Genomic DNA, 55,549 nt, shown 5'->3' with positions numbered 1-55,549 from the left:
CAGGACGAGGGCCACGACCAGGGTGAAGACGAAACCGATCTTGCGCTGCGCGTCGCCGCGCAGGTTGCCGCCCAGCAGCCGCAGCTTGAGCTGCGCGAAGAGCCCGACGGTGCCGAGCACGCCGTTGCCGAGGCCGGGCGCGATCCCGGCGTCAGGCACGGGGCCGGGCGTGATCCCGGTGTCAGGCGCGCGGTCGGGGCCGGGCGCGGGGTGGGGCGTGGGGCCGGGTGCGGTCACCGGCCGGCCTCGGGGCGGGCGCCGAGCCAGCTCAGATCGGCCTGGCCGTCCTGGGGCGAGCGGCCGACCAGGTCGAGGAACGCCTGGTTGAGGCTGCGCCCGCCGCGTACGTCGGCCAGCGGGCCCTGCGCCACGATGCGGCCCGCGCTCATCACCGACACCCAGTCGCACAGCCGCTCGACCAGGTCCATCACGTGGCTGGAGAAGATCACGGTGGCGCCGGACGCGGTGAGGCGCCGCAGCACCTCGGTGAGCGTGTCGGCGCTGACGGGGTCGACGCCCTCGAACGGCTCGTCGAGGAAGAGCACCGACGGGTTGTGCAGCAGCGCGGCGGCCAGCCCGATCTTCTTGCGCATGCCGGTGGAGTAGTCGACGACCAGCTTGTCGGCGGCGTCGGTGAGGTCCATCACGGACAACAGCTCGCCCGCGCGCCGTTCGACGTCGGCCTTGGGCATGCCGCGCAGCCTGCCGTTGTAGAGCAGCAGCTCGCGGCCCGACAGCCGCTCGAACAGCCGCAGCCCTTCCGGTAACACGCCGATGCGCGCCTTGACCTGGACCGGGTCGCGCCAGACGTCGAACCCGTCGATCTCGGCCGAGCCGCCGTCGGGGCGGAGCAGGCCGGTGATCATGCTGAGCGTCGTGGTCTTGCCCGCTCCGTTGGGCCCGACCAGGCCGGCGAAGCTTCCGGCGGGGACGGCGAGATCGACCCCAGCGACCGCGACCTGCTGCCCGAAACGCTTGAGAAGGCCGTGGGTGCGAACCGCATCCGTCATGGCTCCACTCTAGGAGGAGGGATAGCCTGGCGCGCATGAGCAGTGCCCAGCCCATACCGGAAGAGCCGGACATCCACACCACCGCGGGGAAGATCGCCGATCTGGAGCGGCGCCTCGGTGAGGCCGCGCACGCGGGCTCCGCGGCGGCGGTGGAAAAACAGCACGCCAGAGGCAAGATGACCGCCAGGGAGCGGGTGCTGGCACTGCTGGACGAGGGCTCGTTCGTGGAGTTCGACGAGTTCGCCCGGCACCGCTCCACGATGTTCGGGCTCGACAAGCGCCGCCCGTACGGCGACGGCGTCATCACGGGGCACGGCACGATCGACGGCCGCCAGGTGTGCGTGTTCTCCCAGGACGTGACCGTGTTCGGCGGCTCGCTGGGCGAGGTGTACGGGGAGAAGATCGTCAAGGTGCTCGACCTGGCGATCAAGACCGGCTGCCCGATCATCGGCATCAACGAGGGCGGCGGCGCGCGCATCCAGGAGGGCGTGGTCGCGCTCGGCCTGTACGCCGAGATCTTCAAGCGCAACGTGCACGCCTCGGGCGTGATCCCGCAGATCTCGCTCATCATGGGGGCGGCGGCCGGCGGGCACGTCTACTCCCCCGCGCTGACCGACTTCATCGTCATGGTGGACCAGACGTCGCAGATGTTCATCACCGGGCCCGACGTGATCAAGACGGTGACCGGGGAGGAGGTCACGTTCGAGGAGCTGGGCGGCGCCCACACGCACAACACCAAGTCCGGCGTGGCCCACTACCAGGCCGCCGACGAGCAGGACGCGCTCGAGTACGTCAAGACGCTGCTGTCCTACCTCCCGTCCAACAACCTGGACGAGGCGCCGGTCTACGAACCGGCGAACGACCTCGATCCCGATCCGGAGCTGGACGAGCTCATCCCCGATTCGGCCGGCCAGCCGTACGACATGCGCCGGGTGATCGAGCGGGTGCTGGACGACGGGGAGTTCCTGGAGGTCCACGCGCTCTTCGCGCCGAACATCGTGGTCGGGTACGGCCGCCTGGACGGCCGGCCGGTGGGCGTCGTGGCCAACCAGCCCATGCATTTCGCCGGATGCCTCGATATCAACGCATCCGAGAAGGCAGCCCGATTCATCCGAACATGTGACGCCTTCAATATTCCGATCCTGACTTTTGTCGACGTACCGGGATTCCTTCCCGGAACGGATCAAGAATGGAACGGAATCATCCGCCGCGGCGCCAAGCTCCTGTACGCCTACGCCGAGGCCACCGTCCCGTTGATCACCGTGATCACCCGCAAGGCTTACGGCGGCGCGTACGACGTCATGGGCTCCAAACACCTGGGCGCGGACATCAACCTGGCCTGGCCCACGGCGCAGATCGCGGTGATGGGCGCGCAGGGCGCGGTCAACATCCTCTACCGGCGCGAGCTGGCCGCCGCCGACGAGCCCGACGCCCGGCGCGCCGAGCTCGTCACCGAGTACGAGGACACCCTGGCCAACCCGTACATCGCGGCCGAACGCGGCTACGTGGACGCGGTGATCCGGCCGTCCGAGACCAGGCAGCAGGTCGTCAGGGCGCTGCGCGCGCTGCGGAACAAGCGCGCGACGCTCCCGCCGAAGAAGCATGGAAACATCCCGCTATGACGCCACATCTGCGTATTGTCCGCGGCGATGCCACACCGGAGGAGATCGCCGCGCTCGTCGCCGTGCTCGCGACACGACACGCCCAACCGGAGCCGCGTCCCGTTCCCACAAGTCAAACATGGCGAAACCCAGCTAGAGCGATGCGTAAGCCCGTCGCCCCAGGGAAGTCGGCATGGCGGATGAGCGCACTACCCTAGATGGATCGGGGGAATCGGGTGTCAAGTTCCCCGGGAGTTGGGACTATCTAGAGAAAGTAGGCGTATATAGTCAGCCGATCAACTAACTAACACCGCGGCCTGGAGGACGACATGGCCATCCCAGACCTCATGCCGCATCCTGTGGCAGCCAAGTATGCCGTCCTAGTGGATGTCGGTTATCTGTACGCGGCGGCAGGTGAAGTGCTGCTCGGTGCGAAGGAGCGCAAGGAATATCGGGTGGCCGCCGATGAGCTCATCCAGAGTCTGCAGAAACATGCAGAGGAACGTATTTCTGGCGAACTCTTGCGGATCTATTGGTATGACGCAGCCCGTGACCGCGTGCCGACCGTCGACCAGCGCGTCATCGCCCAGCTTCCGTGGGTGAAGGTGCGCCTCGGCAACCTGAACGCCCGTGGCCAGCAGAAAGGCGTTGACGCCCAGATCCGGAGTGACCTGGAGGCGCTGGCCCGGCATCACGCGGTCACCGACACGATCCTGCTTGCGGGCGACGAGGACATGGTTCCGGCGGTCGAGGCGGCCCAGGCGTACGGCGTGCGCATCCATCTGTGGGGCGTCGAACCGCCGTACGGCACCAACCAGGCCGAACGCCTGGTGTGGGAGTCCGACACCGTTGAAGTGATAACTGCTGATTTCCTGAGGCCCTTTTTCAGCCGCGCTCCGCAGCCCGTGGCGGTCACCCCGCCGGCCGCGCCCTCGCCCGCGCAGGTCTTCGCCGGCCGCACGCCCGTCAAACCGCAGGCCAAGCCCGGCCAGGTCGCCAAGCTCGGCCCGAGCCGGCCGCGCGTCGAAGACGTCGGCGAGCACGTGGCACAGAAGTGGATACTGACCCGCGGCCGCGACAACATCCGCGACCTGCTGCCCGGCCCGATCCTGCCCACCGTGATCGACACCGAGCTGCTGATCGAGGCGGAGAAGGAGCTCGGCCACTCGCTGCGGCCCTACCCGGAGGCGCGGGTGTGGCTGCGTGACGGGTTCTGGGCACGCGTCTACCGGGAGTTCGACCTCGGCGTCGGGGTCTCGTCGAAGTAGCCGCCGCTCAGGAGCGCTTCGGCCGTCGCCGTAGCGCTCAGGAGCGCTTCGGCCGTCGCCGTACGGGCGTACACCACGTATCGCCCCGTACGGCTCGGCCGCAGTTCGTATCAAACGAGATCGTATCGAATGAAAAGATAGCCGTTAACCTGTTCTCATGACTGCCGACGGTCCTGACAGAACAACCGCCTCGCGTGCGACCGGCCGGCCCGGGGATGCCACGCCTTTCGCTCTCGGCCTGCTGCTGCGCCAGGCGCACTGGCGCGCGGCCACGGTGATGACGGAGGCGCTTCGGCCGCTGGGCATCGAGTTGCGGCATTTCGCGGTGATGATCGTGCTGGTCGACCGCGGGCCGACGGTGCAGCGGGACCTGGCGCCGGCGACCGGCTCGGACCGGGCGGGGATCATGCGGGTCGTCGACGATCTGGAGCGCATGGGGCTGGCCGTGCGCAAGAGCGTCCCGGGTGACCGGCGGGTGCGGGCCGTGGAGATCACCCCCAAGGGCCTCGAGCTTTTCGACGCGGCCCATGTGGCGGCGGAGCCGCAGGCCGAGCGCCTGGTCGCCCAGCTACAGCCCGGCGAGGTCGAGCAACTGAAGGGCCTGTTGACCCGGTTGGCCTACCCCACGAGCGGCGAGGGGTGAGCCCCGCCGCGCTTCGTCCCATGCGGCTCGCGTGACAGAACCTGCCGCGCCGCGGGTGAGCCGGTCTGGAGATCGTTCCTGGGCGGAGCAGTAGGTAACGGCGACGTTCGCGGCCGGTTCCTGGATGAGTCCTGACCCTCACGATGAGCCATGCCTACCAAATTGTATTGATTGATACAATCGTGAATGATACAATCGCAGGTGAAACAGAGTTCCACACGTGAGCGGTTAGGGAGATGACGATCGTGGACGTCTACGAGGCGGTCACGAGCCGGCGGGCGGTGCGGGGATTCACCGACCGACCTGTCCCGAAGGAGGCGCTGGAGCGGGTGCTGTCCGCGGCGGCCTGGTCGCCGTCCGGATCGAACCTCCAGCCCTGGCGCGTCTACGTGCTGACCGGCGCGCCGCTGGCCGAGCTCAAGAAACGCGCGCTCGAGCGCGTGGCCGCGGGCGATCCCTGGGACGAGCGCGAGTACGAGATGTACCCGCCCGACCTGAAGTCCCCGTACCGCGAGCGCCGGTCCGCTTTCGGCCGGGAGCGCTACGGCGCACTCGGCATCGCGCGCGAGGACTGGGAGGCGCGCCAGAGGGCCGCCGCCGCGAACTGGGACTTCTTCGGCGCGCCCGCCGCCCTGTTCTGCTACATCGACCGCGACATGGGCCTGCCCCAATGGGCCGACCTCGGCATGTACCTGCAGACGGTCATGCTGCTGCTCCGCGCGGAAGGGCTGCACAGCTGCCCGCAGATGGCATGGTCGGTGTACCGCAAGACCGTCGCGGAGGTCATCCACCCCCCGGACGGACTCGTTCTCTTCTGCGGCATGTCGATCGGGTTCGAGGACGTCACGGTGGGCCACGTCCGTACGGGCCGGGCGCCGCTCGAGGAGACGGTCACGTTCGTCGAGGACTTAGTCCGGCACGCCCATGCGGCGTGACTGAGGGTCCGCGGCACGGGGGCCGGTTGCCGAGGTCGGGCAGCCGGCGACGTGATCATCGCTCCGGCTCCTGACGGCGTGCCCCGGGCGGGCCCGGCTTCGGCGAGCCGGCCGAAGTGGCGGCCCCCGATTCTCACCGGCACCACTTCACCTCATGAGGAGAGACATGACCAACGAGTTCCGCCTCGGCGGCGACCTGACGATCGACCGGCTCGGCTTCGGCGCCATGCGCCTGCCCCAGGGCGGCCCGGGCGCACCCGCCCGCGACCCCGAGTCCGGCCGCGCCGTTCTGCGGCGCGCCGTCGAGCTCGGCGTCGACCACATCGACACCGCGGAGTTCTATCGCAGTGAGAACGGCTCGGTGCGCGCCAACGCCCTGATCCGCGAGGCCCTGTCCCCGTACCCGGACACCCTGGTCATCGCGACCAAGGTCGGGCCGGTCTTCGGCCCCGGCGGTCCCCGCCAGGGCACCGCCGCCGATCTCCGGCCCCAGGTCGAAGCCAACCTCGAAAGCCTTGGGCTGGATCGCCTCGACCTGGTCTACCTGCGCATCGGCGCGACGGAACCCCCGCGTGGAGAGTCGCTCGCCGAACGTTTCCAGGCGCTCGCCGCGCTGCGCGAGGAGGGCCTGATCCGTCATCTGGGCATCAGCAACGTCGATGCCGGCCATCTCGCCGAAGCCCGCACGATCGCTCCGGTCGCGGCCGTCCAGAACAACTTCCACATCGCCAACCGTGACGAGACGGCCGTCCTGGACGCGTGCACGCAGGCCGGCATCGCCTTCGTGCCCTTCTTCCCCCTCGGTGGCGGCAGGGCCGGCACCGACGACCCCCGCCTGGTCAAGGTCGCCGCCCGGCACGGCGCCACCGCCCATCAGATCGCCCTGGCCTGGCTGCTGGCCCTGTCGCCGGTCGTCCTGGCCATCCCGGGCACCGGTTCCGCGGCTCACCTGGAGGAGAACCTGAGCGCCCGGTCGATCATCCTCACCGAGGAGGACCTCGCCGACCTCGCGTGAACGAACGAGCCGGCCGACGGAGTCACTGATGCGGTGGCCCACCGGTCGTGATGAAGAACGAACCCGATCAGGCGCCGTGGGGAGAGAGGACGGACCATGAGGGTTACCTATCGCCGGAGACTGGCCTCCTCGGCTCCACCCGGCGTCGGCGAGGGCGGCGCGCCGGCCGGTCACGGTGATGAGCGGCGTCAAGCCATGACGGGCGAGTCGTCGAGCCGCCCGGACACGGGCCGGCAGCCGGTGGGCTTGCACGCCCTTCCCCGTCCCGTGGCGGTGGCGGTGGGGGGCGGAGGAGTGCTCGGGGCCGCGCAGGTCGGTGTCGGGTACGCGCTGGAACAGCGGGGATTCGTCCCGGACCTGATCGTCGGCACCTCGGTGGGCGCCCTCAACGGAGCGATCGCGGCCGCCCACCCCGGCAAGGCCGCACCATGGCTGGATCATGTGTGGACCCACGCGCGTCGCCGCGAGGTGTTTCCGCTGGGCTACCTGTCCTCGCGGGCCAGCATCTTCGCCGATCGCGGCCTGCGCAGGCTGATCGCCCGGGCCGAGCTGCCGTCGCGGATCGAACACCTGGACATCCCCTTCACCGCGGTGGCCATGGATCTGGCCACCGGCGCTCAGGCGCTGCTCGACCACGGAGATCTCGAGTCCGCGCTGCTGGCCAGCGCGGCCATCCCGGGGATCCTGCCGCCGGTGACCCGGGAAGGCCGGACGCTCATCGACGGCGGAGTGATCGCCTTCGTCCCGGTACGGGCAGCCCTGCAGGCGGGGGCGGCCAGCGTGGTGGTGCTGTCGACCGGGCAGAAGAGCCGGCCGCCGCGCCCGCTCGACCTGCCCCGGCGGGCCGGCGCGGTCGCCGCCAGGGCCGGAGTGCTGCTGCTGCACCAGCAGATCGAGCGCGACCTGCACGAGGTGTCAGAACGGATTCCGACCGTGGTGGTGCCGACCGGCATCGACAGCTGGCCCGCCCCGTGGGACTTCGGCCATTCCCAGCGGCTGATCGATACCGCCTGCCTCGCGGCGGGCCGCTTCCTCGACGGACTGCGCGTCAGCGGGCCCGGCCTGTATCGGGCCGAGGGTCCTGCGGGCCTGGGCGAGGCGCGGGCCGCCTCCGTATCGGAGGTCGGCCGGTGAGCACCATCGCGTTTCTCAACATCGCCATGCACGGGCACATCAATCCGACGCTGCCGGTCGTGGCGGAGCTCGTCCGTCGTGGCCACTCCGTCACGTATCACACCTCGCCCGCGTTCTCGCAGGAGATCGAGGCCGCCGGTGCGACCGTGTGCCTCTACCCCGGCGGTGACCGACCGCTCCCCGATCCGCCGATGCCGGTGACGATGCTGGACGGGCTCGCGCGCACCGCCGTCGGCCTGCTGCCGCCTGTGCTCTCCGATCTGCGTGCCGTCCGGCCAGACCTGATCGTCCACGGCTCGGCCTGCCCCTGGGGCGCGGTCGCCGCCCGGGAACTCGACGTGCCGGCGGCATCGTGCTTCACCACGTTCGCGTTCAACGGGTCCGTGCCCAGCCCTACCCGCGCCTCGTGGGAGCTGCTGGCCGCGGCGGCGACCCGGCCGCGCCATGTCCACGGCTACCTGAGGTCGCGGCGGGAGTTGGCCCGCCGCTACGACACCGGTGGGCTGCCCCTGCTCGACCTGGCGAACGTACGTCAGCCGCTCAACCTGGTCTTCACCTCGCGGGCGTTCCAGCCCGACGTCGACGCCTTCGACCCGTCCTACCGGTTCGTCGGCCCAAGCCTCGGCGCCCGTCCACCCGACCCGTCGTTCGCCGCCGACCGTCTGCGAGGACCGGTGCTGTACGCCTCGATGGGCACGGTGGTCGATGCCGGCCCGCAGTTGCTGCGCGCCTTCGCCACCGCGCTCTCCCCGCTGGGCGGCACCGTCGTCATCTCCACCGGACGGACCGATCCTGCCGCGCTGGACCCGCTGCCGGGCAACGTGCTCGCTCGCCGCTTCGTGCCGCAACCGGAGGTGCTGGCCCGTGCCGCGCTGTTCGTCACTCACGGTGGGATGAACAGCGTCAACGAGGCCCTGCACGCCGGGGTGCCGATGCTGGTGGTCCCCCAGGGCGCGGATCAGCCGCTCGTCGCCCGGCGGGTCGTCGAGCTCGGCGCCGGTCTGTCGATCCGTACCCGGGACGCCGCCGCGGGAGCCGTGCACGCCCTCGCCCGGCGCCTGCTCGGCGAACCGCGCTTCCGGGCCGCGGCGGCCACGTTGCGGGTCGCCCAGCGCGAGGCCGGCGGCCATCTGCGCGCCGCCGACGAGCTTGAGCGCTACCAGCGGCGGATCGGCCGGCCGATCCCGGCGGATTCACCACGGGAGCGCTGAGCGATGTCGCCCGCCGTCGTCGTCCTGCTGCTGTTCGCCGGGCTGTCCGAGTCCGCCGGACGGATCCTGCCCCTGGTAGCTCGCCGTCCGAGCGTGTCGCGGTCCAACGCGATCCTGCTCCTGCTGACCGGCGCCGTGGTCGAAGGCGCTGTGTTCGCGCTCTGGCCACTGACCGCACGGACTCTCGCCGAGCTGACGCTGTCCGCGCCCGTGACGGACGGCGCCGCGTCGGCCTGGACAGCCGGTCTGGCCGCCCCGCTGCTCCTCGCCGCCGTTCTCGCGTTCCCGCTGCTCGGGCCGCTGCTGCACCTGCTGCTTTTCGTGGGCGTGGGGGCAAGTCTCGTCGCGCCGCTCGCCGCCACGACGGAGCTGGACTGGTGGGCCGCCGCAGGCTGCGTGGCCGTCGCCGGGGTCGGGCTCGGGGTCGCCGTCGAGGCGGTTCGCCGTCTGGTCGTGAGGATCAGCGCGACCGGGGCGCAGGAGCCGCGCACATGACCGAGTTCCCGCTTCTCGCCCTGGTGCTCGGCCCCGTCCTGCTCGCCGAAGCTCTGCTCGCCCGCTACGAGGTGATGGCCTACACCACCGGCTGGCGGACTCCTCTCACCGAACTCCCTCAGGGCATGCCCTACGCGCGGGGTGCGGACCCCGATCGCCCTCCGGACGCGTATCTGGTCTATCTGGACGGCATCGGGAAACGGCGCTTCCGCGACACGCGCGACGGGGGCCAACTGGTCAGGGCCCTCATCGCCGGAGCGCCGGAGCTGCGGGTGCTGGGCCAGGTGCAGCCCTACTCCCCGCTGGCCCACCCGCTCGTCAACCGGCCCGTGTGGGCGTGGCTTCGCCGCCGCGTCGGGATCCTGTTGTTCCTGCACAACGTGATGCAGATCTTCGTCGCCGCCGACCGCAGGTACCGTCCCCTGTACAACCGCGCCGTCGGCAGCCAGATCGCCGGTCAGCTGCGCCTGGCCGGTTACCGGCCCGGCAGCGACATACCGGTGGTGCTGCTCAGCTACAGCGGCGGGGCCCAGGTCGCCACCGGCGCGGTCGAAGAACTGCACACCCGGCTGCGTGCCCCGCTCCTTCTGATCACGATCGGCGGGTTCCACAACGGCGCCAACGATCTCACCCACGCCCGTCACCTGCACCGGCTGACCAGTGCCGGCGACTGGATCGAGCGGGTCAGCATCTGGATCTTCCCTCAGCGCTGGCGGGCTCTGCGCCGCAGTGGATGGAACCGGGCCGGCCGCGCCGGGAAGATCACCGTGCACCGGCTCGACCCGGCCACCCACATGGGGCGGCGCAGCTACATCAGCCCAGAGGCGCGGCTCCCCGACGGCCGCAGCCACCTCGACCGCACCACCGACACCGTGATCGCACTCATCCGCGCCGCCGCCCCTTCCCGCCGCCTTCCGGCCACGCCACGACCTGGTGGAAGCGCCTGAACCCGGTGGCACGAGTCCTGCCGACACTCGCGCGCCTACCGGAAGGTCGACCTCGGCGCCGGGGTCGCGTCGAACGAGCCGCCGCCCAGGAGCGCTTCGGCCGTCGCCGTACGGGCGTACAACACGTATCGCCCCGTACGGTGGGCCGTGCACAACCCCGCCCGGCGCAGCGCGGTGAGATGCTGGTTCGCGCCCGGCTCCGACAGGCCCGTGCGCTGGGCCAGGTCGCGTGTGGAGGCGGGCTGGTCGAGCTCGGCCAGCAGGCGGGCGCGCGTGCGGCCGAGCACGGCCGCGAGCGCCTGCGGCGGCTCCACCTCGCGGCGCTCCCACAGCGTCGCGATGCCGCGCGGCGGATAGCGCACGGTCGGCTGGTACGGCGGCGTGGTGACCGAGAAGACGCGCGGCGAGGCGAACACGCACGGCACCAGCAACAGCCCCTGGCCGCGCAGCGAGCGTTCGCCTGAGGCGTACCGGTGGCGGATGCTCAGCGTGCCGTCCTCCCAGGTGACGGCGTCGTCGAGGTCGGCCAGCATGCGCTGGAGACCGCTCTCGGCCAGCAGCCTCGCGCGGTACAGGATCTCGCCCTCCAGCAGCGACCTGACCCTCGGCCAGTACGGCGCCATCGCCGCCCGCCAGTATCCCCTCACCTCCTCGGCCAGGCGTTCCAGGCCCTCGCCCGGGTCGTCGTAGAGAGCTTGGACGCGTTTCGTCCGCGGCCCCGGGATCTCGTCCAGGTCCGCGCGGACCCGGCCGGCGGCGCCGCGCATCGTCGCCAGCTCCAGCTCGAGGTCCGGCAGGGACGTGGACGGCGGCGTGCAGGTGAAGCCGGCTATCGAGATCGTCGGGACGGGCACCAGGTCGGACAGCAGCCGCCAGTCGACGTCCCGCAGGCGGCGGCGCACCTGGTCGGCCCAGGGGCGAAGCAGGGGGTGGGCGGAGGGGTTCTGCACGACGCGGACGCTCGCCACGACCTCGCCGAGCGGGGAGACGGCGAAGCGGGTGTTGGCGATGTCGTGGGCGGTGAACGTCAGGTCGAGGGTCATGTGGATTCCGGGGTGGCTTAATCAATACCGATGGATGACGAAATTTCAGCATCGTGGCTGACATGTCAGCAACTGCGGTGGAAAGACCGCTTCTTCGGCTACGTGCGTTCCGCAACCTGTTCGTCGCGGCGGCGGTGAGCCAGTTCGGGTCCCAGATCACGTACGTCGCGCTGCCCCTGCTCGCCGTGAGCGTCCTGGGAGCGGGGGCCGGTGAGGTGGGGCTGCTGGCGTCCCTCGGGACGCTCACGGTGCTGATCGTCGGCCTGCCCGCCGGCGTCTGGGTGGACCGGATGCGCCGGCTGCCGCTGATGATCGTCACGGACCTGGCGCGGGCGGCGGCGCTGCTTTCGATCCCGCTGGCGTGGTGGGGCGGATGGCTGTCCATGGGGCAGCTGTACGTGGTGGCGGTGCTGGTCGGGGCGGGGTCGCTGCTGTTCGACGTGGCCTGCCTGAGCCTGGTCCCCGGCCTGGTCGGCCGCACCCGCCTGACGTCGGCCAACTCACTCCTCGTAGGCACCGGCGCCGGAATGGACGTAGCCGGCCGCAGCGCCGCCGGCCTCCTGGTCCACACAGCGGGCGCACCTCTGGCCATCCTTCTGGACGCCCTCAGCTACGTGTGGTCAGCGGCCTGGCTCCGCCGCGTCCCCGAGCACCCCGACGCGACCGTCCCTGGAGTGGCTGACGCCCTTCGGGATGGGGAGGAAGCCGGTGGCGGTGCGCGGGCGGTCGGTGGCGTGCGGGCGGAAGGGATGGGGAGGCAGGTATCCGAAGGGGTGCGATTTCTGGTCGGGAATCCGGTGCTCATGGCGGCGCTGATCCAAGGGGCGATGGCGAATCTGGCGTTTCCGTTGTGCTCGGTGCTGCTGCCGGTGCTCATCGTCGGCGGGCTCGGCCATCCGGAGTGGGTGCTGGGGGCCTACCTCGCCGTGGGCGGGCTGGGCGTGCTGGCGGGCTCGTCGGCCGCGCACACCCTCGCCCGCCGCTTCGGCACCGGACGGGCCGCCTGGCTGGCGAGCCTGGCGACCGCGCCCGCCGCGCTCGCGATCCCGTTCCTCGGCCACGGACCGTGGTTGTGGCTGGCCGCCGCGGCGTGGTTCGTGCTGACGTTCCGTACGGGCGTCAACAACGTGCTGCTCGTCAGCCTGCGGCAGCGCGTCACGCCCGACGAGATGCTGGGCCGCATGACCGCCACGGTGCGGCTGCTGCTGATGGGCGCGACCGGCGCCGGCGGACTGCTCGCGGCGCTGCTCGGCGAGCTGTGGGGGGTGCGCGCGGCACTGTGGGCAGGCGCCCTGATCATGGCGCTGAGCTGGATCCCGTTCCTGCGCTCCCCCCTGCGCACGCACCCGTGACGGCCACGTCCGATTTCCGCCGGTCACCATCCCCGACGAGGGCATACCGTCGAAGACATGGCACCCCTCGAACTCGACTTCGACTCCTGTTACCGGGCCGTCTCCGCCAGGGACTCCCGGTTCGACGGCCGCTTCTACACGGCCGTCAAGACGACGGGGATCTACTGCCGTCCGATCTGCCCGGCGCGTACGCCGTCGTCGCGCAACGTGCGCTTCTACCGGCACGCGGCGGCGGCCGAGGCGGCCGGGTTCCGGCCGTGCAAGCGCTGCCGGCCCGAGCTGTCGCCGGGGGACCCCGGATGGGACCTGCGCGGTGACCTGGTCGGACGGGCGCTGCGGCTCATCGACGACGGCGCCGCCGACGAGCGGGGCGTCGCCGGGCTCGCCAGGCGGCTGCACATCACCGAGCGCCACCTGCACCGGCTGTTCGTCGCCGAGCTGGGCGTCGGGCCGCTGGCGGTGGCCCGGACGAAGCGGCTGCTGTTGGCCAAACAGCTCCTGACCGAGACCGGGCTGCCGATCACCGACGTGGCGTTCGCGGCCGGGTTCGGCAGCGTGCGGCAGTTCAACGCGACGATGCGCGAGACGTACGGCTTCACGCCGAGCGAGCTGCGCGCCACGGCCGGACGGTGGGCCCGCGAGCCGGGCCCGGCAGGCCAGGTGACGCTGCGGCTGCGGCTGCACCCCCGGGAGCCGTACGACGTGGAGGGGGTGTTCGCGTTCCTCGCCGCGCGCGCGATCCCCGGGCTGGAGACGGCCGATCAGGCGTCGTACAGCCGGGCCGTGCCGGGCGGGACGATCACGCTCACGCCGTGCTCCGACCACCTCGCGCTCGACGTCGCGGTGGACGACACGCGGCAGCTCAACCGCATCGTGGCCCGCTGCCGCCGCCTGCTCGACCTCGACGCCGACCCCGACGCCATCGCCCAGGCCCTCGGCCGGAGCTCGCTCGGCCCGCTGGTCGCGGCGCGTCCCGGGCTGCGCGTGCCAGGCGCGTTCGACGGGTTCGAGCTGGCCGTACGCGCCGTCGTCGGCCAGCAGGTCTCGGTCGCCGGGGCGCGTACGCTGCTCGGCCGCGTCGTCGACAGGGCCACCGCGCCCGGCGGGCTCTTCCCGTCCGCGGAGTGCCTGCTCGACGCCGACCTGACCGGGCTCGGTCTGACGAACCGGCGCGTCGGGACACTGAAGGAGCTCGCCGCCCTCGTCGCCGAGGGCCACATCGACCTCGACGGCGGCCAGGACCCGGCGGAGGCGGTCGCGGAGCTGCTGCGGGTGCGCGGCATCGGCCCGTGGACGGCCAGCTACATCGCGCTGCGCGCGCTGCGCGACCCCGACGCCTGGCCCACCGGCGACCTCGTGCTCGCCAAACGCATGGCCGACCTCGGCATCACCCACGACCACATCGAGCGGTGGCGCCCGTGGCGGGCGTACGCCGCCCTGCACCTCTGGAGTTCGTCATGATCGCTGCTCAGCTCGTCCCGACGCCGGTGGGGCCGCTGGCCCTGCTGTCCCGCGAAGGAGTGCTGGTCGCGGCCGGCTTCACGGCCGATCCCAAGGAGATGTTCGCCCGGCTCACGCCCGAGCTGCGGGCCGAGGGGCTGGAGGTGGTGGACGACCTCGGGCCCGCGACGCAAGCCGTGCGCGCCTACCTGGACGGCGACCTCGACGCTTTGGAGGCCGTACCGGTCTCGCAGCCCGGCACGCCCACCCGCAGGCGGCTGCACGCGGCGCTGCGGGAGGTCAGGGCGGGCACGACCGTGTCGTACGCGGAGCTCGCCGTACGGGCCGGCCTGCCGCGCACGGCGGCGCGCGCGGCCGGGTCGGCCTGCGCCCAGAACCTCATCGCCCCGTTCGTCCCGTGCCACCGCGTCCTGCCCAGCACCGGCGGCTACGGCGGCTACTACTACGGCAGCCCCGTCAAGGAATGGCTCCTCACCCACGAGTCCCGCCACGTCACGACCGCCGGCTGACACCGGAGGAACGCCTCCCGCTTCCCTGGGGAGGCGTTCCCGCGGAGTGGCGGCTACGGGCGGACGTTGCTCTGGATCTCGCCCACCTCGACGTCTCTGGTGATCTCCACCTCGACCGGGGCGAGCTGGAACGGGGCCACGTCGCCGGTCGCCCGGGTCGACCAGACGCTCGTGACGCCGAGGGTGTACGTGCCGCCCGGCTGGTCGATCGACGAGCGCAGGTAGCGCACGCCGCAGGAGAACGTGCCGCCCCTGACGTACGGCTTGCCGGTCGGGCCGCAGTCCGCCAGCTCCGTCACCGCCCGGTTCTCCGAGGTGCCGGGGTCGATGGTGATGCTGTCGAGCGTGGCGGTCACCGTGACGCTCATGAAACCGGGGATGGTCGCGGTCACCGTGCGGGTCGTCTCGCCGATGCCCTCGGCCCAGACCCAGGTGTCCAGGTTCACGAAGCTCTTGGCGTCGGGGTTCAGCCTGACCGTGTGCTCGGGGACGGTCAGCGAGCCGCGAGCGATATGGGCGAGTTGCTCCGGCGTGATGCCCGACGGGGGCGTGGTGCCCGTCGGCACGAACACGAACAGCTCCAGGTCGCCCCAGCAGGCGGCGCCATCGGGATGGTTCTGGTCGTAGTTGGGCACCCACCAGAAACCGTCCGCGTCGCGCTTCTCCTCGAACGGCTTGAGGAACTCCAGGCGGCTCTCCTCGTCGATCGCCGCCCGCCGGGCGTTCGTACGGGGGTCGGTCAGGAACCTGTACATGTCCTCGCCGCTGCGGGCGGGCTCGTACCAGCACGGGCGCGGGATGCGGTAGCCGTCGCCCCTGCCCCTCCCGACCCCGTTGCCGGTGACGGTGATCTTCTCCCGCACGGCCAGGTCCACGTAGGTGGTGTCCTCGTCCTGAGTGATCGTCGACTCGCCGCCCGGATTCTTCGGGTCCGGGAGGAGACCGTTGCCGAACATCAAGAGTCCGGCCGTCATCGCCGCGATGAGGGGCTTCATCGGGTGCACCGTTCGTTGGATTCCGCGTACGACCTGATCCGCCACACCCCGTCGTCACCGCGGTGCGCGATCACGCTCTCGCCGTAAGGGGCGCGCAGCCAGGCGGGCGGGCGCGGTACGGCCTTGCCGGTGCTCTCCGAGACCAGCCGGATACCGGTCTCGTCGACGCAGGCGTTGATCTGGGCGCCTTTGCCCACGACCGAGGCGACCTTCAGGTTGTAGACCCGCCCGAGGCCGCGCATCGTCTGGCCCTTGTCCACGAACTCGCGGATCCATTCGGTGGCCTGGATCTCCGCGTCCATCTCCATGTTGTGGCCGTAGCCCCTCTCCCGCTCGGCGATGGCCCTGCGGGTGCCGACGTACTGGTCGACCATGAGCTTCAGCAGCGGGTCGGGGTCGGCGGGCCAGTCGATCCTGGCCCGCAGGCCGTCCGCGACCCGCACCGTCCGCGGGCCGGACGGAAGCTCCTCCTCGGAAGTGCTCTCGGGGGTGCCCTCCGCGGACGGGGTCTCCTCGGGCGGGCTCTCCTCGGGCGGGCTCACAGGGGCGCTCTGCGCGGCCGCGGCCTCCGCGGGCCGGTCCGGGGGCTGCTCCGCCCCGCAGGCCGCCGCTGCCATCAGGGCCGGCAGCAGGCCCAGCACTATCGCCGCACGTCTCATGCGGAAGACTCCCTCACTACGTGGATGCGCCATGTGGGCAGCAGTTCCTCGATCAACGCCTCCGTCTCGGGCGCCATCCCGCCCCCGTACGGGTGCGAGGACGCCCTGCGGGTGAGGCCCTCCACGACGGCACGCAGGCGTACGGCGTCCTCCGTGGCGTGGGTGGCGCGCAGCAGGTCGCGCCAGAGGGCCTCGTCGTCCGGCGCCAGCAGCAGCGCCGCGCGCACGGCGGCCACCGCGGCGTCCGGCTGGCCCTGCGCGAGCCGGATCTCGCAGAGCCGGTGCGCCGCGTCGGCCACGGTGGCCGTCACGTCGTACTCCAGGTCGTCGGCCGCCAGCCAGGCGTACCCGCCGGAGCGGCGGCCGACCAGCAGCGGGCCCCTGACCAGGCCGAGGGCCTTCTCCAGCAGGACGGCCCTGCCGGACGGGTCGCCCTGGGCCCGGCGGACCAGCTCACGGAAGAGCGCCCAGTCCGTACGCACCTCGGGGCCCAGCCGCAGCCGGCCGGCTTCGTCGGTGAGCAGGTGACCGGGCCCCAGCCACTCGGCGACCCTGGCGATCGCGGCGTCCCTCACCATGTCCTGGACGCCGCGCGGCCACAGCACCCCGCCGAGCACCACCGGGTGCACGCCGCCCTGGTGCGTGGCCAGGTAGACGAGCATCTCGGTGGCCAGCTCCATCCGGCCCTCCTCCAGCGGAGGCAGGCCGGCGATCCCGACCGGGCCGAGGATCCTGACCTCGACGGCGGGCGAGTGCAGCCCCGCCAGCGGCACGGGCTCGGAGATGGCCTCGCCGTCGAGCCGGCCGGCCGTCCGGAACAGGTCGACCAGGGCGCGGTAGTGGCGGCGGGGCAGCAGCTGGGCGCGTACCTCGAAGCCCAGCTCGGCGATCCTGGCCGTGCCGTCCTCGTTGATCTGCAGCGTCCAGGTGGCGTGCGGCACGTCGCCGGCCAGGACGTACCCGGCGGTGTCGCGGCGGGCCAGCAGCGCCAGGCGGCGGGCCTCCTCATGAGTGGGCGCGACCGACGACAGCAGGTAGTGGGCGCGGCGCGGACGGCCGGTGATGCGCCCGGTGAGCACCTGCGCGCGCGGCGCGGCGTCCGCCTCCAGCTCGGGCAGCACCTCGGCGAGGCTGCCGACGGCCCTGATCCGGTCGGGCGCGATGGCGGTCAGCTCCTCGCCGAAGCCGACGAGGGTGACGCGCATGCGGTCGGACCACAGGTTGGTGGCCAGCTCGACGGCGAGGGCGGCCAGCGCCGCGGTGGTCTGCGGGCCGCGTACGTTGATCAGGCCCTGCGCGGCCTCCAGGTCGATGAGCACCCGCCCGCCGGCGTCCGTGCCGATGGAGACCAGCCCCGGGTACGGCGCCCCGGAGGTGCGGCGGTCGGGCAGGAGACGCCCTTCGTGGGCCGGTAACCGCCACACCTGGCCGCCGTCGATGGCCGTCCAAGGGGTGGGCGGGTCGTCGTCCGAAGGGTGGATCCACAGGTCGAGCGTGCGGGCCGACAGATGGGCGCCGTACACGGTGGGCGGGGTGCGGCGCTGGGCGGCCAGCTCGGCGCCGAGATGCCGCAGCCCGACGTCGAGGACGCGGGCGCCCGGCGCGTCGCCGCCGAGCCGGAGAGCGACCTCGGCCTGAGCGGCGTCGTCGCGGGGGCGGACGATCCTGCGGCCGGACACGCGACCCCACAGCTGCTCGCGGCGCCGCCTGGCCAGCACGAGCAGCAGCCCGGCCGCGGCCAGTGAGGCGCCCGCCAGGTAGTCGGTCAGGTCGGCGCCCTGGGCCTCGCGGATGACCGGGGGCTGCTCGGCGCGCTGGTCCTGGTCGTCCGCCCGCTGCTCCGGCAGACGGTGTTTGGCCTCCCGTTTCGGGGTCTTCTGCTCCTGCTGGTCGCGCTGCTCGGCGGCGGTGCTGCCCGGGGCCACGTCGACGCGGCCGGGGTGCTCGCGCAGCGTCTGCTCCCGCGGCTGGCCGGAGGGCACGACGTGGACGTTCTTCGCGTCGTCCGGCATGTCGAGCACCCAGCCGGGCCTGATCAGGTCGGCCATCCGCAGGCGGCTGCCGTCGGGCTGCTCCTTGGCCTGGTTGAGCCGGTAGATCTCGTGGTAGCGGCGGCCGTCGCCGAGGCACTTCTCGGCGATCTCCCACAGACTCTCGTGGTGGCGGCCGTGCGGAGGCTGCACGACGTACACCTTCTTGGTCCTGGGGGCCTCCAGGGTCTGCTCGACCAGCGGCGCCGAGTAGGCGACCGCCGTCACCGGCGGGGCGGCCGGCATGGGCGTCAGCTTCGCGAGCGGCACCACCATCGCGCCCGCCGTGAACAGCAGCAGCACGGACGAGACGAGCTTGTTGGCGACGAACTGCATGCCGCCGGAGAGCGGGACGCGGGCGGGCATGCCGACCCGGCGGACGCCGGCGTACACCTCGACCAGGATGCACAGGAAGAGCTGGAACCAGGCCAGCCAGACCAGCAGCACCAGCACGGCGATGATCGTGCTCGGGCCGACGTTGCCGGTCAGCACGTCGAGGTCGAGCAGCTCCGGCCGCAGCGGCGGCCCGACGAACACGAGCAGCGCGTACGGCACCCCGCCCACGAGCGCGACCAGCCCGACCAGCGCCGCGAGCCCGGCGAGCACGTCGACGGCGCGGCGCCGGGCCGGGACGCGCACGGGAACGTGCCGTCGGTGGGGACGCGCGGGCTCTCGCGTCGGCATCGCCTCTCCTTTCTCCGCTCCAGCGTCATGCCTCAGAAGGTCCCGCATCCATCGACCGGCGGGATTCGGTCTGGCTCAGGGGTTATCGCGCCTCGGGGCCGGCCACGGCCTCGCCGGTCATCTCGGAGCCGGGGAAGCCGAGCGCGCTCAGGAAGAACGCCTCCCATCGCACGCTCACGGTGACCGTCACCTGCGCCTGGCCCTCGCCGAGCGAGCATGCGCCGGGGCTCACGTCGTCCCCGCCCTGGGCCGCGACGATCTCGCCGGCCCTGGCGCACACCTGCTCCTCGCCGAGCAGCCGCGTCTCCCCCGTCTCACGCAGGTGGTCCTCGTCGATCACGTCCGCGCCGGCGCGGGCGGCCTGTTCGGCGACGTCCGCGGCGCGCAGCCTGGCGTTGATCGCCGAGCCGCCGTCCACGAGCAGCCCGGCCAGCAGGAACACGACCACGGAGAACAGGACGACGAACACCGACATGGATCCGCGCTCGCCGTCCCTCATTCCACTCTCCTGAACCGTTCCAGCGGCACCACGGCCGTGCCGGTCAGCTGCTTGGTGGCGTCGAAGCCGAGGAACGACAGGTCGAGCTCGCAGGTCACCTCGGCCTGCACGTGGCCGGCCCCCTCCCATTTCGAGCCGTCGAGGGAGACCTCGGACGACCGGCAGCGCTCCTGGAGCACGTTCGTGGTGATGGCCTCGGCCGCCGCCTCGGCCTTGTCGAACGTCCGCTGCACCGACGCGGACCTGGCGGCGTCCCTGGCCGCCCCGCTGACCCGGCCCTGCGACTCCACCAGCACGCCGGCGCCGGTCAGGAACATGAGGAACAGCAGCATCAGCGGGGCCAGCATGACCGTCTCCACCGCCATGGAGCCGCGCTCGGGGTCGCTCATCGGCAGTCACCGCCGCCGTTGTCGGGGCGGAAGCACTCCACGGGCCCGCCCGCGGTCGCGGTGATGGTGAACGCCAGCTCGGGCAGCAGCGGGATGACCTGCACGGCGTTGCCGGTCACCGTGACGAAGCGCTCGTCGGGCTCCCGCTCGGACGTGGTGGCGGTGGCCTCGCGCAGCAGTCTGGGGCCGATCGTCCGCACGATGTCGGTGGCCTTGCCGGTGGCGGCGTCCTGCCAGGCGCCGGAGTCGAACGGGGACGCCCTGGCCACCCGCGCGCCCTCCCTGGCCGCCGCCTCGGCGACCTGGCGGCCGTGGAACCACAGCGCGACCTGCACGATGAGCAGCACGGCGGCGAGGATCACCGGCATGAGCAGCGCCAGCTCGATCGCCGTCACGCCGCGCTCGTCGTGCCGCCGCCGCTGCGCGGCTTTCACGGATTCTCACCACCGCCGCCGCCGTCGCCGCCGCCCCCGGTGCCGCCACCGCCGAAGGACTGCTCGATCTCGGCCTGCTGCTCGACGACCAGGGTCCTGATCAAGGTGGCCAGGCCGAGCGCGACGCCCGCGATGATCGCGGTGATGATCACCCATTCGACGGCGGAGGCGCCGCGGGTGGGCGCCTCACGGGCCCTGCGTACGCGCTCTGCGAGGTACGCGGTGAGATAGACGATCCAGGGATGGTTCTGCATCAGACCCCCAACATCTTCATAGCGGCGGGAAAACTGAGAAAAATCACGAAACCGGCGCAGAGCAGGAGCTGTGCCACCAGCATCGACTGCGAACGCTCCCCCGCCCGGCCCTCGATCTCGGCCAGCTCGCGGCGGCGCAGCGTGGCGGCCCGCGCGGTCAGCGACGCGCGGACCTTGGCGCCGTCGTCGGCCACCAGGCCGAGCGCCGCCGACAGGTCGCGCAGCTCGTCGACGTTGATCTCCTCGCCGAGCTGCCCGAGCGCCTGCCACGGGGTGATGCCGACGATCCTCGCGCCGCTCAGGGCGTCGCGGATGCGGCCCATCGCCCAGTTGGGCTGCTCACCGCTGACCGAGACGGCCATCATCAGCGACTCGGGCACGCCGCGGCCGCCGGCCAGGTTCATGGAGACCAGGTCGAGAAAGGCCCCGACGACGTGCCGGAAGTCGCGCCGCTTGGCCGCGGCGTCCTTCTTGACCTGCAGGTCCGGCAGGAAGAAGAAGACGGCCGCCACGAGCAGCGCCGCCCAGAACGGGATGACCGGGGACGTGCCCCACTCCATGAGCACCAGCCAGCCCAGCAGCAGCGGGAACGCCAGCAGCCCGCTGGCCGCGAGCAGGACCTTGGTGGCCAGGAACGCCTCGAACGAGCGCCCCAGCAGCGCCAGGTCCGCCCTGGCCGAGCGCACCTCCCAGCCGCGGGCGCCGTACAGACGGGCCAGGCGGACGCCGAGGTTGCGGCGGAACGGGCTGACCTCCTCCTCCGGCAGCAGCAACTGGACGCGGGGAGCGTCGGCGTCCTCGCGGACGGCGTCGAGCGCGAGCAGTCGCGCCACCAGGCCGGGACGGGCGGGGAAGAGCGCCCGCAGCAGGACGAACACCCCCAGACCGACGGCAGCGCCGGTAAGCGCGCCCTCAACCATGGCTCTCGCCTCCTCCCATGAGCAGCCGCGCGGGCTTGTCGAACCTGGCCAGCCGCCGCATCCAGGCGAACCCGGCGCCGAACAACCCGGCGACGACGACGAGCACGGCCTGGCCGAGAGGGCCCTTGTACTCCTCGACGTAGTCGGAGTTGAAGACCACGAGCAGCCCCGCGAAGGCCAGTGCGGTGATCACCACGATCTGCACGCTGCGCCTGGTCGCGCGGCGTTCGGCCTCCACGCGGCGGCGCATGTCGAGCTCCTCGCGGGCCGAGACGGCGAGCGCGCCGAGCACGTCGCGCAGGCCGGGGCCGCGCAGCCGGGAGTTGAGGATGAGCGCGGCGACCACGAGGTCGGCCGAGGGGTCGTCGAGCTCGTCGGCGAAGAGCGCCAGCGCGTCCGGCAGCGCCATCCTGGTGTGCAGGCGGTCGACGAGGGCGCGCAGGTGCGGCCGCAGCGTCGGCGCGGCGGCCCTGATGGACGACGGGATGGCCTGTTCGAGGCCGGCGGCGCCGGCGATGGTGTCGCGCAGCGACTCCGTCCAGGCGGCCAGCCCTTCGAGGCGGTGCATGGCGGCGCGCTCCTCGGCGGCGCCGCCCGTGAGGCCGCGCCAGGCGAAGACGAGCAGCACCGTGCCCACCGCCATGACGGGCCAGCCGGTGACGACCAGCACCAGGGTGGCGGCCACCGCGGCCACGGAGGCGCGCGTGGTCAGCATCTTGACCAGGTGGCGCCTGGGCCGGGACGGACGGGGGCGCAGGCCGTACAGGGAGAGCCCGAGCAGGAACAGGCCGCCGCCCGCCACCGCGCCGGCCAGCAACGCCAGCGGGTCGATCGTGAACGGCATCCGCTACCACCCTCCCGGCAGGTAGCCGTGCGCGGCCAGCTCTTCCAGGCAGGACAGCGGGGCATGCGGCACGGCGATGCCGTCGGGGCCGGGCGCGAACACCTCGCTCGACAACACACGGCCGTCGCAGCCGTTGACCTCGCGGATGCTGCTGACGTAGCGGCGCAGCTTGCCGCCGAGGTGGTAGTCGTTGCGCTTCTCGACGAAGACCACGAAGTCGATGGCGCCCGCGATGAGCATGTGCGTGGCGTCGATCGGCAGGCGTTCGCTCGCCTGGAGGGCGTAGGTCGAGATGCGGTTGAAGACCTCCATGCTGGAGTTGGCGTGGATGGTCGACAGCGACCCGTCGTTGCCCTGGGTCATCGCGTTGAGCATGGTGACGATCTCGTCGCCGAGCACCTCGCCGACGATGACGCGGCTGGGGTTCATCCGCAGCGAGCGTCTGACCAGCTCGGCCATGGAGATCTCGCCCTGGCCCTCGGAGTTGGGCAGGCGCTGCTCGAACGCCACCACGTTGGGGTGGAGCTCGGGATACTGGTCGAGGCCGAGTTCGAGGGCGCGCTCGACGGTGACGAGCCGCTCGCCGGGCGGGATCTCGTTCGCGAGGGCGCGCAGCAGGGTGGTCTTTCCGGCGTTCGTGGAGCCGGCGATCATGAGGTTCTTGCGGGCGTTGACGGCCGCCGTCAGGAACCTCGCCACGTCGGGGCTGATCGTGCCGTTGCCGACCAGGTCCGACAGGAAGACCTTGCCCAGGCGGGCGCGGCGGATCGACACGGCCGGCCGTACGGTGACGTCCATGACGGCGCTCAGCCGCGAGCCGTCGGGCAGCCGCAGGTCGAGCTGCGGGTTCGCGGTGTCGAACGGCCGGCTCGACAGCCCCGAGTACGCCGCCAGGATCTGGATGAGCTCGATCAGCTCCTCGTCGGACTCGGCGACCGGGTCGTGCATCAGCTCCTGGCCGTCGGCGTAGCTGACGAAGACCCGGTCGCAGCCGTTGATGTCGATGTTCTCGACCTGGGGGTCGTCGAGCAGCGGCTGCAGGCGGCCGACGCCGAACAGGGCGGCGTGGATACCGGCCGCGAGCGCCTCCTCCTCCTCGACGGTGGGCGGCGTGCGGCCGAGGCCGATCTCGCTGCGGGCGTGCTCCTCCAGCACCTGCGAGATGAGCGCGCGGGCGAACTGCCGCTCGTCCTCGCCGGTCATCGGCGGGACTCCGTTGGCCTGGTCGAGCCGGCGCTGATGGGCCAGGCGGTCGCCAACCTCCTGGCGGAAACGCTTGACGAGCGCGTGGTCGATCATCGGTGACTCACCAGCCTTGCCGCCAGGTCCCTGGCCGTACGGATGAGGAGGGAGCGGTCGAGGCGGCCGCCCCACTGGCCGCGCAGCAGCTCGGCGCCCTTCGGGTCGTACGCCAGGCCGTGCACGGACTGGACGAGCGGGCCGACGATCCTGCGGACGTCCTCGACGGAGGCGCGGTAGGTGCGCGGGTCGGCGATCACGACGACGCCGTGGGCCTTGCTGATCTGGAGGCGTTCGCGCAGGTGGGCGACGTGGTCGAGGGTGGCCCTGGTGAGCAGCACGACCTGGTCGGCCTCCGCCGTCAGGTCGCCGATCTGCGGGTGGGCGCCCAGGCGGCCGCAGTCGGCGATCACGTCGGCGTTCGGGATGGCGGCCAGGGCGCGGCCGAGCGGGCCCCACAGCCAGGTGAGGCCGGCGGCCTGCTCACCGTGCGTGAGCCCGACGAGCACGTCGAGCCCGCCGACGATCTTCTGGGTGTGCTGGTGGATGTGGGCGGCCTCCAGACCGCGCCGCGCGGTGGCCCCCAGCGTGAGCAGGCCCCTGCCCGGGTTGAGCACCCCGCCGTCGGCGGCGGGCAGCCGGTAGGCGAGGTCGCCGCCCGCGGGGTCGCATTCGGCCAGCAGCACGGGCCGGGGCCAGACGGCCGCGAGGGCGGTCGCGGCCGTGGTCACGCCCGGCGCGCCCTTGTCGGCGGCCAGTACGATCAGCGCCACGTCAGCCCGCCCCCGTGACCTCGGCCACGGCGATCTCCCCGGTGGAGGCGAACGCCACGATCTCCGGCGCCGCGGCCGCGTCGACCACGATGGTCAGCCGGCCGGATTCCTCCCCCGTGGTGTGGACGAGCGCGTCCGAAGCGAGGACGCGGCTTTCTCCCTGACCTGACCGGGTCGGTACGAATATCACCTGAACGCGATCGCCCTCGCTCACGCTCGCCGGCATTTGTCCGGCCTTGAGCGACAGGCCGACCATCGCCTTTCCTGGGCCGAGCTCACTGCTGGCCGGATTGACCATGTCTCTCGTCAGCAGAGTGCCGGGCAGGATCGTGACGGCCGCGAAACCTTCGGTCACACTGTCGCGGGCGGACCATGGGACGAGGTTGATGCCGTCACTGGCGATCTGCACCTCTTCGAGGTCGCGGTCCGAGAACTTCTGACCCGCGCCGACCTGCTGGGTGACGCGGACGACGGAGACACGGTCGCCGCTGCGCAGGACGAGCATGGTCGTGGCCAGCGCGCCGCCGAGGATGAGCAGGACGGCCAGCGCGGCCAGAGCCGGCTTGCGCTCTCTGGGCGGCACGGGGAGCTTGCGCGAGGCCGGGCCGGACAACCCCGCCGCCGTGTTGACGGCAGGCTTTTCACTGGTCCTCATGGGTGGGGGGCTCCCGAAGTGAATTGCGGAATTCACGCCATTATGTGGGGCTTGCGATGAACGCGGTGGCGGAATGCGGCGACCCATGCTCGTTTCGCAGGTGACATCGTGTCAACCAGAATTCATTGATGCCTATTGTTTCTATCAAGTTGACGGTTCCCAACTTTTCCGGGCAACGCCTCTTGAATAACATCTGCCCCTTTTCTCACAGCACCCATGCCGTTGCCGTCAACCGGCGCACCCGGCGCCGTTCTCGGCGCTACTTTGGGCGGCCCGAGTCGACCGAGGGGACGGCACCATGCGGATCATGCTCACCGTGCTCGGCGGGCAGGGCGATCGTGACGTCGTGATCGACGGTGACGACGGCGTGACGGTGGAGCGGGTGAGCGAGGCGCTCGGCGACGCCTCCGGCGCCGCCGGGCCGCTGGCCACCGTGGTCCGGCTGCCCAGGGCCAGGGCGCCGTACGGGCTGTCAGGGGGCCATGACCGGGACGGCGATCGGGCCGCAGGCGCCCGGGTGCCGCGTCCGCGCAGGCCCGACGGGCCGGCGGCGCTCTGGCGCGACGGCCGCCCGCTCGACCCGCGCGCCCCCGCCGCCGCCGTGCTGCGCGACGGCGACAAGGTCACGCTGGACGCCCGCCTGGCCCGCGCCACCGTCGCCGAGGAGCCCGGCGGGGTCGCCGAGGTGCGGGTGGTGGGCGGCCCGGCCGCCGGGGCGGTGCACCGGCTCGGGCTGGGCGTGCACGTCATCGGCTCCGACCCGATGTGCGCGATGGCGGTCGACGACCCCGCCCTGGCTCCCGAGGCGGTCATCGTACGCGTGACGCCGGAGTCGATCACGGTGGAGCGGGCCTGGCGGCGGCCCGGGGAGGCCCCCAAGCTCAGGCTCAAGGGGCGCTGGGCCGAGGAGGTCGCCGAGCTGACCGCCAGGACCGCCGAGCGCGAGGCCGCCGAGCTGGCCACCGGCCAGGACGACGTGCCGGAGCTCGACGGCAAGCCGCTCGACGAGCCCGCCGAATGGCCCGACCAGGCCGTGCTGACCTGCGGGTCGTCGGTGTTCGTGCTGACCTCGATCGAGCCGAAGGACGCCCACCTGGCGCCGCACGGCGAGGGCGGCGTGGCCTACAACCGGCCGCCCCGGCTGCGCCGGCCCGAGCCCCAGCGCAGGTTCGTCCGGCCGAAGGAGCCGACCAGGAACGAAGGGATGCGGCTGCAGCTGCTGGCCGCGTGCCTGCCGGCCGTGCTCGGACTGACACTGGCGATCGCCCTGCAGCAGTGGTACTACCTGCTCGTCGCCTTCATGACGCCGGTCATCATGATCGGCCAGTGGTGGAGCGATCGTCGCCACGGCAAGAAGAAGCACCGGCAGGCGCTCAAGGAGCACGCCGTGAAGCTGGCGGAGTACGACGAGGCCGTGGAGCGCGCCCGGGTCGCCGACGAGGCGGCCCGCCGCTCCGACGCACCCGACCCGGCGCAGGTGCTGCTCACGGCCACCGGGCCGCGCCGGCGGCTGTGGGAGCGCCGGGTCCACGACTCCGACGCGCTGCGGCTGCGGGTCGGGCTCGCCGACCTGCCCGCCAATCTGGAGCTGTCGGAGGAGCAGGGCGGGCCGATCCAGCCGCCGATCTGCCGTTCCGTGCCGGTGGCGCTGCCCATGCGCCAGCTCGGCGTGGCCGGCGTCACGGGGCCGCGCGAGGCCGCGGCCGGCCTGGCGAGCTGGCTGATCGCCCAGGCCGCCACCCTGCACAGCCCGCGCGACCTGGCCATCGTCGTGGTGTCCGCGCACCCCGACGGGGAGCGGCGGTGGGGCTGGGTGCGCTGGCTGCCGCACTGCGCGCCACGCGGCGGCGAGGACTGCGTGGCGCTGGTGGGCGCCGACCCCGACTCGGCCGCCCGCCGCGTCTCCGAGCTGGCCGCCCTCATCGACGAGCGCCGCAACACCTCGCTGCCCGACACGGCCAAGATCCCCACCGGGTGGGACGACCTCGGCGGGCCCGAGAAGCCCGCGTTCTCCGCGTACGACGTGCGCCCCTACGACGTGCTGGTGATCCTCGACGGCGCGCAGGTGCTGCGCGGCCTGCCCAACATGCCGCAGGTGCTGCGCCAGGGGCCGCGTTGCGGCGTCTACACCCTGGCCCTCGACGAGGACCAGCGGCTGCTGCCCGAGGAGTGCCAGACGGTGGCCGACTGCGGCTCCGACGGCATGGTGCGCCTGCGCGGCGGCGGGCTCGACGTCATCGGCCCCGTCCTCGGCGACCTGGTCTCGGCCGGCTGGTGCGACCGCCTGGCCAGGGCGCTGGCCCCGATCCGTGACGTGAGCAGGGACGACCCCGGCGGGAACCTCCCCGACGCGGCACGCCTGCTCGACCTGCTGGGCATGCCCGTCCCCTCCGCCCGCGACCTCGCCGCCCAGTGGCGTGACCGGGGCACCACCGAGGCGCTGATCGGCATCGGCCCGGACGGCCCGTTCTCGGTGGACCTCCGGCTGGACGGCCCCCACGGCCTGGTCGCCGGCACCACCGGCGCGGGCAAGTCGGAGCTGCTGCAGACGCTGATCTGCGCGCTGGCCGTGGCGAACCGGCCCGACCAGCTCACGTTCGTGCTGATCGACTACAAGGGCGGCGCGGCCTTCAAGGAGTGCGTACGCCTGCCGCACACCGTCGGCATGGTCACCGACCTCGACGGACACCTGACGCAGCGGGCCCTCGACTCCCTGGCGGCCGAGCTGCGCCGCCGCGAACGGCTGCTGCTGTCGGCCGGGGCCAAGGACATCGAGGACTACACCGGGCCGGGCATGCCGCGGCTGGTGCTGGTCATCGACGAGTTCGCCGCGCTGGTGTCCGAGCTGCCGGACTTCGTCGCGGGCCTGGTGGACATCGCCCGCCGGGGGCGTTCCCTGGGCATCCACCTGATCCTGGCGACCCAGCGGCCCGCGGGCGTGGTGACGGCCGACATCCAGGCCAACACCTCGCTGCGGATCGCGCTGCGGGTGACCGAGCCGGCCGAGTCGGCCGACGTCATCGACCAGCCCGACGCGGCGCACATCTCCAAGTCCACGCCGGGCCGCTGCTACGTGCGGTCCGGGGCGGGGGCGGCGACGGCCGTGCAGACGGCCAGGGTCGGGGGGCGCAGCCCGGTCGCGTCCTCCGGGGCCTCCCTGCGCCTGCGGGTGCTGGACCTGGACTGGCGGTCCCTGGGCAGGCCGTTGCCGCCTGCCCCGGTGGTGGAGGAGGAGGACGCCACGACCACGGACCTGACGCTGGTCACCGACGCGCTCATCGAGGCGGCCCGCCTGGCCGGGGTCCCTGCCCAACCCAGCCCCTGGCTGGAGCCGCTGCCGTCCCGCTTCGTCCTGGACCTTCCGGACACCCCGGGCTCGGCGGCTGATCCCGGACCTGAGGTGCCGGCCGGGGCCGGCTCGGGTGCCCGATCCGGTACGGATGCGGAGGCGTTCGCCGAGGTCGAACCGATTCCGTTCGGGGTCACGGACCGGCCGTGGGCGCAGGATCGGCGGGCGCTGGCGCTCGACGTGGCGTACGGCGGGCACCTGCTCATCGCGGGGGCCGCGCGTACGGGCCGGTCGACGGCGCTGCGCACGATCGCCGGCTCCATCGCCGCGCACGCCTCGCCGGAGGACGTCCACCTGCACACGATCGACTGCGGGTCGGGCGCGCTGCTGCCGCTGGTCGCGATGCCGCACTGCGGCGCGGTGGTGACGCGCGACCAGCTCGACCGGGTCGAGCGGCTGCTGACCCGGCTGCGTTCCGAGGTGGGCCGCCGTCAGCAGCTGCTGGCCGAGGCCGGGCACGCCTCCCTGGCCGAGTACCGGCAGGCCGGGCACCGCCTTCCGTGGCTGGTGTTCATGCTGGACCGGTGGGAGGGCTTCGTGGCCGCGTTCGAGGGCTACGATTACGGCCGGCTGATCGAGGCGGTGCTCCAGCTGCTGCGGGAGGGCCCGGCGGTGGGGCTCAGGGCGGTCGTGACGAGCGACCGGTCGGGCCTGATCGGGCAGGTCTCCACGGTGTTCGAGGACCGGCTGCTCCTGCGCCTGCCGGACCCGGCCGACTACGGCCTGGCCGGGCTCCCGCTCAAGGGGCTCCCGGCGTCGATGCCTCCTGGGCGCGCGCTGTCGATGGGCGAGCACGGCATCGTGGAGCACCACATCGCCCTGCTCGCCTCCGACCCGGCCGGCCCCGCCCAGGTCGCCGCCCTCCAGTCGCTGGCCCGCACCGCCGCCTCCGCCCTGCCCACGGCCCTCGAAGACACCGACAGGGGTACGGGCGGCGCAGCCGACGCGGGGAGCGTGTGGCGGTGGAAGGGGGAGCCGCCGCTGCGGGTGGACGCCCTTCCCGCGCGCATCACCGCCTCCCAGGCGCTGGCCCTGGACCCGACGTTCGCCCCGCCCTCGCCGTTGTGGGCGCTGGTCGGGGCGGGCGGCGACGCCCTCGGCCCGCTCGGGCTCGACCTGCTGGCCCACGGACCCGCCGCAGTGGTCGCGGGTCCGTCCCGCTCCGGACGTTCGTCGGTGCTGATGACGGCCGCCCGGTCGCTGATCTCCCGTGGCACGCCGGTCATCGCCGTCGCGCCCCGCCGCAGCCCGCTGCGGAGCCTGGAGGGCGCGCTGGCGGTCCTGGACGGCAACGCCACCGACCTGGCGGAGTTGGTGGCCGGCCGGCGGCAGTACGTCGTCCTGGTGGACGACGCCGAGCTGGTCAACGCCGACGGCCCCCTCGGCACGGCGCTGGAGGAGGTCCTGCGGACGGGCAGGGACGGCGAGCACGGCCTGCTCATCGCCGGCACGACCGGGGACATGGCCGTGGCCTACCGGGGGTTCGTCGCGGAGGCCCGCAAGGCGCGTACCGGACTGCTGCTGGCCGTGCAGGGCCAGACCGACGGCGACCTGTTCTCGATCCGCCTGCCGCGCGGCACCGCCGGCGGCCCCCAGGGCCGCGGCTTCCTCGTCACCACCGGCACCATCACGCCCCTCCAGGCCGCACTTCCGGACGACGCCTGATGCGCCACCGCCCGTTCGGCGATGAGGTGGACCTTCGACCGGGTTCGGAGCTGTCAGCTCCCCCTTTGCCGGCCCGCACGCTGACGGAGGACGTCGGATCGTTGTCGGTCGACGCCATCGTGGTCTTCCGCGCGATGTAGCCGAGCCCGGCAATCACCGGGCTGCGCGTGTCCCGCTGTCGCTTGAGTCTCGATCACCCCGGCATGACCTGGCGAGGGCGGACACATTACAGCGAGCAAAACAGGATTAAACGGACATATGGTGCGTATATCCCATTAGGGAAACTCGCCGCGCGTACTTTGCGAAGGCGCGACGCCGGCCGATGTCGGCGCCGGCCGCCGCAAGCGCTTCGCCACAGGAGGTGATCGCCCTGCTTCAGGGTGACTGACATGCTCTGGTCTTGGCAATCGATCCGGGCCCGCAGGACGGTGGCGACCGGCGCCGTCGCGGCGCTGGTGTGCGTCGTGGTCAGCTTCATGTTCCTGCTGTTCGCCGGCAACAAGGAGGCCGACACCAGCCAGAACCGGGTCACCGACGCCTGGAACCGGGTCGTCCCCCTGATCCGGCAAGGTCCCCTCCCGCCTGTCCTGCAGAAGGGCGAGGTAGAGGCGATCCAGGTCGTGGACGAGCACGGCCGCGTGGTGGCGGCGACCCGGAATCTCGCCGGCAAGCCGCCGATCGCCACTTTCCGCGCGACGAGGACGCAGGTGAGCACCGCGCGGACGTTGTGCCCGCCGATCGGGCTGCGGGGCTGTATGACCGTCGCGTCCTACAAGGTCTTCCAGCCGCAGGGGCCCTGGCTGCTCTACGTCTCGGTGCCGGTGGTCCCCTGGTACGGCCAGATCACGTCGCTCCTCCTGGCCGCCGGCGTGTCCGTCCTGGTGACCACGATGATGACCGCCTGGACGTACCGAGATCTCACCAAGGCCCTGGGCCCGGTGAACGCCATCCGGGCCGAACTCGCCGAGATCACCGTCACCGACCTCGTCCGCCGCGTCCCCGTCCCGGCGAAGTACGAGGAGATCAGATACCTGGCGCAGACCGTGAACGCCACCCTCGACCGCCTCGACGAGGCCTACACCCGGCAGCGGCGCTTCACCGCCGACGCCTCCCACGATCTGCGCACCCCCATCACCGCCATACGGACCCAGCTGGAGGAGGCGCTCCTGCATCCCCACGACACCGACTGGCCCCGGATGGCCGAAGCGGTCCTCGCCGGGGTGGACCGTCTCCAGCGGCTCGTGACCGACCTGCTGGCCCTGGCCCAGCTGGACGCGCGCAGCTCGCTGCATCGCGACCCCACCGACCTGCGCCGGCTGGTCGACACCGAGCTGGAGCGCCGGACGCACCGGAAGCGGATCGTCAAGGAGATGCCGGAAAGTGTCTTCGTCAACTGTGACAGGCTGCGGATCGCTCGCCTGCTGGGCAATCTCCTCGACAACGCCGAGCGCCACGCCGCTTCGCAGATCACCGTCAGGGTCCTGGGCGACCGGTCCACGGCGACCTTGGAGGTCATCGACGACGGTGCCGGAATTGCCCCTGAGGACAGAAAGGTGGTCTTCGACCGCTTCACCCGGCTGGACGCCGCGTACGCCCGTGACGCGAACGGGACCGGGCTGGGGCTGGCGATCGCACGGGAGATCGCCACTGCGCACGGGGGCAGCCTGACCATCGAGGACAGCGAACGAGGCGCACGCTTCGTCCTGCGCCTCCCCGCACGCGAGCCCCAGGTGTCGGTATGACAGGAGGCCATCGGTGCCTGTCCATGTCGTGGACAGGCACGCGGGCCTCGGATCCAGGCGGGGCAGGAGCGCTGCCTCTTGTCAGTCCTCGTCGGCGGGGAGGGTGAAGAACCGGACGTAGAGGGGGCGGGCGTCCGGTGGGGCCTCGTCGGCCGGGTGGCCGTGTTTGAGGAGCAGGGCGATGTACTCCTCGTAGAAGCGGTCGAGCTCCTCCTTCGTCATGCGGGCCATCGCCCTGGAACCCCTCGCCCAGCCGGGGTCGGCCTTGAAGGCGGCCGGGAAGCGCTCGACGAGGGCGCGGTCCTCCTCGAAGCCGACGCGGTGGAACTCCTCCAGCGTCTTCCGTTCCTCCGGCGGGAGCTCGCCGGGGGTGGGCAGCCGGATGTCGCGCGGAATCCGGGCCCGCCGCCACCAGCGCTCGCGGCCCGACGACCGTTCGGGGATCTCCTCGATGAAGCCGTACTTCTCCAGCCGGCGCAGGTGGTAGCTGGTGGTGCCGGTCTTGGCGCCGAGCAGCTCGGCGAGAGTGGTGGAGGTGGCCGGGCCGTGCACGTTGAGGTGGGTGAGCATGCGGCGGCGCATGGGGTGAGCCAGGGCTTTGAGCCGCTCCGGGTCGTCGAGCAGGAACGGCTCGTCGGCCTTGTCATCCTTCATGAGGAGCAGGCTAGTACCGCAGAACGATATCTGCAGACATCTCTTTGCCGAGACTTCTCTGCAGACTACTGTCGGCAATATGCGCAGATTCTTCGCGGCCGTGGTCGCCGCACTCACCGCCCTCGTCTTAGCCGTCACGGCGACAGCCCTTCCTGCCCTGGCCGGCCCGGCTCCGCCTGCCGGTGAAGCGCCGGTGCCCGCCGATCTCGTGGCGGACGACGTGAGCTTTCGCGGGGGCGGAGGGCTCGTGCTGCACGGCAGCGTGATCAGCCCGCGCGGCGGCTCCACGGGGCGGGCGGGGCTCGTACTCGTGCATGGAGCCGGGACGGGGCCTCGGGAGAAGCTGATGGCGGAGGCGGTCGCGTTCGCGCGGCAGGGGCTGACCGTGCTCGTCTACGACAAGCGTTCGGAGGGCTACTCGCTCTTCCGGCGTTCGTACGCCGACCTCGCCGAGGACGCGCTGGGGGCCGTCGCCGTGTTGCGGCGGCAGCCGGGGGTGGACCCGGCCAAGGTCGGGATCTGGGGGTTCAGCGAAGGCGGCTGGGTGGCGCCGGTCGCGGCGGCGAAGTCCCGCGACGTCTCCTTCCTGATCCTCGTCGGCGCGAACGGGCTGGAACCGCTGCGGCAGCAGGTCTGGACGGTGGCGTCCGGGCTGCGCAAGGCGGGAGTGGCCGGGTCGCTCGTGGACCTGACCGTGCCCAAGCTGTACCGGGTGGTCGCGGACGGCGGGATGTTCCCTGAGCCGTACTTCGACCCGGCGCCGGTCGTCGGGCGGGTGCGGCAGCCCGTGCTGGCCGTCTGGGGGGTGCACGACCTGCTGACGCCGCCGCGCGAGTCGCCGCCGCTCCTCGCCGCGGCGTTGGACGCGGGCGGGAACCGGCACTACACGTTCCGGTTCTTCCCCGGCGCCGACCACGCCGCCCACCTCACCCCGGACGGCGGCCTCACCCGCCTGCCGGATCTGGCTCCCGGGTACGCGGAGCTGGTCGGCAGCTGGGTGGCCGACGTGACGTCGGGCCGCCCGCCCACGAGCCAGGTCTCGGGCCCCGCACCCGTGCAACCCGCGGACACCACACCCGTGCCGCCGCCCGCGTGGTGGGAGTCGGCCGGCGCGCAACTCGTGGCTCTCGCGCTGTTCCTGGTCGCGTTCGGCGGCTACCCGGTGACGGCCCTGGTCCGCAGGCTGAGGAGGCGGCGACCGGGCGCGGCTCCCATGCGGGCGGCGCGGGTGGTCAGCGCGGGCGGGCTCGTGACGATCGTCGGAGCGTTCGCCTTCCTCGTACACCAGATCATGACGGGCGGCAAGCTGGCCACGCCAGGGCCCGTGGTCGCGGACCGGCCGCTGGTCTGGCTCGCGCTGCAGGCGCTCGCGGCGGTGACCGCGGTCGCCACCGTGGTAACAGCCGCGCGATGGCAGCGTTCGATCCTGGGGCGTTCGAACCCCGTGGGCGAGAAGATCCGGCTCGGGTTGCTGGTCGCCGGCGGAGTGGTGTTCGTGCCGTGGGCACTCTCCTGGGGACTGCTGCTCCCCTGACCCGGACCGGCCGGCCGGTACGCGACCGACCAGCAGGCGTCGTCGAAGATGGTCAGCCGGGCGCTGCGGTGGGCCATGAAACCTCCGTGCGGTGCGGATTCGACACCTTCACCACATCGGAGGCTGCCCTGTTGATCCAGCCCGACCGAACGCCCGCGATCAATACGGCTCAGCCGATCCGGCTGTTCACCGCCGAATCAGTGTCGCCGCCCCACACGTCGTCGTCCTCGTGCAGCCACGTCGTGGACTCGCGGTCACTCGACTCCTGGGCACCGCCCGCGCCCATGGCGCCCATCGGCACGAACGGCATGCCCGCACCCGTCGCGGAGCCACCGCGGGCGTTCATCGCCGTGCCGGCAGGCACGATACCGCCGCCGCCGTACATGCCGGGGCCCGTGGCCGTGCCCGGCGAGTACGGGGAGCCAGACGGGGAGCCGGACGGGGAGCCGTAGCCGGGCACCGTCCCGCCGGTGGGCGACGTGGACGTGGGGGTAGCGGCGTTCGGCGAGGTGTAGTCCTGCAGCCTCGTGACGGGATCTGTGCCGCCGGTCCGCGTCTGGCCGGGGATACCGTTGCCGGTGGCGTCCGGGTTCTGGGCGTTCGGGCCGGTGGAGCCGTCCGGGTAGCCGCCAGGGCCGGTCGTGGGGCCACCCGGCGAGCCGGTCGATCCCTCTGATCCCTCTGATCCCTCTGATCCCGATGAGCCCGTCCCCGGGTAGCCGGGGACGGTGTATCCGCCGTCGGCCGGATCCGTGGAGCCGAACGTGGGGCGGTCCGCCCCAGGCACGCCCGTAGGCATGCCGGACAGGCCGCCGGCTCCGTACGACGCCGGCGAGACGTCACCGCCGCCCGTGGTGTCGAAGGGGTATCTGACCTGGTCGGGGTCCGGATCCCGATCCCGCGGAAGGTTGATGTCGCGCAGCCTTGTCTCGACCGTGTCCGGCATCTGGTTGTAGATGCGCTGGAGGTCGTCTCCGAACGTCTTCAGGTGCAGCCCGGCGAGCTCGTCCTGGGAGCCGAGGTCGAGCCGGTTGCCGCCGTCGCCCGCGCCGCTCGTGGAGCCGTTGTAGACGCGGTAGATGTCGGCGATGCTGTCGTTCCAGGTGCCCAGCATCTGGTTGTGCCATGTCGGCTGCAGGAAGCCCTGCCAGCCGTCGTCGAGGAACGCCTGGTGGTCCTTGACGACCGTGTTGAGGTGCCCGAGAGGCGTGGACATCCCCTTCATCTTCTCCGCGAGCTCCCCGAGCGTGCCGTGCAGGGTCTGGAGCGCCCGCTGGGCCTCGACCGAGGCCGGCCCCTCCCAGTGCTTGGCCAGTTCGACGGCCTGTTCGTAGACCGCCTGCTGAGCGTCGTTGACCACTCGGTGGGCGTCCTGGTAGGCGAGGGACGCCTCTTCGATGCGCGGGGCGTCGATGTTCTTGATGAGGTCCTTCACCTCCTGGACGTTCCGGCCGTACGTCTGGACGTCCCAGGTGCCCCGCGCCGGCTTCAGGTGGTGCGTCTCGTGCTGGTTCTCGCCCACGCCGCTCAGACCTCGCCCTCGTTGGCCGTGTTCGTGGTCCCGTAGACCCCCGCGCCGGTCTCGATCAGCGCGATCGCGGTCTGGAAGTTGGTGATGACACGGCGGTAGACGTCGAGGAACTCCTGGTGGCTTCGTCCCAGGCTCTCGGAGAACAGCCTGCCGCCCTCCCAGTTGGAGATCGTCTGAAGCTGCGTGCGAAGTTGGTTGACCCCGCCGTACGACGTGAGGTCCTCGACCGAGCCCCTGCCGTCGGTGCCCTGACCTTCGAAGGGTTTCAGCTCTTCGCGCAAGGCGGAGGCGACGCTCTTGATCTTCTGAGCGCTGTACGTCACACCGTCTCGTTCGGCGTCCAGACCGGGCCAGTTGTCAGGCGTGTTTCCCACGAAACCTCCCCCTGGTGCTCGCTGTTGGAGCTTACTGGAGCATTTCTTTTCCGTACAGGAAACCCATAGTCCCCATGCGTAACATATCCAGATATGCAGACCCAGAAGGATCTCTACCAGGCGCACCGGCTCATGACGCAGCGCCTGGGTCTGGCCCTGCTCCAGGGGGAACCCGATCTGCCGGAGTCTCCGATGCGGCGTCACAACGTGGCGACGTTCGCCGGGATTCTGATCGCGGTCCTGGTGGTGGCGGGATTCGGGATCTGGGGGCTGATCAAGCCGGGCAACGCGACCAAGCTGACCGATGCGGGGCAGTTGCTGGTCGAGGAGGAGACCGGCGCGTCGTACGTGTACAACCAGCAGGAGAGCAAACTGCAGCCGGTGGCCAACTACGTCTCCGCGCGGCTGCTCCTCGACAGCCAGGACATCAAGGTCCGCACCGTGTCTGCGGAGTCGCTGGCCCCCTTCGCCCGCGGGCACAAGGTCGGCATCCAGGGCGCGCCGGACTCACTGCCGAAGCGGGAGAGACTGGTCAAGACCCCATGGTCGGCGTGCGTGACGGAGGCGCCCGACGCCTCCGGCGTACGCAGGCCGTATGTGACGCTCATCGGCGGGATCAGCGTCTCAGGCACGCCGGTGGGCGACGAGGCGCTGGTCGTCAGCGACGGACAGCAGACCTGGTTGCTCTGGGCCAATCAGCGCATGCGCGTGACGAACGTGGACCGGCTGACCGACCAGACGCCCCGCCGCGTGCCCGCCTCCTGGATCAACGCCATCCCGTCGGGCGTGGACTTCGCCGCCCCCAAGGTCCTCCAGCGCGGCAAGAAGGTCGCCGGCCCCGGCGGCAGGACGGCCAGGGTCGGCCACGTGTACAAGGTCGCGTCGGTCGCGGGCTCGGCCGAGCGCTGGTACGTGCTCCTCGCCGACGGGCTCGCGCCCATCACGCAGACGCAGGCGATCCTGCTGCTCCAGGACCCGGCCATCAAGACCGTGTACGGCAACCGCCCGGCTCGCGAGACGCCGATCGACGCGGCCACCGCGAACGCGATGAAGGCGTCCGCGCAGCGGCCCATGGAGAGCGGCCTGCCCGCCACCTTGCCCCGGTTCCGCACGCCTGGCGTGTCCTCTCCCCTCTGCGCCGTGTACGACAACACGATGAAGGGCTCCACCAAGGCCGTCCTGACCACGGGCGGCAACCTGAGCATTCCGCCCCCGGCGACCGGCGCCGGGCCGGAGAAGGTCGACCAGGTGCTGCTTCCGCCGGGCACCGCGGCGCTGGCCGGCACCCTTCCCGGCGACGGGCAGCTCTCGGCCGTCCAGCAGTACTCGCTCATCACCGATCAGGGCAGGCGGTTCCGGCTGGCCTCGGCGGACGTGGTGGGCAAGCTCGGGTACGAGGCCGCGGACGTGGCGCCGGTGCCCGCCCACCTGCTCCGGCTGATCCCCGAAGGGCCCTCGCTGGACCCGGCCGCCGCCAGGATGCCCGTGCAGGAGGTCGACGTCATCCAGCCCGCGACCACGACCCCATGACGGCGGCGGCTACGCCGGGTAGCCGCCGCCGCTCAGGCCGAACTTGGGGGTGAGGGCACCCGCCTTCTCGTCGTACGTCATCTCGGTGCCCATGAACGGCTGCCGGCCGGTCCCCAGGGTGCTCGTCTGGGTCGGCATGGCCTCGAGCCCGGGGAAGATCCGGCCGGCGGTCTGGGCGTACTGGTTGGAGACGTACATCAGACCGCCGAGGGTTCCGATCACGTAGAGGTGCTTGCTGAACACCTTCTGCATCACCGTGATGATGCCTTTCGCCACGACGCTCTCCGCGACCACCGTCGCCACCCTGCCGACGGGCCCGGCGAGGTTGGATGCGAGCTTGGCGACGCCAAGCGTCAGCATCGCGGCCGCGAGGCCGGTGCAGATGACAGCACCCCACTGGAAGAAGCCCGCGGATGACTCGACTCCCTCACCGGTCGCGTTACGGCTCTCCTTGAGCTGCGCGAGCGAGTCCTTGAAGTCGCCGTGGACCTGGTCGAACGCCTCGAAGGCGCCGCCCTCCCACGTGCCGGTCTCCTTGAGGTAGTTCCTCAGGTCCGTCAGCCCTCGCTCGAGATCGTCGAGCTCGCTCACCGCGCCATTCTGGGCGGTGGTACGCCAGTTCCTGGCCGAGTCGGCCATCCCCTCGGGGTCGGACACCATCGTGCCGATCGTGGTGGCCACGTAGAACGCCCACGGGCTTCTGATCATGGCAGCGGCGGCCGTGGCCGTTCCAGCGGCCCCCCAGTACATCTCTTTGTAGACGCTCACACGTCCTCCGCCCCGATCACCGGAGGCGCGATGTCCTCGTCACCGCCCCAGACACCTTCGTCCTCGGAGAGGCCGACGCTCGTCTCGCGGTCACGTTCCTCGTTGCCCGCGCCCGCTCCGCCGCCCATCGGCATGAAGGGCATCATCGGCATACCGGCCGCGCCGGCACCGCGCAGCCCGGCCGCGCCGGCGGCCAGGCCGGCGTTCGCGCCGGCGCCGGTGCCGAGCCCGGATCCGGCCATCATGCCGGGCCCCACGCGGGTGCCCGGACCGGAGGGGTCCCCCGCCCCCGGGGGCAGGTTGGTGCTGATCTGCGGGGTGTTGGGGGGCTGGTAGGACGACAGGTCGGTCTTGGACGGGTCGTTGAGCGCCGAGTCGATGCTGGGGACCTTCATGTCCGCGGGATCGGTGCCCGGCATATCCCCCGAGGGCGGGTCCGTACCGGGGAGGTCGGACCCGGGAAAGTCGGATCCGGGGATGTCCGATCCGGGGATGTCCGATCCGGGGATGTCCGATCCGGGGATGTCCGATCCGGGGATGTCCGATCCGGGGATGTCCGATCCGGGGATGTCGCTGCCCGGGGGGTCGATTCCGGAAAGGTCCGTTCCCGGCACGTCGGTCTCGGGCAGGCTCGCGTTCTGGATGCCGCCCAGGCCGCCCATCCCGTCGCCGAGGCCGGCGGGCACGCCGCCGCCCCCGCCGAGACCACCGCCGCCCGTGCCGTTCCCACCGAAACCGCCGCCGCCCTCGTCGGCCTTCACGTAGTTCTCGTCGGCCGCCTTGAGTGCCGGTTGCCAGCTCTCCAACGCCTTGCGCGCCTTGGCCAGCGCGTCGTTCTGGACACGGATGAGTCCTTCGTGGACGCCCTGGAGCCCCATGCCGGCCACTCCGAAGTGGGGGAAGGGAACGGGAAGACTGCTGGACTTCCCCGTCAGGTTGTCGATGAGCTCGGTCTGGCCCTGAATCTTGTTGCCGCCGGCCTCGAGCTCGTGCTTCGTGAACGAGATCCCGGAGGACAGGCCGGGGAGTTGCCCGCCGCTGAGGTCGGGCCAGGGCGTGGTGCTCATCCGATCACCGGGTCCGTGGTCTCGTGCCCGCAGGCCCAGGCGCTCGCGTCCTCTGACAGGTACGTGCTCCGCTCCAGGTCCGTGTGGTCGCCGACGGCGCCTCCCCCCATGAAGGGCATGAACGGCATGCCGGTCGGCGAGCCCGCGATCCCGCGCCCCGCGCCGCTCACGAGCGAGGTCACCGTCCCGCCGCCGGCGCTCGGAGAGCCGATCACCGACGGGAGGCCCGGCGAGCCGACCGGCGTGGGGGTGTGGATCGCTGACGGTGGGACGAGGCTCGTGCTCGGCGGCGTCAGGGTCGGGGTCGTGAGCGACGTGGCCGCCGGCGGCTGGTAGCCGGCCATGTCGGTCCGGGTGGGATCGGTGCCGTTCACGCCGTCGGTGACCGTCGTGCTGTCGCCGCCGATGACCGAAGGAACCGTGTCGCCGGCGCCCGGGACCTGCGGTTGCCCTGGAACCGGGTTCGTGCCCGGATCCCCGGTTACCGGGCCGGGCGTGGCGGGGTCACCGGTGTCGGGCCCGGTCGGGACCGAGCCGATCGGACCGCCCGGATCCGAGTCGCCCGGATTCGGGCCGCCCGCGTTCTGGCCGCCGGAACCTGAGCCGCCGGCACCGCCGGCACCGGAGTTCGACCCGGAGCCTCCGGATCCGTCACCGATGCCGTACGAACCCGTGGAACCGGACCCGCCGCCGTACGAGCCTCCGCCGTCATAGCCCGAGGAGCCGAAGGTGGGGCTCCGCGTGCCGGAGCCGTTCGGGTATCGGGGATCCCGGGTCTCGGCGGGAGCCTCGGGAAGGGTGACCGTCGGCAGCTCGAAGGAGACCTCGTGCGGCACCGTGAGGTCGTAGATCGACTTGATCTGCTGGTTGAGGTCGTAGAGGGTGCGCTGGGCGTGCGTGTTCTCGAGCGCCTCCTTGACCACCTCCGCCTCGGACTCGGTGCCGACGCCCGCCGGGACGTCCTGTTCCTCGTTGACCTTCGTCCTGGCATCCGAAAGGTGGCCGGAGTACGTCTGAAGCGCCTGGCCCATCAGGCTGAGCTTGCCGCGCAGTTCGCTGCCGGAGGCGTGCAGCAGCTCCAGGGCCGTCCTGGCCTGGACGGCGTCCGGCCCCGTCCAGATGTTGAGGATCTTGCCGGCGTGCTCCTCGAGGGCGTTGACGGCCTGCTCTATCTTGCTCGCCGCGTTCATGTACGTCTGCCCGGTCCCCGAGATGTAGCCGGGGTCGGTGCCGTCCAGCCAGCCCTTGATCTCGGGTTTGGTGTTCCGCGGCCATTCGCCCTGCGGCGTCCGGCTGAAGTCCGCGATGACGACGACCTCGCGTTCGCTGCCCATCAGGCATCACCCTCGTTGGCGCGGCGCGCCCGGTCGAGATTGTCAGCACTGGTCTCGACGGCCTCGACCACCTTCTGGTAGGCGTCGATGAACCGCTGATACACCTCGGCGAACTTCCTGCCCGCGTTGTCCGACCCCACGGTCGAGGCGAGCGCCAGGGCGTCGCTCCACCTGCCGATCTGGGAGGTCGACAGACCACCCTCCGTCGAGGGCGTGATCTGGTTGATGTTGCCGTTGGGACGCTCGCCGTTGCCGAGCATCGCGTCGAGGCTGGACCTCAACTCCGTGGCGATGGCCCGCATCTGGGAGGGGGAGTTCTCCCGTCCGGCGCCGTCATCGAACAGATGGGGGTCCACCCGCAGCGGGTCGGTGCCCCCGTACATCGCGTCCTTCTGAGTCATCCTCGTCCCCACGAACATGACTCTCGGTCATCGCCAGGGCGATGACCGAGAGGGTGATCGAACCAGATCAGTCCGTCCAGATGCTGATGTTGCGCCGCTCGGCGGATTCGTAGTTGCCCTTCGCGAGGTTGACCGCTTCGGCGGCCTGGAAGAGCTGCTGGCCCATCGCCTTCTCGTGGGCGTTCCACTGCTCCTTCTTCACGTCGAAGAACTGCTGGGCCTCGCCCTCCCAGCTCGCCCCGAGCTCCTTCTTGATGTCCTGGTAGAGGTCGTCGGTGACCCGGTCGAGCTCGGTGATGACTCCCTTGAGCTCCTCGTAGGCCTGCTCCATGGAGCCGAACCGGACAAATGTGTAGTCGTCAGGCACCGTCATGGCGTCATCCATCCTGGTCAGCGGTTGGCGTTGATGAGGGAGTCGATGCGACCGGACTCGCCGGTCCGGGCGAAGCCGCCCGCGATGTCCATGTTCTGGTCGGCGGTGTTCCGGTAGACGCCGGCGCCGATGTTGAGCCGGTCGTAGATGTCCTCAAGGACCTTGATGACGCCCTTGAACTCGCCGTCCCACTGGTCGAGCGCCTGGCTGAACCGCGCGGACGCGTTGCCCTTCCACCCCTGCGTGGTGAGGGTGGCCTTGATCTCCTGAACCCGCAGCCGCATGCCCTCGATGTACTGCGCGGTGTCCTGGCAGTAGCCGGCCGCGTTCGTCAACTGCGTGGGACTTGCCCCGTACAGTGCCACTGGACCTCCAAGTCGCGATTGCCTCGTCGATCACCGCGCGCGGTCAACCCCGAAAAGGGATGGACTCCCCTCAGTGAACAACGTCAATTGGCATGTTAACCACCATGCGCCCCACAGATCACAAAAATCGCAGATTACAGATCGGTCGCGATATAGCGCCTTATAGGTGCATCCGCCATGGATCAGGCCATGAACACGTCCATCGGCACCGAACTTCCGAGGTCGCGTCAGAGTTCCAGCCGCCGCCGGATGCTGTCGAGCCGACCCATCACGTCCTCGAACGCCTGATCGTAGAGCGGCTCCGCCTCCTTCACCTTGCCGGTGATGGAGCCCGGCTCGGCAAGCAGCCTGAGCGGGTTGGCCTCCTGCCCGAACAGCTCTCCCGCCTCCTCGGTGAGCCTGCGCTGGAAGTCCTCCGTGGCGTCGCGGAGCGTGATCTTGATCAGCTCCGCCAGCTCCCCCGAGGACAGCCGCATCGCCTTCGGATGCAACTCCAGCTCGCGCACGCCCTCCTGCCCGTACTCCACGGCGACGAAGCCGTTCTCGTCCTGGGCGCGGCCGACGCACGACGCGGCCCGCTCCTGGAAATCGCCGAGCAGGGCGAGCTGCTCGTCGGCTCCCTTCACCAGCTTCTCCAGGTCGACCTTCGCGAAGTCGCCGAACTCCTGCATGCTGCCTCCTGTTTCGAGAGATTCCGGGCCGGGATCAGCCGGACAGGCCGCGCACCCAGCTGTAGACCTCCAGCACGCCGAGCGCGAGCGGGAACAGCTGCACCATCAGTACGAGGTCCACGATGTCGCCTGCACGGCCCCAGAACGGTGACGGCTTGCTCATCGACAGCCATATGCCGATGCCCACAGTGATCAGCGCCAGCCACAGGACGGCGATGGCCACGGCCAGCGATCCCACGATGCCGCCATCGCCGACGAACGACAGCGTCAGCATGGCGAACCCCGCCAAGCCGCCGCCCACCAGCCAGATGCGCTGGCCGAGACTGCGGAACACCCGGGCCCGCATGATGAGCGACAGCGACAGCGACACGGTCATGACCGACGAGACCCAGTAGTCGTCGAGCACCAGCAGCACCTGCGCGACCAGCGCGCAGATCCCGACTCCCGCGATCATCCCGACGGCGTGGCGCTGCGCGACCCTGGTGCGCTCCTGGATGGCCGGGGCGTCCAGGCGCTGGTTGTCGCTGCGCAGCTCTTCGGCCGTGGTGGGCATCGCGGGCAGCGGCACCTTGGCCAGCCGGAACGACAGCGAGGGCACCAGCGGCATCAGGGCCAGGAGCACGGCGATGGCCACGGCCGCCACACCGGCGGGGGGCGCCGACCACACCATCACCACGGCCGAGCAGATCGCTCCCACCGTGCTCGCCACGGCCGTGCCGAGGAAGCCGGGCACGCCGTCGGAGATCAGCGCCCCGCCGACCGCGGCGGCCAGCGCGGTGCAGGCCATCGCCGCCAGCAGGTGTGGCGCGCCGAAAGCGAGCACCGCTCCGCCGGCGGCCGGGGCGAACAGGCCGGCCACGAACCCGTACGGCAGAGCGGCATGCCCCACCAGCGCTCCCGCCTGCGAGTCCCCGACGGCCCTGGACAGCAGGGTGCCGGTGACGACCAGCAGCAGCGCCAGCAGCGCGGCGACGATCGTGATGGTCAGCCCGGACATGCCGGACAGCGCCAGGCCGACGGCGCCGAGCACGAGCAGGCCAGTGGCGCCGCTCGCGCCCAGGACCCTCGAATGCTTGGCCGACCAGGCGCCGCCTCCCTCCCGGACCCGGCTCGCCACCACGTCCGCCACGTCGTCGTAGAGCGCGGGCGGCAGGATCGCCTCACGCGGCCTGAGGTAGAGGATCTCGCCGTCGAGCACACCGAGCGCTCCCAGGCTCTGCCTCAGGTCGAGCGGCGCACCGCCGAGCCGCTGCAGCGTCCAACCGGGCGCCGCCGCGGCGTCGCCGCCCACCTCGCCCAGCGCGCGCAGCAGGGACGGCAGCACGTTGGGAAGCGGGATGTCGGCGGGCAATGCCAGGTCGGCCTTGCGGCGCGGGCCGACGATCGTCACGTGGCACTGCGCCGGCAGTGGCACGGGCACCTGTGGGAGGGCGCCCTGCTGGATCGGCCCATGGCCCGGCGGCGGACCGGGCGGTCGGCCGGGGAAGTTCATCGGGGGGCCGTACATCGGGGGAGGTCCAAGGGGTGGCCCCTGTGCCGGCGGTGGTCCGGGCGGAGGCCCCTGAACCATTCGTCCCATTCCTAACCCCTCGGTCCCCACCTGCGGTCACGGACAACACAGAACATATCTGGTCTCTTCTGGTAAGAACGTCTCGATGAGCATCGTCGTCGTGCGCCGCCCCGAACGCCGCCCCGGCCCCAAGCCCCCGCGCGGCGAGATCCTGCTCGAATCTCCCCCCGAGATTCCCGAGGTCCAGAGCCAGGGCTTCACCGCGGTGCTCACCTACCTGCCCATGGTCGCCGGGGCCGCGGCGATGGGCCTGATGTTCACCGTGGGCGGCAACAGCAACCCGATCATGTACGTGGCCAGCGGCCTGTTCGCGCTGTCCATGGTGGGGATGACGATCGGCCAGCTGGCGCGCCAGGCAGGCGAGCGCAAGTACCGGCTCAACGGCGCCCGCCGCGACTACTTCCGTTACCTGAGCCAGGTGCGCAAGCGCGCCAGGCGCGCGGCCCGGCAGCAGCGTGAGGCCCTGGAGTGGAGCGGGCCCGAGCCCGATGCCCTGTGGTGGATCGCCATGGGCCCGCGGCTGTGGGAGCGCCGTCCCCGCGACGAGGACTTCGCCACCGTGCGGCTCGGCACCGGCGTCCAGAAGCTCGCGATCCAGATCATCCCGCCGGACTCCAAGCCGGTGGAGGACCTGGACGCGCTGTCGGCCGGCGCGTTGCGCAGGTTCGTCAGGGCACATTCGACGGTCGCCGAGCTGCCCGTCGCCGTCGCGCTCGGCTCGTTCGCCAGGATCCGGTTGACCGGCGAACCCGGAGCCATGCGTGACCTCGTCCGCGCCATGATCGCCCAGCTCACCGTCTTCCACTGTCCCGACGACATGCGGATCATGGTGTGCGCCGACGTGGAGACCATGCCCCAGTGGGAGTGGGTGAAGTGGCTGCCCCACGCGCTGCATCCGGAGGAGGTGGACGCGGCGGGCGCCGTACGGCTCATGACGGAGAACCTGGGCGAGCTGGACCGGCTGGTCGGCGACGAGCTCAAGGAGCGCGCCCGGTTCCGGCCCGGCGCGCCGGCCGACGCACTGCCGTACCACGTGCTCATCGTGGACAACGGGCACGTGCCGCACGACTCCCAGCTCGGCAGCGACGCCATCCACGGCGTGACCGTGATCGACCTGTCCGGCTCGACCGCCGACGTCGAGGAGCAGAACACGCTGCGGCTGGACGTGCGGTCCGACGGGTTCCACATGGTGAAGCTCGACCACGCGGGCAAGGAGCACCTCACGCGGCTCGGAGACCCCGACCGGCTCGACTACATGCGGGTGGAGGGCCTGGCCCGCCAGCTGGCGCCGCTGCGCGCCTCCGCCGCCGTCGCCGGGGAGAGCGAGGACGTGCTCGCCGCCAACACCACGCTGACCGAGCTGCTCGGCGTTGGCGACCCGGCCCAGCTGGACCCGTCCGTGACCTGGCGGCCGCGGGCCGGCCGCAACAGGCTGAGGGTCCCCATCGGCCTGGGCGGCGACGGGCGCGTGGTGGAGCTGGACATCAAGGAGTCCGCGCAGGGCGGCATGGGGCCACACGGCCTGGTCATCGGCGCCACGGGCTCCGGCAAGAGCGAGCTGCTGCGCACGCTGGTGCTGGGCCTCGCCATCACGCACTCCTCGGAGACCCTCAACTTCGTCCTGGTCGACTTCAAGGGTGGCGCGACGTTCCTCGGGCTGGAGTCGCTCTCCCACGTCTCGGCGGTCATCACCAACCTGGAGGACGAGCTGCCGCTGGTCGACCGCATGCACGACGCCCTGCACGGCGAGATGGTGCGCCGGCAGGAACTGCTGCGCTCGGCGGGCAACTACGCGTCCCTGCGCGACTACGAGCGGGCCAGGGAGCAGGGGGCCAACCTGGCGCCGTTGCCCACGCTCTTCGTGGTGCTGGACGAGTTCAGCGAGCTGTTGTCCGCCAAGCCCGAGTTCATCGAGCTGTTCGTGATGATCGGTCGGCTGGGCCGGTCGCTGGGCGTGCACCTGCTGCTGGCCTCTCAGCGCCTGGAGGAGGGACGGCTGCGCGGCCTGGACACCCACCTGTCGTACCGGATCGGTCTGCGCACCTTCTCGGCCATGGAGAGCCGGGTCGTCCTGGGTGTGGCAGACGCGTACGAGCTGCCCTCCGCACCCGGCAACGGATATCTCAAGTTCGACACCACGGGCATGACCAGGTTCAAGGCCGCGTACGTGTCGGGCCCCTACCAGCCCGACTCCCGCCACTCCAGCTCCGACGACGGCCACACCGTCCTGCGGCAGGTCGTGGAGTACGGCCCGACCTACGTGCCGCTCCCGGTCGTCAAGGAACCGGCCGGCGAAGAGCGGAAGGCAGAGGTCGACGAGCGGGCCGCGCAGAAGAACAGCCTGCTCGACATCGTGGTGCGCCGCCTGGCCGGGCAGGGCCCCGCCGCGCATCGCATCTGGCTGCCGCCGCTCAGCGAGCCGCCCACGCTCGCCCACCTGCTGCCGGCGCTCTCCGTCACGCCGGAGTACGGCCTGTCCACGACCGGCTGGGACGGACGGGGCAGGCTGCACGCCGTCATCGGCATCATCGACAAGCCGTTCGAACAGCGCCGTGATCCGTACTGGGTGGATCTGTCCGGGGCGGCCGGGCACGTAGGCGTGGCGGGCGGCACCCAGAGCGGCAAGACCAACGTGCTGCGCACTCTGATCACCAGCATGGCCCTCACCCACACGCCGCGGGAGGCGCAGTTCTACTGCCTCGACTTCGGTGGCGGCGGCCTGGCGGCCCTGGAAGGGGTGCCGCACGTCGGCGGCGTGGCCACCAGGCTGGACGCCGACCGGGTACGCAGGACCGTCGCCGAGGTCTCGGGACTGCTGCGGCAACGCGAGCGCGAGTTCGCCGACCGCGGCATCGAGTCCGTCGCCACCTACCGGCGCATGGTCGCCGACGGCAGCCTGCCGAGCGACGGCTGGGGAGATGTGTTCCTGGTCATCGACGGCTGGCTGACGATCAGGCAGGAGTTCGAGGGGCTGGAGGCTGTGATCACGGACCTGGCCGCGCGCGGGCTCGGTTACGGCATCCACGTGGTGGCCGCGACCAACAAGTGGTCGGAGTTCCGGGCGGGGATCAAGGACCTGTTCGGCACCAGGATCGAGTTCAAGCTGGGCGACCCGTACGAGTCGGAGATCAGCAGAAAGGCCTCGGTCGCCGTGCCCGAGGGGGTGCCGGGCCGGGGCCTGACCAGGGACGGCATGCACTTCCTCGCCGCGCTGCCGAGGATCGACGGGCGGACCACCGCCGACGACGTGGCCGAGGGCGTGCGGTCGCTGGTCGAGCTGGTCCGCGAGTCGTGGCAGGGGCCCGCGGCACGGCCCGTGCGCCTGCTGCCGTCGCTGCTGCCTGCCGCCTCCCTGCCGGTGCCCGAGCAGACGGGCCCTGGACGGATCGCGATCGGCATCGACGAGGACTCCCTCTCCCCGGTCATGGTCGACTTCGACAACGATCCGCACTTCGTCGTGTTCGGCGACAACGAGTGCGGCAAGTCCAACGTGCTCAGGCTCGTCATGGAGGGCGTGGTGGCGAGGAGAACGCCGCGCGAGGCCATGATGATCGTGATCGACTACCGGCGCTCGCTGCTGGACACCGCCGTGACCGACCACCGCATCGGCTACGCCGCCTCCAGCACCGCCGCCGTCGAGCTGATCCAGGAGGCCCGCTCCGCGCTGCTCAAGCGGCTGCCACCGGCCGACCTCACGCCGGAGCAGCTGCGCGCGCGCAGCTGGTGGCAGGGCTCCGACCTCTACATCGTGGTCGACGACTACGACCTCGTGGCGACCTCCAGCAATCCGCTGGCGCCCCTGGCCGACCTGCTGCCCCAAGCCCGCGACATCGGCCTGCACCTGGTACTGGCCCGACAGAGCGGAGGCGCCAGCCGGGCCATGTACGATCAGGCCGTCCAGCGCATGAAGGAGATGGCCAGCCCGGCCCTGATCATGTCGGGCAACCGCGAGGAGGGGCCGCTCTTCGGCAACATCCGGCCGCAGGCGCTGCCGGTGGGCCGTGGTTTCTACGTCGACCGGAGGTCCGGCTCGCGCCTGATCCAGACGGCGTTCCTGGAGCCGTCGTGACACAGAGGCGCCCGTCGCCGCGGGCGGCGCACAACAGTCAGGGAGTCTCGTGGGTTTCGTGGATGTGCACGTCCAGGCGCTGGAGGAGTGCGGACGGCAGAGTCTCAGGGTCCGCAACATGCTCGACGTCGACGACGCGTTCGTCGGCGGAGACGGCCCTCGGCCGGGCGAGGCCAGGGCCGCCGTCTTCGGCGACATCGAGGGCGCCGGCTCCCTGGCCGCCAAGGTGAACGCCGTCTGGAGGTCGATCGAGGAGGATCTCGGCGCAGGACGCAACCGCCTGAAGAACGTCCACGACGCACTCGGCGAGGTCGCCGGCAACTTCAGGTCAGCGGAAGGAGCCAACGGCGGATGAGCCTCGTATCGACGCTGGCCTCGCTGAAGCGGAAGCTCGACGGCGACCCACAGGAGATCAGGAACATCGCCGCCGCCCTGCGCACGGTCGCCGAGCACGTCGCCACGTCCGCCGGCAGGCTCACCGCGCACGTCGACGAGGTGGACAACGCCTGGCAGGGCCGCTCGTCGGAGGCCTTCGCCACGTACATGACCGCCTACCCCCGCGCCGGGCAGAGCCTGAAGGGCGCGATCACCGCCTGCGCCTCGGCTCTCGACACCGCGGCGGGGGTGCTGGAGACCGCCTACAACACGGTCGACGGTCTCCACCGGGACGCGATGGCGGAGGAGAACGCGTACAAGCGGAACCATCCCGACGCCTCGCAGGCCGACATCGACGGCCACCTCGGCGGCGTGGCGTCGCTCAGCGGAGCCGCCGGCAAGGCCCGCCAGGCAGTGACCGACGCGGAGACCGCCCTGAGCACGGCCGTCCGGGCCCTCGACCGCCAGCTCGGGGAGGACGGCTTCCGTTTCTTCCACGGCATCCGCCAGCCCGGCGGCGCCGACTTCCAGTCCGGTGAGCACGCGGTCGACTGGAAGAAGGCGGCCGGTTACCGACCCACCACGACGCTCGCCTCGACGGGCGCGCCCGGCGGCGGCGCTGGCGGTGGGGGCGCGGGCGGTGGGGGCGCGGGCGGTGGCGGCGGTGTCGGGCCGGCCTCGTCGTACGGGAACGCCCCGGCGCCCAAGGCGCAGGTCGTCGAGTGGATCAAACAGGCGCTCACCGTCATCACGTCGCCGGGGATGGCCGCGATCATGCGCCGGCGCGGTCTGGACGTGAGCGATCTGGACCCGAACGATCCCGTCGACATCCAGCGCATCTGGACGGTCATCTACCACGAGTCGGGCGGCAATCCCAACGCCGTCAACAACTGGGACGTCAACGCCAGGAACGGTGTGCCGTCCCAGGGCCTCATGCAGACCATTCCTCCGACGTTCAACGCGCATGCCCTGCCCGGCTACGGCGGGATCCGGGAGCCGGTGGACAACATCATCGCCGGAGTCCTGTACACCTACAGCCGCTACGGCGATCTCGCGCACCACCCCGGCATCCAATCGCTGGAGAGAGGCGGCCCCTACCGGCCCTACTAGCCGCGAAAGCGCAAGAAAAGCGCAAGGAACGCCAGGTTACGACGACATTAAATGTGGACACCCATTCCCTTAACCCCCTAAAACAGCAATTTGTGCTACATATCTCGATGGTAAAAAGATCAGGTGTCGACTGATCCTCCATCCGCCACGCCATCCCCCTCGGGCGGCCCCTCGTCGGCCTACACGCCCACCGCGAGCCCGTCCCCCACCGGCGGGACGCAGTCACCCCCTCCGACGCCGTCGTCCAGCCCGGCGCCGAGCACGTCCCCGACACCCAGCCCCGCGCCCACATCGAGCGCGCCGGAGCCGTCGACGAGCCCCACGCCGCTCCCCAGCATGGTGAGCCCGTGCCCACACCTCCCGCCGTGCCCGCCGCCGACGTGCCTGCCGCCGTCGCTGCGGCCTTCGTCTGCGCTCACCATCTCGAACTCGCCCGCCCAACCGTCCAGAGCGGGCAGCAGTTCGGGCGACCGCTCGCAGCTGCCCGGTTACGAGGTCGAGGCGGGTCACCTCGCCACGTTCTCCGGGACCATGCAGAGCACGGCGACGGGGGTGAACCTGGCCGGGAACCGGACCCCGCGCTTCGAGGGCTGGAACCTGGCGCCGCTCGCCGGCATGCCGCAGATCGGCCTGAGGTTCGTCGGCCGCCTCAACGCCATCGCCGACACCTGGCGCGACAGCACCGGCATCCTGGGCAACGTCCTCAGGGACGACAGCGACAAGATCATCAAGTCGGCGGCCAACTACCGGGCCGCCAACTTGGACAGCGGAAAGCCTTAGAGGATGTCGACGCCTCCGAACCAGCCGCCGAAGCTGCTCGTGCCCGGCCGGCCCGCCGTGCCCCAGAGCACCCAGCAGTTCTACGTCACCAACGCCAGTGGGACGGTGACGAAGACCGTGCCCGTGCCTCCGGCCGCCGCGACCCGTACCGATCCAGGCTTCTTCAAGCGCCTCGTCGGCCAGCTCAACCCGCTGCGGCAGACCACCAGGACGGCGACCATGATGTCCGGGCTCGGTGTGGCCGCGCTGGCCCTCGACGTGGCGGCCACGGTCAACCTCGGCAATCCGTTCCTGTTCTACGACCGCCGCGAGACCTGGAAGGAGATGTCGGGATCGCTGGAGGGCAACCGCTCCAATCTGTGGCGTGGCTACTTCGACGACATCGCACCGAACTGGAAGGGCCACGCAGCCGAAATGCTCCAGCAGTACGTGCGATTCAACGTCAACGGCCTGTTCAGCCAGCTCGGTAAGGTCAGCGACGAGATGAGCGGCGCGATGCACAACCAGTACAAAGAGGTGCTTGAGTACGACTTGTCGGTGTTCGGCCTCTACGCCGGCTCGGCACCGATCCTGCGCACGCTGGCGAGCATGAGCGCGAATCCGGTCGCGCGCGCCGCCCTGATGACCCAGGTCGGCGTCTTCACGACCGCGCTCGGCAACCTGGTCAAGCAATTCACCGACATCTACAACTCCTACGAGGGCGACCTCAACAAGCTGGAGCTGAAGCTGAACGACCTGAGGGGCGCCTTCTACCAGTCCGGCGACCCCGCCCAAGGAGCACGCCGGCTCAACCTCTCTCCCACCATCGCCGACCCGAAGAGCGTGAAGAACATGTGGATTCCCGCGGGGGCGGCGGAATGAGCGAGGTCAGTGCCTTCGCCGAAGGCAGGGAGGGCGATGTCGCCGGCCTGCTTCGCCACGTGAATGACTGGGCGGGCGTGCTGAACGAGAGGCTGACGACGCTGGCCCGCGAGCACCTGGACGGGAGGGACCGCACAGGCGCCGTACGTGCCCGGGTCTCCGGCGCCGGCCGGCTGGTCGGGCTGACCATCGACCCGCGCGGCCTGCGCCACCTCGACAACGTCCAGCTCGCGCAGGCCGTCATGGAAGCGATCGCCGCCGCGCGCTCCGCCATGGGCGACCGGCTGACGGAGCTGACCGCTGATCTGGCCGGACCGGACCTGCCCGATGGCGACCCGTTGGCCCCCCACGTCGAGCGCCTGCTGAGGGAGGGCTGACCTTTGCATGAGATGGACGAGGCCACGGCGCGCCTGGAACACCTCGTCTCCGCAGCCAGGCTGGCCGAGGAGATGGCGGCCGAGTGGAGCACCCGCCGGCACGTCGGCCGCGCCGACGAGGGCAGGATCGTGGCCACGACCGATGCCGTCGGCGCCCTGGTCACGCTGGAGATCAGCCCGCTGAGCAGAAAACGACTGGATGCGCGACGGTTGGCCGACGAGATCCTGGTCGCCGTCACGAAGGCCGAGCAGTCCGCAGCGGCATCCCAGGACGAGCTCCTGCGCGGCCTCCACTCCTGACCCAGGCAACGAAGGGCCCCCTTCGGATGCACGCTCCGAAGGGGGCCCTGTGACATTCACGGTGCCGGCTCAACCGCAGTTGGCCCAGCTCACCATGCCGGTACCACCGGTGCTCGTACTGCCCTCGAAGCGGACGCACTTGCCCTTGCCGGGCAGCTTCACGGGGCCCGCGTAGAACTCGTACATGCCGATGTCGGTCTTGCGGGGAAGGCCCTGCACCTCGATCGTGGCGGTCACCTTGGTCGGCTTGCCCACGTCCGCCGTCTTCATGGTGACCACGCAGTTCTCGCCTGTGGAGGCGTTGTAGAGCTGGACGGTCTCGCCACCGGCGAACGGCATCGACCGCTGGACCTGGAAGCCGTTGCCGCAGACCTGGACCGGCGAGTGCGGGTTGCGCATCGGCGCGGTCGTCGCCGGCTTCGTGGGCGCCGGCTTCGTGGGCGCCGGCTTCACCACGGTCGTGGTGGGCCTCGCGGTCGGCTTGGCGGTCGCGGTCGGCTTCGCGGTCGCGGTCGGCTTCGCGGTCGGCTTCGCGGTCACTGTGGGCGCCGGCTTGGCCGGCGTCTGCGTCTGCGTCTGCGTCGGCATCGCCGTCACCGTCACCGTCGGGGACGGTGTCACCGTCGCCGTCGGGGTCGGCGTCACCGTCACGGTCACCGTGGGCACGGGGGTAGCCGTAGGCGTGGGGGTCGGCTCGGAGGTGCCCGACGGATGGACCACGGGTTCCTCACTGGCCGACGGCGTAGGCGTCGCCGAGCCTGTGGCGGTCACCGTCACCGTGGGCTTGCCCGTCTCCGTCTGCACGAGCGTGGGCTGCGCGCTCGGCAGCACGTACTGGGTGACCTGCGGCGGGTTCGGCACGGTGCTGAGCTCGGGCGGAGTCGGCGTCGTCCAGTCCGACGGCAGCACCATCGGGCGCACGTCGTCCGGGTCCGCGGTCGAGGCCCACGGCACGGTGACGTCGGGCTGGGTCTGCTGCGGCTGGCCCGTGGCAGGCTGCCCGGGCTGATCGGGCCGCCCCGGTTCCGCGGGCTGACCCGGCCGATCGGGCTGGCCGACGCCGTTGCCCGTTCCGCCCATGCCCGCGCCACCATCGGACGGGCTCGCCCCCACCTGCAGGGCGACGGGCTCGAAACGCTGCGTGGAGGCGTACTCGTTGGCGCCCCACAGGCCGACGCCGGACAGCAGCGCCAGCGCGCCGACCGCGGCGGCCAGTCCGATCGGGAACGGCCTGCGCGGCCCACGCGAGGATACCGTCTGCCCCTGGAGCGGCTGCTGCGGCGCGTCCTGCGACGGACCCCACGTGGGTCCCACAGGCGGCGGCGCCACGCCCTGCACCGGCCCTGGGCCGGCCTGCATGGGAGCGCTGTGCGGAGGGCCGCCAGGAACGGGTTCCTGCGGCAGCGGCCCCCACTGCTGGGTCGGGACCATCGGCGGCATCGGCGGCATCGGCGGTATCGAGGCCACGCCGGTGACCGGTACGCCCTCGATCGGCGGGACCGGCGGCTTCTGCGCCATGACCGCGGCGTCCCCGCGCTTGTTGCCGAGGAGCTGCAGCAGAGCCATGTACGTAGTCGGACGCCGCCTGACGTCCTTGTCCAGGGCCAGCAGCACCACCCGCCGCAGCGGGTCGGCCAGGTCGCCGACCTCGGGCTCCCGCTCCAGCACCGCGCCGGCCTCGTGGCCGAACGGCGACTTGCCGGTCGCGGCGAAGACGACCAGCGCTGCCCAGGAGAACACGTCGGCGGACGGACCGTAGCCCAGCCCGTTGATCTGCTCCGGCGCCCGGTAGCCGATCTCGCCGACGGGCTCGCCGAGATCGGCGTCCGTCACGCGAGGGCCGTCCGAGCCCATGATGATGTTGTGGGGGGTGAGCCCCCGGTGCGTGATGCCCGCCAGATGAACCGCGGTCAGCGCGGTGAGCACGCCGGCGGCCATCCGCTCCAGCGCGTCGCCCCGGAGCGGGCCGTCCTGCGCCACGACCTCGGCGAGAGTGCGTCCCTCGACGTGCTCGCGCACCACGTACGACTGGTCGCCGTGCTTGCCCGCCTCCAGCGTCCTGGCGACGTAAGAGCTGGACACGCGTTGCACTCCGGCGAGACGAGCGACATCGTCATCGTCCGATTCCGGAGCAGGCAATAATTTGATCACACGTAACGGCGCGTCGTCGGACTCCCTGCCGAGCAAGGCCGGTCCACGCGGACCTTCGGCCAGTCGCCCGCAGATGACATACGCGCCCAGGTTTTCTGGATCACCCGGCCGCAGGGGGTGCATCTGCATTCCCTTCGCTTTTGCACGATCTTGAAGGGACATTCAACCAAATCAGTCACTTGTGCATCAGTGGTTTCGGACACGGGTTGATATTTCACTACCACGTCACGTTCCGGACACGCGGCCGGCGCGCCATCCCCGCCGCCGCCCGAGGGGGACGAGGAGCGCGAGCGCGCCGACCACCATGACCGTGATCAGCACGCCGATGCCCACGGCCATGGAGACGTCGACGGCACGCTGGTCGCGCGGCGGCGCCTTGGCGATCGCGCCCGGAGGGAGCGCGGGTTGCGGCGGCTCGGCCACGACCGGCGCGCTGGCCTCCTCGTAGGGCAGCACCGCCGTGAGCGCGAGCAGCGGGTTCACCATCCCGGCGCCGGCGCCCGCGCCGGTTCCGCCGTCCGCGGTGGCGATGATGCGACGGCGCACCTGCTCCTGCGTGAGCTTGGGAAAGCGGGCCCGTACCAGCGCTGCCGTGCCGGCCACGTACGGCGTGGCGAAGCTCGTGCCCTCCAGCCCGCGCATGTACCCGCGGCCGGGCCACGGCGCGGTGATGTCCACGCCGGGCCCCAGCACGCCGACGGGGGTGGCGGCGTTGGAGGAGTCGGCGCGGCGGCCGTCCGGACCGGCCGCGCCAACGGCCAGCACGCCCTCGTAGGCGGCGGGATAGGCGGGCACGTCCTCGTCGTCGGGGCCCGTGACGTTGCCCGCCGCGGCGACCACGACGACGTCCCGGTCGAGCGCGCGCTGAACGGCCGCCCTCAGCGCCGGCTGGTCGGAGGCGCGTACGGAGATGTTGATCACCTCGGCGCCCGCCGCGACGGCGTCGTCGATCCCGTTGACCAGTTTGGCAACGTCGCCCTCGGTCTTGTTGCTCTGCTTGATCACCACGATCTCGGCCTGCGGCGCGACTCCGTGGAAGGGGACTCCGGCGTAGTAGCGGGCGCTGACGATGCCCGCCACGGCGGTGCCGTGACCCACGCAGTCGCGGTAGTTGGTGTGCGTCTCGTCGATGATTTTGGAGATCTGCATCTGCGGGTGGTAGTCCACACCGCTGTCCACGATGGCGACGGTGACCCCTGCACCCTGGGTGAGGCGCCAGGCGTTCTTGATGTCGAGCCGTTTCTGCGCCCACGGCTCACTGACGGGCAGCCTCAGCAGGCCCTTCTTCGGATTGCAGTCCTCGTCCGCGGCCATGGCGGGTGCCGCGACGAGGTGCAGGGCGAGCGCGCTCGCCACGAGGGCGCGACCAATCATGGCCGAAAAGCGTAGCTTGCCGAAAAGAACCGGGACGCGCAGTCCGGCGATCAGTGGAAGAAGCCCTGGCGCCTTCGCCGACTCGTCGTGTCATGGCCTCTGGTGGGGTCGGGGGGGGGGGGGGGGGGGGGCGGGGGCGGCCCGCCCCCCCCCCCCCCAGGCCCACCCCGACGCGGGGGGCCGCGGTGGGGGTCCGCCCGGCCGCGGGGGCGCGCGGGCGCGCCA

The 55,549-nt window shown here is 71.5% G+C and carries 53 protein-coding genes (1 of these 53 cut by a window edge); 24 read left to right on the top strand and 29 right to left on the bottom strand.

What is annotated here, in order from left to right; translation table 11 throughout:
- Window positions 1-237, bottom strand: partial view of a hypothetical protein gene (locus tag ACIBP6_RS34375; protein WP_397057996.1) — the beginning only. 1,440 nt of this gene lie to the left of the window's left edge; the window shows 237 of its 1,677 coding nt (coding positions 1-237); the start codon lies at window positions 235-237; its stop codon lies beyond the left edge, outside the window.
- Window positions 234-1,010, bottom strand: coding sequence for an ABC transporter ATP-binding protein (locus ACIBP6_RS34370; protein ID WP_397057995.1), 777 nt, complete (start codon window positions 1,008-1,010; stop codon window positions 234-236). The genes ACIBP6_RS34375 and ACIBP6_RS34370 overlap by 4 nt, the downstream gene beginning before the upstream one ends.
- Before the next feature lie 35 nt (window positions 1,011-1,045).
- Here ACIBP6_RS34370 and ACIBP6_RS34365 point away from each other — a divergent pair, with 35 nt between their 5' ends.
- From ACIBP6_RS34365 to ACIBP6_RS34320, 10 genes are all read left to right on the top strand, one after another.
- Window positions 1,046-2,632 carry an acyl-CoA carboxylase subunit beta gene (locus tag ACIBP6_RS34365; protein WP_397057994.1) on the top strand — a complete coding sequence of 529 codons (1,587 nt, stop codon included), beginning with the start codon at window positions 1,046-1,048 and terminating at the stop codon, window positions 2,630-2,632.
- A complete protein-coding gene (locus ACIBP6_RS34360) occupies window positions 2,629-2,829 on the top strand; it encodes an acyl-CoA carboxylase subunit epsilon (protein WP_397057993.1) in 201 nt (66 codons plus the stop codon). Before ACIBP6_RS34365 ends, ACIBP6_RS34360 begins: the two co-directional genes overlap by 4 nt.
- 111 nt (window positions 2,830-2,940) lie before the next feature.
- On the top strand, window positions 2,941-3,879 hold the full coding sequence (locus ACIBP6_RS34355; RefSeq protein ID WP_132617434.1) for an NYN domain-containing protein: 939 nt from the start codon (window positions 2,941-2,943) through the stop codon (window positions 3,877-3,879).
- A gap of 157 nt (window positions 3,880-4,036) precedes the next feature.
- Window positions 4,037-4,522: a MarR family winged helix-turn-helix transcriptional regulator gene (locus tag ACIBP6_RS34350; RefSeq protein ID WP_397057992.1), complete on the top strand. Its 486-nt coding sequence runs from the start codon at window positions 4,037-4,039 to the stop codon at window positions 4,520-4,522.
- A 236-nt stretch (window positions 4,523-4,758) separates the two neighbouring features.
- Window positions 4,759-5,457: a nitroreductase gene (locus ACIBP6_RS34345; protein WP_397057991.1), complete on the top strand. Its 699-nt coding sequence runs from the start codon at window positions 4,759-4,761 to the stop codon at window positions 5,455-5,457.
- 166 nt (window positions 5,458-5,623) lie between these two features.
- Entirely contained in the window at window positions 5,624-6,472 is an 849-nt protein-coding gene (locus ACIBP6_RS34340; protein WP_397057990.1) for an aldo/keto reductase, read from the top strand.
- A 96-nt stretch (window positions 6,473-6,568) separates the two neighbouring features.
- Window positions 6,569-7,606, top strand: a complete 1,038-nt coding sequence (locus tag ACIBP6_RS34335) for a patatin-like phospholipase family protein (RefSeq protein WP_397057989.1) — start codon at window positions 6,569-6,571, stop codon at window positions 7,604-7,606.
- Entirely contained in the window at window positions 7,603-8,817 is a 1,215-nt protein-coding gene (locus ACIBP6_RS34330; RefSeq protein ID WP_397057988.1) for a macrolide family glycosyltransferase, read from the top strand. Before ACIBP6_RS34335 ends, ACIBP6_RS34330 begins: the two co-directional genes overlap by 4 nt.
- Before the next feature lie 3 nt (window positions 8,818-8,820).
- Window positions 8,821-9,312, top strand: a complete 492-nt coding sequence (locus ACIBP6_RS34325; RefSeq protein ID WP_397057987.1) for a hypothetical protein — start codon at window positions 8,821-8,823, stop codon at window positions 9,310-9,312.
- Window positions 9,309-10,259, top strand: a complete 951-nt coding sequence (locus tag ACIBP6_RS34320) for a hypothetical protein (RefSeq protein WP_397057986.1) — start codon at window positions 9,309-9,311, stop codon at window positions 10,257-10,259. Before ACIBP6_RS34325 ends, ACIBP6_RS34320 begins: the two co-directional genes overlap by 4 nt.
- Window positions 10,260-10,294: 35 nt before the next feature.
- Here ACIBP6_RS34320 and ACIBP6_RS34315 read toward each other — a convergent pair whose 3' ends face one another.
- A complete protein-coding gene (locus ACIBP6_RS34315) occupies window positions 10,295-11,302 on the bottom strand; it encodes an ArsR/SmtB family transcription factor (RefSeq protein ID WP_397057985.1) in 1,008 nt (335 codons plus the stop codon).
- Between the two features lie 62 nt (window positions 11,303-11,364).
- Here ACIBP6_RS34315 and ACIBP6_RS34310 point away from each other — a divergent pair, with 62 nt between their 5' ends.
- From ACIBP6_RS34310 to ACIBP6_RS34300, 3 genes are read left to right on the top strand one after another with little or no spacing between them, the layout of a single operon-like run.
- A complete protein-coding gene (locus tag ACIBP6_RS34310; RefSeq protein WP_397057984.1) occupies window positions 11,365-12,654 on the top strand; it encodes an MFS transporter in 1,290 nt (429 codons plus the stop codon).
- Between the two features lie 57 nt (window positions 12,655-12,711).
- A complete protein-coding gene (locus ACIBP6_RS34305; RefSeq protein WP_397057983.1) occupies window positions 12,712-14,115 on the top strand; it encodes an Ada metal-binding domain-containing protein in 1,404 nt (467 codons plus the stop codon).
- Window positions 14,112-14,624 carry a methylated-DNA--[protein]-cysteine S-methyltransferase gene (locus ACIBP6_RS34300; protein WP_397057982.1) on the top strand — a complete coding sequence of 171 codons (513 nt, stop codon included), beginning with the start codon at window positions 14,112-14,114 and terminating at the stop codon, window positions 14,622-14,624. Before ACIBP6_RS34305 ends, ACIBP6_RS34300 begins: the two co-directional genes overlap by 4 nt.
- Window positions 14,625-14,677: 53 nt before the next feature.
- Here ACIBP6_RS34300 and ACIBP6_RS34295 read toward each other — a convergent pair whose 3' ends face one another.
- The 12 genes from ACIBP6_RS34295 to ACIBP6_RS34240 all read right to left on the bottom strand — a co-directional run bounded on the left by ACIBP6_RS34295 (window position 14,678) and on the right by ACIBP6_RS34240 (window position 24,999).
- Complete coding sequence (locus tag ACIBP6_RS34295; RefSeq protein WP_397057981.1) at window positions 14,678-15,619, bottom strand: hypothetical protein; 942 nt, start codon at window positions 15,617-15,619, stop codon at window positions 14,678-14,680.
- Entirely contained in the window at window positions 15,616-16,278 is a 663-nt protein-coding gene (locus ACIBP6_RS34290) for a hypothetical protein (RefSeq protein WP_397057980.1), read from the bottom strand. The genes ACIBP6_RS34295 and ACIBP6_RS34290 overlap by 4 nt, the downstream gene beginning before the upstream one ends.
- The gene (locus ACIBP6_RS34285; RefSeq protein ID WP_397057979.1) at window positions 16,275-18,992 is read right to left on the bottom strand and encodes a BTAD domain-containing putative transcriptional regulator; all 2,718 of its coding nucleotides are present in this window, start codon (window positions 18,990-18,992) and stop codon (window positions 16,275-16,277) included. The genes ACIBP6_RS34290 and ACIBP6_RS34285 overlap by 4 nt, the downstream gene beginning before the upstream one ends.
- An 82-nt stretch (window positions 18,993-19,074) precedes the next feature.
- Window positions 19,075-19,491 carry a pilus assembly protein TadG-related protein gene (locus ACIBP6_RS34280; RefSeq protein ID WP_246075278.1) on the bottom strand — a complete coding sequence of 139 codons (417 nt, stop codon included), beginning with the start codon at window positions 19,489-19,491 and terminating at the stop codon, window positions 19,075-19,077.
- A complete protein-coding gene (locus ACIBP6_RS34275; protein WP_397057978.1) occupies window positions 19,488-19,880 on the bottom strand; it encodes a TadE/TadG family type IV pilus assembly protein in 393 nt (130 codons plus the stop codon). Before ACIBP6_RS34275 ends, ACIBP6_RS34280 begins: the two co-directional genes overlap by 4 nt.
- A complete protein-coding gene (locus tag ACIBP6_RS34270) occupies window positions 19,877-20,314 on the bottom strand; it encodes a TadE/TadG family type IV pilus assembly protein (RefSeq protein WP_246075279.1) in 438 nt (145 codons plus the stop codon). Before ACIBP6_RS34270 ends, ACIBP6_RS34275 begins: the two co-directional genes overlap by 4 nt.
- The gene (locus tag ACIBP6_RS34265; RefSeq protein ID WP_397057977.1) at window positions 20,311-20,568 is read right to left on the bottom strand and encodes a hypothetical protein; all 258 of its coding nucleotides are present in this window, start codon (window positions 20,566-20,568) and stop codon (window positions 20,311-20,313) included. Before ACIBP6_RS34265 ends, ACIBP6_RS34270 begins: the two co-directional genes overlap by 4 nt.
- Window positions 20,568-21,488 carry a type II secretion system F family protein gene (locus ACIBP6_RS34260; protein ID WP_397057976.1) on the bottom strand — a complete coding sequence of 307 codons (921 nt, stop codon included), beginning with the start codon at window positions 21,486-21,488 and terminating at the stop codon, window positions 20,568-20,570. Before ACIBP6_RS34260 ends, ACIBP6_RS34265 begins: the two co-directional genes overlap by 1 nt.
- Window positions 21,481-22,332, bottom strand: a complete 852-nt coding sequence (locus tag ACIBP6_RS34255; protein WP_132617462.1) for a type II secretion system F family protein — start codon at window positions 22,330-22,332, stop codon at window positions 21,481-21,483. The genes ACIBP6_RS34260 and ACIBP6_RS34255 overlap by 8 nt, the downstream gene beginning before the upstream one ends.
- 3 nt (window positions 22,333-22,335) lie before the next feature.
- The gene (locus ACIBP6_RS34250) at window positions 22,336-23,631 is read right to left on the bottom strand and encodes a CpaF family protein (protein ID WP_397057975.1); all 1,296 of its coding nucleotides are present in this window, start codon (window positions 23,629-23,631) and stop codon (window positions 22,336-22,338) included.
- A complete protein-coding gene (locus ACIBP6_RS34245) occupies window positions 23,628-24,344 on the bottom strand; it encodes a hypothetical protein (protein WP_397057974.1) in 717 nt (238 codons plus the stop codon). Before ACIBP6_RS34245 ends, ACIBP6_RS34250 begins: the two co-directional genes overlap by 4 nt.
- A 1-nt stretch (window position 24,345) precedes the next feature.
- On the bottom strand, window positions 24,346-24,999 hold the full coding sequence (locus tag ACIBP6_RS34240) for a hypothetical protein (RefSeq protein ID WP_397057973.1): 654 nt from the start codon (window positions 24,997-24,999) through the stop codon (window positions 24,346-24,348).
- 298 nt (window positions 25,000-25,297) lie between these two features.
- On the opposite strand from ACIBP6_RS34240, the gene ACIBP6_RS34235 reads away from it, so the two are divergent.
- A complete protein-coding gene (locus ACIBP6_RS34235; RefSeq protein ID WP_397057972.1) occupies window positions 25,298-30,013 on the top strand; it encodes an FtsK/SpoIIIE domain-containing protein in 4,716 nt (1,571 codons plus the stop codon).
- 389 nt (window positions 30,014-30,402) lie between these two features.
- Window positions 30,403-31,755, top strand: coding sequence for a sensor histidine kinase (locus ACIBP6_RS34230; protein ID WP_397057971.1), 1,353 nt, complete (start codon window positions 30,403-30,405; stop codon window positions 31,753-31,755).
- 81 nt (window positions 31,756-31,836) lie between these two features.
- Here the strand turns inward: ACIBP6_RS34230 and ACIBP6_RS34225 are convergent, their stop codons facing one another.
- A complete protein-coding gene (locus tag ACIBP6_RS34225) occupies window positions 31,837-32,409 on the bottom strand; it encodes an ArsR/SmtB family transcription factor (RefSeq protein ID WP_397057970.1) in 573 nt (190 codons plus the stop codon).
- A gap of 79 nt (window positions 32,410-32,488) precedes the next feature.
- On the opposite strand from ACIBP6_RS34225, the gene ACIBP6_RS34220 reads away from it, so the two are divergent.
- Window positions 32,489-33,943, top strand: a complete 1,455-nt coding sequence (locus ACIBP6_RS34220; RefSeq protein WP_397057969.1) for an alpha/beta hydrolase family protein — start codon at window positions 32,489-32,491, stop codon at window positions 33,941-33,943.
- A 169-nt stretch (window positions 33,944-34,112) separates the two neighbouring features.
- On the opposite strand, the gene ACIBP6_RS34215 is transcribed toward ACIBP6_RS34220, so the two are convergent.
- Together ACIBP6_RS34215 and ACIBP6_RS34210 are read right to left on the bottom strand one after the other, a co-directional pair.
- The gene (locus ACIBP6_RS34215) at window positions 34,113-35,465 is read right to left on the bottom strand and encodes a hypothetical protein (RefSeq protein WP_397057968.1); all 1,353 of its coding nucleotides are present in this window, start codon (window positions 35,463-35,465) and stop codon (window positions 34,113-34,115) included.
- A 5-nt stretch (window positions 35,466-35,470) separates the two neighbouring features.
- Entirely contained in the window at window positions 35,471-35,848 is a 378-nt protein-coding gene (locus tag ACIBP6_RS34210; protein ID WP_397057967.1) for a hypothetical protein, read from the bottom strand.
- Between the two features lie 93 nt (window positions 35,849-35,941).
- On the opposite strand from ACIBP6_RS34210, the gene eccB reads away from it, so the two are divergent.
- Entirely contained in the window at window positions 35,942-37,378 is a 1,437-nt protein-coding gene (gene eccB / locus ACIBP6_RS34205; RefSeq protein WP_397057966.1) for a type VII secretion protein EccB, read from the top strand.
- A 9-nt stretch (window positions 37,379-37,387) separates the two neighbouring features.
- On the opposite strand, the gene ACIBP6_RS34200 is transcribed toward eccB, so the two are convergent.
- The 8 genes from ACIBP6_RS34200 to eccD all read right to left on the bottom strand — a co-directional run bounded on the left by ACIBP6_RS34200 (window position 37,388) and on the right by eccD (window position 43,777).
- Window positions 37,388-38,146 carry a WXG100 family type VII secretion target gene (locus ACIBP6_RS34200; RefSeq protein ID WP_397057965.1) on the bottom strand — a complete coding sequence of 253 codons (759 nt, stop codon included), beginning with the start codon at window positions 38,144-38,146 and terminating at the stop codon, window positions 37,388-37,390.
- Entirely contained in the window at window positions 38,143-39,213 is a 1,071-nt protein-coding gene (locus ACIBP6_RS34195) for a hypothetical protein (protein WP_397057964.1), read from the bottom strand. Before ACIBP6_RS34195 ends, ACIBP6_RS34200 begins: the two co-directional genes overlap by 4 nt.
- Window positions 39,210-40,547 carry a WXG100 family type VII secretion target gene (locus ACIBP6_RS34190; RefSeq protein ID WP_397057963.1) on the bottom strand — a complete coding sequence of 446 codons (1,338 nt, stop codon included), beginning with the start codon at window positions 40,545-40,547 and terminating at the stop codon, window positions 39,210-39,212. Before ACIBP6_RS34190 ends, ACIBP6_RS34195 begins: the two co-directional genes overlap by 4 nt.
- Window positions 40,547-40,948 (bottom strand): hypothetical protein, encoded by a 402-nt coding sequence (locus tag ACIBP6_RS34185; protein WP_132623458.1) that lies wholly within the window; start codon window positions 40,946-40,948, stop codon window positions 40,547-40,549. The genes ACIBP6_RS34190 and ACIBP6_RS34185 overlap by 1 nt, the downstream gene beginning before the upstream one ends.
- Window positions 40,949-41,015: 67 nt before the next feature.
- Window positions 41,016-41,321, bottom strand: a complete 306-nt coding sequence (locus ACIBP6_RS34180; protein WP_397057962.1) for a WXG100 family type VII secretion target — start codon at window positions 41,319-41,321, stop codon at window positions 41,016-41,018.
- 17 nt (window positions 41,322-41,338) lie between these two features.
- Window positions 41,339-41,686, bottom strand: coding sequence for a WXG100 family type VII secretion target (locus ACIBP6_RS34175; RefSeq protein WP_132623462.1), 348 nt, complete (start codon window positions 41,684-41,686; stop codon window positions 41,339-41,341).
- Between the two features lie 227 nt (window positions 41,687-41,913).
- A complete protein-coding gene (locus ACIBP6_RS34170) occupies window positions 41,914-42,357 on the bottom strand; it encodes a YbaB/EbfC family DNA-binding protein (protein WP_397057961.1) in 444 nt (147 codons plus the stop codon).
- A 34-nt stretch (window positions 42,358-42,391) separates the two neighbouring features.
- On the bottom strand, window positions 42,392-43,777 hold the full coding sequence (eccD, locus tag ACIBP6_RS34165) for a type VII secretion integral membrane protein EccD (RefSeq protein WP_397057960.1): 1,386 nt from the start codon (window positions 43,775-43,777) through the stop codon (window positions 42,392-42,394).
- Window positions 43,778-44,012: 235 nt separating this feature from the next.
- On the opposite strand from eccD, the gene eccCa reads away from it, so the two are divergent.
- The 3 genes from eccCa to ACIBP6_RS34150 are packed head-to-tail and all read left to right on the top strand — an operon-like array spanning window position 44,013 to window position 49,481.
- A complete protein-coding gene (gene eccCa, locus ACIBP6_RS34160; protein ID WP_397057959.1) occupies window positions 44,013-47,996 on the top strand; it encodes a type VII secretion protein EccCa in 3,984 nt (1,327 codons plus the stop codon).
- 49 nt (window positions 47,997-48,045) lie between these two features.
- Window positions 48,046-48,351: a hypothetical protein gene (locus ACIBP6_RS34155; protein ID WP_397057958.1), complete on the top strand. Its 306-nt coding sequence runs from the start codon at window positions 48,046-48,048 to the stop codon at window positions 48,349-48,351.
- Window positions 48,348-49,481: a WXG100 family type VII secretion target gene (locus tag ACIBP6_RS34150; RefSeq protein WP_397057957.1), complete on the top strand. Its 1,134-nt coding sequence runs from the start codon at window positions 48,348-48,350 to the stop codon at window positions 49,479-49,481. The genes ACIBP6_RS34155 and ACIBP6_RS34150 overlap by 4 nt, the downstream gene beginning before the upstream one ends.
- A 179-nt stretch (window positions 49,482-49,660) precedes the next feature.
- On the opposite strand, the gene ACIBP6_RS34145 is transcribed toward ACIBP6_RS34150, so the two are convergent.
- A complete protein-coding gene (locus tag ACIBP6_RS34145) occupies window positions 49,661-49,903 on the bottom strand; it encodes a hypothetical protein (protein WP_397057956.1) in 243 nt (80 codons plus the stop codon).
- A 109-nt stretch (window positions 49,904-50,012) separates the two neighbouring features.
- Here ACIBP6_RS34145 and ACIBP6_RS34140 point away from each other — a divergent pair, with 109 nt between their 5' ends.
- Genes ACIBP6_RS34140 through ACIBP6_RS34125 form a run of 4 tightly spaced genes read left to right on the top strand, consistent with a single transcriptional unit; the run spans window position 50,013 to window position 51,799 of the window.
- Window positions 50,013-50,261, top strand: a complete 249-nt coding sequence (locus ACIBP6_RS34140) for a hypothetical protein (RefSeq protein ID WP_132611410.1) — start codon at window positions 50,013-50,015, stop codon at window positions 50,259-50,261.
- 3 nt (window positions 50,262-50,264) lie between these two features.
- Window positions 50,265-51,122 (top strand): hypothetical protein, encoded by an 858-nt coding sequence (locus ACIBP6_RS34135; RefSeq protein ID WP_397057955.1) that lies wholly within the window; start codon window positions 50,265-50,267, stop codon window positions 51,120-51,122.
- Window positions 51,119-51,499 (top strand): YbaB/EbfC family nucleoid-associated protein, encoded by a 381-nt coding sequence (locus ACIBP6_RS34130; RefSeq protein WP_397057954.1) that lies wholly within the window; start codon window positions 51,119-51,121, stop codon window positions 51,497-51,499. The genes ACIBP6_RS34135 and ACIBP6_RS34130 overlap by 4 nt, the downstream gene beginning before the upstream one ends.
- A gap of 12 nt (window positions 51,500-51,511) precedes the next feature.
- Window positions 51,512-51,799 carry a YbaB/EbfC family nucleoid-associated protein gene (locus tag ACIBP6_RS34125; RefSeq protein ID WP_397058934.1) on the top strand — a complete coding sequence of 96 codons (288 nt, stop codon included), beginning with the start codon at window positions 51,512-51,514 and terminating at the stop codon, window positions 51,797-51,799.
- 69 nt (window positions 51,800-51,868) lie between these two features.
- Here ACIBP6_RS34125 and ACIBP6_RS34120 read toward each other — a convergent pair whose 3' ends face one another.
- Entirely contained in the window at window positions 51,869-54,073 is a 2,205-nt protein-coding gene (locus tag ACIBP6_RS34120; RefSeq protein ID WP_397057953.1) for a serine/threonine protein kinase, read from the bottom strand.
- Between the two features lie 102 nt (window positions 54,074-54,175).
- Window positions 54,176-55,324, bottom strand: a complete 1,149-nt coding sequence (locus ACIBP6_RS34115) for a S8 family serine peptidase (RefSeq protein WP_397057952.1) — start codon at window positions 55,322-55,324, stop codon at window positions 54,176-54,178.
- Between the last annotated feature and the right edge of the window lie 225 nt (window positions 55,325-55,549).

The organism is Nonomuraea terrae (assembly GCF_044465245.1).
Taxonomy (GTDB): Bacteria; Actinomycetota; Actinomycetes; order Streptosporangiales; family Streptosporangiaceae; genus Nonomuraea; species Nonomuraea terrae.
Note: the sequence above shows the minus strand (reverse complement) of the source record. Positions and strands in the feature narration are given on the sequence as shown.

Coding starts and splice junctions, on each gene's coding strand:
- ACIBP6_RS34370 (WP_397057995.1), bottom strand. CDS start 1,010: ATGACGGATGCGGTTCGCACCCACGGCCTTCTCAAGCGTTTCGGGCAG.
- ACIBP6_RS34365 (WP_397057994.1), top strand. CDS start 1,046: ATGAGCAGTGCCCAGCCCATACCGGAAGAGCCGGACATCCACACCACC.
- ACIBP6_RS34360 (WP_397057993.1), top strand. CDS start 2,629: ATGACGCCACATCTGCGTATTGTCCGCGGCGATGCCACACCGGAGGAG.
- ACIBP6_RS34355 (WP_132617434.1), top strand. CDS start 2,941: ATGGCCATCCCAGACCTCATGCCGCATCCTGTGGCAGCCAAGTATGCC.
- ACIBP6_RS34350 (WP_397057992.1), top strand. CDS start 4,037: ATGACTGCCGACGGTCCTGACAGAACAACCGCCTCGCGTGCGACCGGC.
- ACIBP6_RS34345 (WP_397057991.1), top strand. CDS start 4,759: ATGACGATCGTGGACGTCTACGAGGCGGTCACGAGCCGGCGGGCGGTG.
- ACIBP6_RS34340 (WP_397057990.1), top strand. CDS start 5,624: ATGACCAACGAGTTCCGCCTCGGCGGCGACCTGACGATCGACCGGCTC.
- ACIBP6_RS34335 (WP_397057989.1), top strand. CDS start 6,569: ATGAGGGTTACCTATCGCCGGAGACTGGCCTCCTCGGCTCCACCCGGC.
- ACIBP6_RS34325 (WP_397057987.1), top strand. CDS start 8,821: ATGTCGCCCGCCGTCGTCGTCCTGCTGCTGTTCGCCGGGCTGTCCGAG.
- ACIBP6_RS34320 (WP_397057986.1), top strand. CDS start 9,309: ATGACCGAGTTCCCGCTTCTCGCCCTGGTGCTCGGCCCCGTCCTGCTC.
- ACIBP6_RS34315 (WP_397057985.1), bottom strand. CDS start 11,302: ATGACCCTCGACCTGACGTTCACCGCCCACGACATCGCCAACACCCGC.
- ACIBP6_RS34310 (WP_397057984.1), top strand. CDS start 11,365: ATGTCAGCAACTGCGGTGGAAAGACCGCTTCTTCGGCTACGTGCGTTC.
- ACIBP6_RS34305 (WP_397057983.1), top strand. CDS start 12,712: ATGGCACCCCTCGAACTCGACTTCGACTCCTGTTACCGGGCCGTCTCC.
- ACIBP6_RS34300 (WP_397057982.1), top strand. CDS start 14,112: ATGATCGCTGCTCAGCTCGTCCCGACGCCGGTGGGGCCGCTGGCCCTG.
- ACIBP6_RS34295 (WP_397057981.1), bottom strand. CDS start 15,619: ATGAAGCCCCTCATCGCGGCGATGACGGCCGGACTCTTGATGTTCGGC.
- ACIBP6_RS34290 (WP_397057980.1), bottom strand. CDS start 16,278: ATGAGACGTGCGGCGATAGTGCTGGGCCTGCTGCCGGCCCTGATGGCA.
- ACIBP6_RS34285 (WP_397057979.1), bottom strand. CDS start 18,992: ATGCCGACGCGAGAGCCCGCGCGTCCCCACCGACGGCACGTTCCCGTG.
- ACIBP6_RS34280 (WP_246075278.1), bottom strand. CDS start 19,491: ATGAGGGACGGCGAGCGCGGATCCATGTCGGTGTTCGTCGTCCTGTTC.
- ACIBP6_RS34275 (WP_397057978.1), bottom strand. CDS start 19,880: ATGAGCGACCCCGAGCGCGGCTCCATGGCGGTGGAGACGGTCATGCTG.
- ACIBP6_RS34265 (WP_397057977.1), bottom strand. CDS start 20,568: ATGCAGAACCATCCCTGGATCGTCTATCTCACCGCGTACCTCGCAGAG.
- ACIBP6_RS34260 (WP_397057976.1), bottom strand. CDS start 21,488: ATGGTTGAGGGCGCGCTTACCGGCGCTGCCGTCGGTCTGGGGGTGTTC.
- ACIBP6_RS34255 (WP_132617462.1), bottom strand. CDS start 22,332: ATGCCGTTCACGATCGACCCGCTGGCGTTGCTGGCCGGCGCGGTGGCG.
- ACIBP6_RS34250 (WP_397057975.1), bottom strand. CDS start 23,631: ATGATCGACCACGCGCTCGTCAAGCGTTTCCGCCAGGAGGTTGGCGAC.
- ACIBP6_RS34240 (WP_397057973.1), bottom strand. CDS start 24,999: ATGAGGACCAGTGAAAAGCCTGCCGTCAACACGGCGGCGGGGTTGTCC.
- ACIBP6_RS34235 (WP_397057972.1), top strand. CDS start 25,298: ATGCGGATCATGCTCACCGTGCTCGGCGGGCAGGGCGATCGTGACGTC.
- ACIBP6_RS34230 (WP_397057971.1), top strand. CDS start 30,403: ATGCTCTGGTCTTGGCAATCGATCCGGGCCCGCAGGACGGTGGCGACC.
- ACIBP6_RS34225 (WP_397057970.1), bottom strand. CDS start 32,409: ATGAAGGATGACAAGGCCGACGAGCCGTTCCTGCTCGACGACCCGGAG.
- ACIBP6_RS34220 (WP_397057969.1), top strand. CDS start 32,489: ATGCGCAGATTCTTCGCGGCCGTGGTCGCCGCACTCACCGCCCTCGTC.
- eccB (WP_397057966.1), top strand. CDS start 35,942: ATGCAGACCCAGAAGGATCTCTACCAGGCGCACCGGCTCATGACGCAG.
- ACIBP6_RS34195 (WP_397057964.1), bottom strand. CDS start 39,213: ATGAGCACCACGCCCTGGCCCGACCTCAGCGGCGGGCAACTCCCCGGC.
- ACIBP6_RS34190 (WP_397057963.1), bottom strand. CDS start 40,547: ATGGGCAGCGAACGCGAGGTCGTCGTCATCGCGGACTTCAGCCGGACG.
- ACIBP6_RS34185 (WP_132623458.1), bottom strand. CDS start 40,948: ATGACTCAGAAGGACGCGATGTACGGGGGCACCGACCCGCTGCGGGTG.
- ACIBP6_RS34180 (WP_397057962.1), bottom strand. CDS start 41,321: ATGACGGTGCCTGACGACTACACATTTGTCCGGTTCGGCTCCATGGAG.
- ACIBP6_RS34170 (WP_397057961.1), bottom strand. CDS start 42,357: ATGCAGGAGTTCGGCGACTTCGCGAAGGTCGACCTGGAGAAGCTGGTG.
- eccCa (WP_397057959.1), top strand. CDS start 44,013: ATGAGCATCGTCGTCGTGCGCCGCCCCGAACGCCGCCCCGGCCCCAAG.
- ACIBP6_RS34150 (WP_397057957.1), top strand. CDS start 48,348: ATGAGCCTCGTATCGACGCTGGCCTCGCTGAAGCGGAAGCTCGACGGC.
- ACIBP6_RS34145 (WP_397057956.1), bottom strand. CDS start 49,903: ATGGTGAGCGCAGACGAAGGCCGCAGCGACGGCGGCAGGCACGTCGGC.
- ACIBP6_RS34140 (WP_132611410.1), top strand. CDS start 50,013: ATGCAGAGCACGGCGACGGGGGTGAACCTGGCCGGGAACCGGACCCCG.
- ACIBP6_RS34135 (WP_397057955.1), top strand. CDS start 50,265: ATGTCGACGCCTCCGAACCAGCCGCCGAAGCTGCTCGTGCCCGGCCGG.
- ACIBP6_RS34130 (WP_397057954.1), top strand. CDS start 51,119: ATGAGCGAGGTCAGTGCCTTCGCCGAAGGCAGGGAGGGCGATGTCGCC.
- ACIBP6_RS34125 (WP_397058934.1), top strand. CDS start 51,512: ATGGACGAGGCCACGGCGCGCCTGGAACACCTCGTCTCCGCAGCCAGG.
- ACIBP6_RS34120 (WP_397057953.1), bottom strand. CDS start 54,073: ATGCACCCCCTGCGGCCGGGTGATCCAGAAAACCTGGGCGCGTATGTC.
- ACIBP6_RS34115 (WP_397057952.1), bottom strand. CDS start 55,324: ATGATTGGTCGCGCCCTCGTGGCGAGCGCGCTCGCCCTGCACCTCGTC.